The sequence below is a fragment of the Chryseobacterium sp. GW821-FHT04C04 genome (assembly GCF_059420365.1).
Genome location: NZ_JBWKTO010000001.1, coordinates 1 through 57,671, shown reverse-complemented (window position 1 = coordinate 57,671; position 57,671 = coordinate 1). Strand labels below are relative to the sequence as shown.

Below are 57,671 nucleotides of genomic sequence, written 5' to 3'. Positions count from 1 at the left end.
TTTCATAATCTTCCAAAGTGATCATCAGTACTTCGGTTTCTTCTATAGCATCAATATTCAGGACTGATTTTTCCTGATTGATAAAGCTGTTGAAGTCCGAGATCCACCAGCCTTCAAAGGCAAACATATTGATATTCTCATTTCCTTTTTCATCCAGAAAATAAGATTTCAGAAGGCCTTTGCTTACAAAAGACAAAGATTTGCAGATATCTCCTTCCTGAAGCAGATATTGTTTTTTACGAAGCTTTTTAGAAGTAAAAAAAGATTGAAGCTGACTTTTTTGCTCTTCTGTAATATCAACCTTATTCTCAATATGGGAAAGAAGGACCTCAAACATTAAATACATATTTCATCAAAAATACTACTTTCAACAGCAAACTGAATCTTATTTTTCAAAATCATAAAGATTGATTCCTATTTCTTCGTTTTTAATTTTTACGATTCTGGTATCTAATGGATAAAAAATAAATTCTGCAGCCCCCTGAATTTTTGCTTCCAAAAGATGACCTGCCAAAGCGGTGTAATCTTCTCTTCCCAACGTAATGTGCAAATGAGGCATAAGTTTGCCCTCTATTTCAGAGATATTTCCGGAAATATTGGTGACTTCCATCTGTTCTTTAAAAGTTTTATCAACATATTTTTGGGTTGCCGGATTAAAAAAACGGAGTGTTGCTTCACTCACAGCACCAATTCCTGTCACTTCTCCAGCCAGAATACTTTGGTTCTGGATAAAATCCGTTAAAGTTTCCACTATATTGGAATGATTGTCGAGACTTACTACATAGATTTGACCTGCTTTTTTTGCAGACCAACGGTTTCCTTTACAGTTGATGATCTCCATATTTAGCTTTGTTTTAAATAATTAATAATTCCTATGACATCATCCTGCCCGAAGCCTTTATCATGGGCATTTTGATAGGTTCGAATCAGGGTTTCAGACAGAGGAAAATCAGCTCCTGCGTTTTTAGCAAGAAGAATATCTTTCAGCATAAGATCAAGCGCAAATGCCGGGGCATACTGATCTGCGGTCAACATGGGTGTTTTTACCCTAGTAGCACCGCTTCCGCTGGCACTTTCATTGATTATTTCGAGCATATCTGATCGTTCAATTCCTAATTTCCCGGCCAGTAAAACGGTCTCTGCCAATCCCTGATAAATGGTTGCTAAGAAATAATTGATAGACAGTTTTCCGGCAATTCCTTTTCCATTGTCACCCAAATGTTTTACAGATTTTCCCATCTTCAGCAGATACGGCATAGCACGTTTTATACTTTCTTCTAGGCCGCCGGCCATAATAATTAATGTTCCTTCTTGTGCGGGTACTGTACTTCCTGCTACAGGAGCATCAATGAAAGAGGCTTCTTTTATCTTCAAAGATGTGGCTGTTTCTTTGGACGTTTCAGGAGAAATGGTACTCATATCTATAAAGAGCTTTCCTTGAATATCCAAAACCAGAATCTCCTCATAAACTGCTTTCACGGCAGTGTCATTGGTGAGCATCGTGAATATAATATCGCTGCTTTCTACCAGGTCTTTAATTTGGGTGCAGACTGTAGATTTTTCTTCAAAATCTTTAGCTTTTTCAGATGATCTGTTGTAAACGGAAAGTGGAAAGCCCGCTTTTTCAAGATTTTTGGCCATAGGATGTCCCATATTCCCTAATCCGATGAATCCGATTTTTTCTATTGCCATATTTTTCTATTTTATAATTAATTAAGTCTTTTATAGTGTAAATATCCTCAATAAGAAGAAGCTTAGTATCAGGTATAATGAATGAGATTTCAAAACACCTCTATTTTTATGCAAAATATCTACCAAATAGGGACTTTGTAACGTTAAGTTTTAATTATATTTTCTGTGAGAAACTTTTAAAACTGGAGAAACTTTCAGAAATTTGCCCCCAAATAAAAATCAATGAAGATCGTAGACCTTGAAAAATGGAACAGAAAGGAGCATTTTGAATTTTTTTCCGGTATGGCAAGCCCATATTTTGGATTTACTACAGAAGTAGACTGTACAAAAGCGTATGATACAGCTAAAGAAAAAGGGTATTCATTTTTTGCCTATTATTTTCACAAATCGATGGCAGCAATCAATACTGTTGACGAATTAAAACTCAGAATTGTAGATGGACAGGTTGTACAGTTTGATACTTTACATGCCGGCAGTACAATTGGAAGACCGGATGGAACTTTCGGATTTTCGTTTACCCGTTTTTCAGAAGATTTTGAAACGTTTAATGCTGCTTTGCAGGAAGAAATAAAAGGGGTACATGAGACTTCAGGATTGAGGATAAAGAATGAAAGATTGGGGAAAGATCATGTAAGACACACGACGATTCCATGGAATTCTTTCAGTGCAATCCTGCATCCTACAGACTTTAATACAACAGAATCGATCCCAAAAATTGCTTTTGGAAGATTTAATATCCGTGAGGGGAGAAAATATCTTCCGGTTTCTATTGAAGCGCATCATGGACTGGCCGACGGACTTCACCTTGCACAATATCTGGAAGAGTTTCAGAAACAACTTGATCAATAGCAGATCATTGCACCTTCTGAGGATGGGAGGGGGTAAGAGTGAATAAAAGTAAGTAAGCGTATTAACAAATTGACTCTTACAACTTCTCGTTCTTTCATTACGGGAAACCGTAAAGAATATTTTCAAATCTTCAATACATTTGAATCAATATTACTATATTAGAAAATTGATTTTACGATCAAAAGAACTAATTAACCAATAACTCAATTGTATTAAGATGAGCAATTTTGAAAATCCGGATTTACAAATTCTTACTTCCAAAGCAAGAGCCGATAAAGCGATCAATTCCCTGAAAGGACTTTTACTGGGAATTATTTCTGATGATATTATTGATGCCAGAGAGATGGATGAGCTGAGACTATGGGCCAAGGAACATTATGATCTGATCAACAGAAATCCGTTCCGTGAGTTTATGCTTTTAATTGAAAATACGGCGTCCAATGAAATCCCGGCTAAAGAAGCCGTTGAAGATCTCTATTGGCTGTGCCAGAAATATGAACATGACAGTATCTATTACAATGGAATTACTTCAGACTTACAGCTTTTACAGGGGATTTTCCATGGTATATTGGCTGATGGCATCCTGAATGACGAAGAAATCTTTAAACTTCATGAATGGCTGTCAGAGAATGAACATCTGAGTTCACATTATCCATACGATGAGATCAGAAGTCTTGTGTTATCAATCGTTGCGGACAAAAAAATAGATGATGAAGAAAGAGCGGTGCTGACAGCTTTTATCAAACAGTTTGTAGAATTAAAAAATACAGACATTGCTGAAAAAGTAGAAAGAGATACCGAAGGAGTTTCTATTTCCGGTATCTGCGCTGTAGATCCTGAAATTATTTTTGAAAATAAAACGTTCTGCATTACCGGAATTTTAAGCAGAGGAAGCCGAAACGAGCTACAGGAAGCCATTACAAACAAAGGTGGAATTGCTGTCAATACTATTTCCAGAAAGACCGACTATCTGATTATTGGAGACACCAACAATGCCTGCTGGAGCTATTCGTGCTACGGAAGAAAAGTGGAAAAAGCTTTAGACCTCAGAAAATCAGGGCACACCGTTGTTCTGGTTCATGAGTTTGATGTTTTTGATGCTGTTTGAAGAGAAAACTCTTCAGAATATTTCACAATGATAACTCCTGATGATACTATGCCGAACGATCAATTTTCATCCAATACAGATTCTTTTATTATTGATGTTTCCGGACAATCGGACAGCCCAATTGATTTTGGGACTGAACCTGCTTCCGGGAACTCTCCTGAGGACCAGAGTAGATCTTATAATCCGGATTCCTGGAAAATAGGAAAAAAATACAGCAGAAAACTCAGTCTTACTGAAGATCAGGCAGCCATGCTGGATAGAATGTCTTTTGCCGGAAATGTTTTCAATGAGATTGACTATTGCAAAATACAGATCATAAAGCAATTCTTGAGGTCTGTTGAATACCTCTACCAGAAATGTATTCCCGTTAACAAATCCTATCCGACCGTCATTGATGAGCTTTCGGAGATCATTGTCTGCCTCCGGTATCACTATAAAAAAGACAGCCTGAATTACAATTACACCTATCAGTCTGTACAAACAGAAATTTTCAATCATATTTTGAAATTATGTGAAAATACGGTCCGCGAAGTGTATGGTATTAAAAGGAAAATCAATACTGATTTTAATTATAATGATCCGGATATTCTTCACCAGTACCATAAAAAGATTGTTTCAAAGCTTGATGTTTTCCTTGCAGAAAACCACCATCAGATACTTGATGCCGATTACAAAACCAATATTATCCTCAATGAGAATAATACCAGCCGCTGGAAGACAAAATTTGATTTGATCAGGGATGATTATTCCAATCCATTGGCATTTGAAAGAGAAATTTTCAGACTTTCTGAGGTCAATGTTAAAAACCCATCTGTGGATGCTTTGTTTTTTGAAGCTTCAAAATTTGTAGCGGAACATGATAAAAACTCTGCATTAAGACTTTATATTCATTATCTGGAAAAGGATCTGAACTCTCCCAAATTTGACAAAAGAGATTTTCCCAAAAATATCCAGAAGAATCTGTTTCCAACGGAAGAGCTGCTTTCTGATTTTGAAAATATCCTGAATGAATTTATTGCCGGCAGAAACCTTAATCTAGCTCTTGAAAAAGCCAATCAGCTTTATCTTCCCAAAAGAAAGAGAATCACGATTGATCATGAAGCCATCAAAAATATCCAGGCACAGCATTCCGAAACGGCAACTATTTTAGGACAGATTCTGAATGACGAAAGTGAAGATGAAGTTACTTCCTTAAAAACGGCAGAAACAGCAGATCCGAAAGTGTTAACAATAACGATGGCACAACAGGTTACGGAAATTCAGAGTTCCAAATATAGTGATGAGCTTCATTTAACAGATATTCAAAAGGATATCCTTGACTTATTTGAAAAACACAGCTTCAATATACTTCAGGAAGATCTTCAGGATTTTATCAAAACAAAAGGCCTTTTTATGGGCTCTACCATAGATTCTATTAATGAATGCTGTTTTGAGACCCTTGATGATATTCTCATCGAGGAAGAAGATGAATATTTTATTATTAACCCCAATTATTACCAAAAACTTTTAAACAATGATTGACAATATTAAACCTAAAGAAGCGACTTCCATTATCAACTCACTGGTAAGCGGAGTCGTTCCGAAAATAGGAGTACAACATATTACGGTAGGAAGATCTGAAGAAATACATGCTTTTATCAACTCTCTGGAAGACGTCAAAAATGGTCTCAGTCTTGTAAAATTCTGGATCGGAGATTTCGGAAGCGGAAAGTCTTTTATGCTTCATCTTTTGAATACTGTGGCTTTAAAACAGAAGTTTGTGGTCGCCAATGCCGATTTTACACCGGATAACAGGCTCTATTCCAATGACGGGAAAAGCGTGATCCTATATTCTGCCATTATGGATAATATTGCGATCCAGACGAAGCCGGAGGGCGGAGCTTTGCAGACTTTACTTGAAAAATGGATTGAGCAGGTGATTGTAAAAACAGCAGAGGAAAACCATATCTCTCTGATGGACATCCGAAATGATCAGTATCTCGGTCTGATTCAGAATTCTATTATGAAAACGGTAAACGAGATTACAGAAATTGGCGGTTTTGATTTCGGGTCTGCTATTGTGAAATACTATGAAGGCTATATCAAAGGTGATGAACTATTGCGCAGAAATGCTTTAAAGTGGCTGAAAGGCGAATACAGCACGAAAACGGAAGCGAGACAAGACCTCGGAATCAGGGAGATTATCAATGACTCTAATTATTATGACATGCTTAAAAACTTCTGTAAGCTTTTTGTAAGCATGGGCTACAGCGGTTTTATGATCAATCTGGATGAAGCCATCAATCTGTATAAGATCTCTGTTACGGCTACCCGTGATAAAAACTATGAAAAAATCTTATCTATTTATAATGACTGTTTCCAAGGGAAAGTGGCCAATCTTTTCATCAATTTTGCCGGGACAAAAGAATTCCTGGAAAATGAAAGGAGAGGACTTTTCAGCTATCAGGCTTTGAAAACAAGGCTGGAATCCAATAAATTTGAAACTTCTGAGCTTCGTGATTTTGCACAGCCTGTGATCAAACTGATGCCCTTGAATCATAATGAGATCTTTGTGCTGCTCAAAAAACTGAAACTCATCTTCGATTTTAATTATAAAACAGAACTGAATATTACAGATGAAGAAATTTCTGCTTTTATGGAAGAAATTTTCAACAAACCAGGTGCCGCAGAATTCCTGACCCCAAGAGAAGTGATCAGAGATTTTTTGAATATCCTTAATATCATCAGACAAAATCCGGAAGTGGATAAAAGAAGGCTTTTCGGGGAAATTGAAATTGCAGACGAAAGACCAAATGATCTTATTCTCTTAGACAGTATTGAAGAACTATGACAGCCTTCAATTTGCTTTCCGAACCTATCAGAAAATATATAAGGGATAAGAAGTGGGAGAGTCTGAGACCTATTCAGGAGGCTTCTATCCAAAGGATTATTTCTACTGATAACAATTATATTTTAATATCCAGAACAGCTTCAGGGAAAACTGAGGCTGCTTTTCTGCCTATTTTATCCAAGGTTAATTTTAGGGAACCTGGTGTAAAAGTTCTGTATATTTCACCTTTGATTGCTTTGATCAATGACCAGTTTCTTCGGGTGGAAAGCCTTTGTGAATATCTGGACGTTCCTGTTACGAAATGGCATGGCGAAGCTTCTAAAGGTGCCAAAGACCGCCTTCTGAAAAGTCCGGAAGGCATTGTTCTCATCACTCCGGAGTCTCTGGAAGCCATGTTTGTGAATAAGCCTTATAATCTACACCATCTGTTTTCTGCTTTGGAATATATAGTTATTGATGAAATTCATTCTTTTTTAGGCTCCGACAGGGGAACTCATCTGCAATCCTTGCTGAACCGCCTTCAAAAGATCAACATCAAGAAATTCAGTATTGTAGGACTTTCGGCTACCGTAAGTGATGCTAATCAATACATTGAACTGAAAGAATTTCTTGGAGATCCGGACCGTACAAAAGTCATCAGAGATACCACTCCCAAGCCGATTAATGTCTTATTTAAATATTTTGCAGGCTCTGTTGAAGAACTGCCATTACCCTTATTAAAAGATCTGTACATCAGGACCAGAGATCGTAAAGTTTTAATATTTCCGAATGCCCGCGGAAGAGTGGAAGAAGTAGCAGTGAAGCTGAAGCAGATTTCAGAGAAAGTAGGCGGTCACAAGAATTATTTCTCACATCATTCTTCTGTGGATAAGGAAGTCCGTGAATATGTTGAGTTTTTTGCTAAAAATTCAACGTTACAGAACTTCTGTATTTCCTGTACTTCAACACTGGAACTGGGAATTGATATTGGGAATGTAGATGATGTGGTACAGATTGATGCTACCCACAGTATTGCTTCTTTAATTCAAAGAGTAGGAAGAAGCGGGAGAAGAGAGGGGAAAGCCAGCAATCTGTTTCTTTATGCTACAGAACCTTGGAGTTTATTGCAGTCTTTGGCCTGCTGGATGCTCTATCAGGAACAATACATAGAACCGGTTTCTGTAAACAAAAAACCTTATGATGTGTTGGTTCACCAGCTTTTGTCTATTGTGAAGGGATCTTCAGGGATTTCTACGACTCAGCTTCTGGATGAAATTGCTGGAAATTCAACATTTTCAAATATCAGTACTGAAGAAACAGAATACGTAATCAGGTATCTCACAAGTATTGATTTTTTTGAAAAACTGGGGCATGAACTCATCATTGGAATGGAAGGAGAGGAAGTGGTGAACAATAAAGATTTTTACAGCCTTTTTGATACGCCTGTATTTTTTAAAGTTTCCAGCAGTGGAGTGAAAATCGGAGAATTGCCTCTATCACCACAGATAAGAGAGAATGAAAATATTTATCTCTCTGCTAAAATATGGAGCATCAAGGATATTGATTATCAAACGAAGAAAATAGAAGTACTTCCTACCAAAGACGGGAAAAAGCCTAAGTTTTCCGGAGATGCAGCAGACACTGCTTATCAGATCAGGGAAAAGATGCTTGAGATTCTTATGTCAAAAGAAGAATATGAAATTCTGGACGAGGCTGCCCAACAAATCATTCTTCTTTTGCGAAGTGAATTTTCTTCGTTTAGCATCAATGATTTCAAAAAGGAGAGACCATTATTGGATCATAATGAAAAACTGACTTTCTATTCTTTTACAAGTTCAAAAATCAACCGAACTTTAAAATTACTATTGGATGGCTTGAAGATAGAAAGTACACTGGATGATAAAGACAGCTCCTTTGAAATAGAAGATCATACCGCAGAAGAGTTAAAAACAGCCTTAGCCCGTTCTGATATAGGTCAGAATATAGATGAAATTCTGACCGGGTTATTAGAAAAAAGTCCCCAAATTATCGACTTTTCTAAGTGGGGGAAATATCTCCCTGTAAACTATCAGGTAAAAGTTTTGAAGGAAAAATATTTCGATTTTGAAGGCTGTCATACCTATCTCAAAGACTTGAAAATTATAGAAAACAATCAATAATTATATTGGAAAGCCGGATTTAAAATAAATCCGGCTTTTTTCTTTTAAAAAATCCTTTTTTGTCTGTTTTACCATTCTTACTTATCCATTTCTATTCATTGGTCACAAATATGTTTCTATTAAGCCCAAAACATTGATCGAGATCATAAAAAGTAAACGCAGGAAGACTTTACATTTACAATAATTAAAATAGCAAAGCTAATAATTGGAAACAGGCTGATAAAAGCCGTTATGATATTTTGTTTATGGTGTAACGTGGTATCTATGTGGTATACAGTTTTAACAAAATTTTAATCATTTTTTCTTTCTTTGTCTATATAAAAATAAAACGAAATTCATATATGTAATTTTCTGCATTAACCATTTGTTAAAAACAAATAGGTATTGCAAATCATTAAGTTATATTGCATTTATGAATACATAGAAATCATTTTGTTTTGATAGTAAATTATCAGGAAACAGATTGATCGGAGAAAAAGACTTTATCCAGATGCGCAAAATATATTGCATCTAAAATAAGTAGAGATGAAAAAGTATTATGAAAAATAGAAAACCTGAAACTAACTTGGAGGATTTGGACCAGAAAATTCGTGTACAGGACGAAATAGTGGCACTAGCCAAAGCCAATTCGCCTCGTTTACTGAATAAATTCAGATTGGTATATCCTGATTTTTTTAAAAAATTATCTGCTATACAGCCTGGCCTTAAAAATTCTGAACTGATCTTTTGTATTTACCTGAAGCTGAATATGACAACAAAGGAAATAGCAACCTGCATCTTTGTTACCCCAAAAGCTATACAAAACAGGAAAAACAGGATCAGAAAAAAACTCAACATCGCTTCTGAATTTGATATCTACAAATGGTTTAATGAAATTTAAACCATTTTTTATGATTTAAAAGTCCAGAATCGCTTTATCCAGATCATGATAAAGAAGAATTTTCCAATTGTTTTCTCTGGCTTCTTTTTCCCATTGAAGTCGTAATTCCATTGCTTTTCTGCCATCGAAATCACTTTTATAAGCTAAATGATATTTTAGATAAGAAGCCTGGGGAAGATCATCGGCCCCGTAAAAAACGGTTTCTTCATTTTCTCTGATCCAGAAAACCTGCATAAAAGGAGTATGTCCGCCTACCACTTCATAGGAAATTTCATCTGTGATTTGTCCTTTATCTTCATCCATCCAGGTAATATTGGGAAGCTGAATCAGTTTTTCCAGCATATCAAAATCAAAAGAAGGATTGCCTTTCTTTTCCATCGCAAAATCCAGCTCTCGTTTCTGGATATAGATCTGTGCATTCGGAAAAGTTGCTTCAAAACCACTCTCTTTAAGCTTCACAGCTCCTTCAATATGATCTTTATGAAGGTGAGATAACAATAGTTTTGTGATTTGTTCAGGACGGATATTTTCTCTTTCCAGAATTTCTGAGACCACCGTTTTTCCGGACTCATTTTTCCAGCTAATCCCTGCATCCAGAAGGATATAATCATTTTCTGTAATGATAAGAAACGGCTGAACAGACATTTTGATTCCTCCGATTGTATCAAAATTTTCTTCTGTTAAAAGAGTGAAGTCTTTGGATTTACTGGCCGAAAAATTGCCTTCTTTGAGCGGAATGATTTTCATGATGCAAATTTCCTTAATATTTCTAATATTCAAAAGGTTTTTCATCGATATATATCATCAATAAAAACAATCATACAGCAGTATACTGACAGTATTCTAATGTATCACAGAATTCTGTATCATTCATAAAAATGTAAAGTCAGGGTGGCGAAATTTTCTTTTTTTAATGATTATCTTTGAGGTCTCAAAAATCTGACAGTCTACATGATGATCAAGTGTCAGATTACTTTCTATTGATTCAAATAAAATTGTAACATAATGCAGGAGAATTCTTCCCAAGGTATTTCCAGGACTGTCATCTGGCTGATGGCTATTATTTCCGGGCTTGTAGTGGCCAACAATTATTATAACCAGCCCTTGTTGGCGCTTATTTCGGAAGATTTTAAGGTTTCTGAAAGTGCTGCCAGCAAAATATCGGTGCTTACTCAGGTAGGGTATGCATTGGGACTGTTGCTGATTGTTCCATTAGGAGATAAGTTTTTCCGGAAGAGATTAATTTTAATAGACCTGTTTCTTGTTTTTGGATCGCTCTTATGGATGACTTTTGCCACTCAGTTATGGATGTTGTATGCAGCCAGTTTATTGATTGGAGCTACCTCGGTTATTCCACAGCTTTTTGTTCCTATTGCAGCAGAACTTTCTTCAGATAAAGAAAAATCGTCCAATATCGGATTGGTGATGTCCGGATTGTTACTGGGAATTCTTCTTTCCCGTTTTGTAGGAGGAATTGTAGGAGAAGTATGGGGATGGAGAGCGATGTTTGGTATTGCAGCAGGACTGATGATTCTGGTGTGGCTGGCTGTATATAAAATGCTTCCTGAGCTGTCACCTAATTTTAAAGGGAGCTACAAAGAACTGATGCGTTCTGTTGCCCATCTTGCCAGAACACAGCCTATTCTTCAGCTGGCATCATTTCGTGGAGCAATGGCATTCGGGTCTATGTGTGCTTTGTTTACAACATTGGTTTTCCATATGGAAAAACCGCCTTTCAATGCGGGATCTTCCGTTGTAGGAAGCTTTGGGCTGGCAGGAGCGGTAGGCGCCTTAGCGGCGGCAAAGGTGGGAAAACTTCAAAAGTATCTGGATATTAACCGAATTATATTGTATTCTTTACTGATTGTCATAGGAAGCTGGGGCTTTACCTATTTTGCAGGAGAAACTTATTGGGGACTGATTGTAGGAGTTATTCTTGTTGATCTGGGAGTACAATCGAGTCATATTATGAACCAGACCAATTATTTTCTGATTAAATCGAATGCTGTAAACAGATTGAATACAGTGTATATGGTTTCCTATTTCATTGGCGGATCATTGGGAACCTGGCTGGCTTCTATTGCCTGGCAAAAAGCTCAATGGAGTGGAGTATGCCTTGTAGGAACTGTATTTGGAATATTGGCTCTGATCGCACATATATTATTTTGTAAAAGAGTCAATAAAGCATAAATCAGAATTTGTTTTACACTTCTGATTCTTTTAAGTTTCGGGCTTCTTCCTGCCCCTGCATCAATTCTCTGTGTCTTCCTCCCCATTCATCAAGCTGTTTCCATATGGGGATGAGTTCTCTGGCTATAGCTGTCAATTCGTAATCTACCCTTGGAGGAACTTCTGCATGAACGGTTCTCGTTACTAAGCTTTCTTTTTCAAGCTCTCTCAGCTGAAGGGTAAGCATTCTTTCCGTTATTCCTGAAATAGAGTTTCGAAGCTCGCTGAAGCGCAATTTCCCGTCTTTTAACTTGTTTAAAATAATCAGCTTCCATCGTCCCCCGATTCTGCATACTGCATAACTCAAATCACATCCCTGTATATATTGTCGGTTGATATTATTCGTTGAATTTTCTTTTATTTTCCCCATTACTTACAAATTTGTTAGTACCATACATTTAGCTGTATACAGTGCAAATGTAAGGTTTGAGATTTAATTTTGCTGTTTAAAATAGAAAATATACAGCAGTAATGAACAATAGCGCTCATGTTCCCTGCAGAAATAATAATAAATTAAATCAAAATCAAAATGCAATTAACTCCTAAAATAACACAGATTTTAAATCATTTAGAAAAAATACAGCCGTTCAATCCACAAAATTCTTTAGATGGAGCCCGCAAATTTCTTGAAACCATGTCTCTTCAGCTTAGCGGTAAGAAAGAATCAGTGGCAATGATCGAAGAATTGAATATTCAGAAGGAAAACCATCAGATTCCTATTCGGATTTACCGTCCTAATGGAACAAAAACAGAGAAGTCATCAGCTATTATTTATATTCATGGAGGCTGGTTTATAGCAGGAGGATATGAGACTCATGATGCCGTAGTCCGTAAACTTGCCAATAAGACGGGTTCTGTGATTATATTTATAGATTACCGTCTTGCTCCTGAGCATCCTTTTCCGGCAGGTTTAAATGACTGTATTGACGGAATACAATGGGTAGCCGATAACGCAGAATCTATAGGAATTGATCCTGGTAAAATTGGAATCATAGGAGACAGTGCTGGCGGTGCATTGGCTACAGCCGTTTCCACCCAAATAGGAGGACAGTTCAGGTTTCAGGTATTAATTTATCCTGCAGCTGACAATCAGTTGAACTCAACATCATGGGAAACGTATGAAAATGGGCCGGTTCTTAATAAACAAGGCGGAATAGAAGCATGGGAATGGTATCTTCCAAAAGAAGAAAAAGAAAATCCTTTGGCGATTCCTGTGTTGATTAAAGATTTTAAAGAAACACCGCCTACTTTAGTGATTCTGGCAGAGCATGATCCACTTTTAGATGATGGCAAAACGCTTTCCCTGAATATGGAAAATGCAGGTGTTACGCTTAGAACAAGTTTTTACAAAGATATGGTTCATGGGTTTATGCATATGGGAGAACTTTTGGAGGAAGTACAATCAGCAGTGGATGAAATGGCAGTTTTTGCCACGCACCATTTTGAATCCGACAGAGAACAGTAACAATGAAAAAATACGCATATATTGGATGTCTGGGATTTATAGCAGTTATTACTACAGAATTTGGAGTTATCGGAATTCTCCCGCAAATTGCAGAACATTATAAAATCAGTATTGACAAGGCTGGATACCTGCTGAGTGCTTTTGCATTAATTATTGCTCTTACAGGACCTTTTATGACTTTACTTACATCAGGAATTGACCGTAAAAAGATAATGCTTACAGCCATTTTTATGTTTCTGGTTACAGGAATTGTGTCCTCTTTTTCACCTCCTTTCTGGCTGCTGCTGCTGGTGAGAATTTTACCGGCATTCCTTCAGCCTGTATATATTGCAACCGCCTTGTCAGTGGCAGTATCTCAGGTAGATGACCGTAAAAAGAATGAACTGATGGGGATTGTTTTTAATGGAGTTGCTATTGCTATGGTCACTACGGTTCCTTTTGCAACGTGGATAGCCGGGCTTTGGTCCTGGGAATATTCATTCATGATACAAGCTGCTGTAAGTTTGATTGCTTTAATGAGTATTTATTTTCTTCTTCCATCCATGCCGGTGAAAGAGAAAAAATCGTACGGAAACCAGGTCAGAATATTGAAGCATCCTCCATTTATTCTGAGTACTCTGACGAATTTTTTCATGATTACAGCATGGTTTTCTACCTACAGTTATTTTGCCGATTATCTGAACAAGGCCAAAGGAATGGATACTTCAATGGTAAGCTATATGCTGCTTCTCTTTGGTGGTATCGGAATCATTGCGAATGGTGTTGCCGGTAAAATGCTCAATAAGAACGTTGCAAGAACTACCGCTTTTTTTCTTTCGGGAACCATTATAGTGCCTGTGCTTTTATATTTTTCTGATGGAAATTTATTCGCAACCATTGCAGTGATCGGAATCTGGGGTTTTCTGTATTCACCCAGCTTTTTGAATGCCTCCACCTATATGATCTTTTCCGCACCGGACTCTCTGGAATTTGCCAACAGCCTTGCTACGTCATTTGGAAATCTGGGGGTAACCCTGGGAACGACAATAGGAGGGTGGATCATCATGACAAAAGGAGTAGAGTATATTCCCTGGATAGGTTTTGTTTTCGGGCTTCTTGCATTTTTGATGATGATTTTAAAAAGTGCAGTTGAGAAACGAAAACAGATGCTTTCCACGTGTCAGAATTAAATTGTAACAAATTTTGTTACATTGATAAATTGTAGTAACTTTGCACTATTAATTTGATGTAAAATTGAATACAATGAAAATAGAAATCTGGTCGGACGTAATGTGTCCGTTTTGTTATATCGGAAAAAATAATTTTGAACAGGCTTTGAGTAAACTTCCTTTCAGGGATAAAGTAGAAATAGAGTGGAAGAGTTTCCAGCTGGACCCCACTTTAGATCCACAAAAGACTCAGGATACCATTCAGTATTTTAGAGAAAAGAAAGGAGTTCCAGAAGCTCAGGCTAGTCAAATGCTTGGTCAGGTTACCCAAATGGGAAAAGATGCCGGAATTGACTTTAACTTTGGGAAAACGCTGATCACTAATACTTTTAGTGCTCACAAATTGCTTCATTTGGCTAAAAAGCACAACAAATCCAATGAGATGGAAGAAGCATTATTTATCGCTCATTTTATCGACGGTAAAAATGTAGGAGATTTGGACGTTTTAGTTTCCCTTGCCGAAAGTTTAGGAATTGATACAAAAGAAGCTAGGGAGGCGGTTACAACAGATCAATTGGATGATGAAGTGAACCAGGATATTCAGGAAGCAAGAAACAACGGTGTTTCCGGAGTTCCATTTTTTGTTCTGAATGGTAAATATGCTGTTTCAGGAGCGCAGCCTGTAGACGTATTTGAAAATGCACTTCAGCAGACGTATAAAGAAACAGTAAGTCCGTTTAAAGATCTTTCCGGCGACAGCGGAGCTTCCTGTGACGCTGATGGATGCAGTATTTAAGATATCAGAACCCCAAAATAGATCTATTTTGGGGTTTTTAATTTAATATAGTCTCGTATCTTTGTCATACAGTCTCAACCGCTGTATAAATCTAATTTCTCAATGATAAAAATTAACAACGAAACCCATTATTCAATTGATGATACCCTTTTTGTTTTTGCATTAGATTCTGAAGCAGGAACCGTATTTGATGATAAAAATAAATTGATTACAGGGATTGGAAAAGTAAATGCAGCGATCGAATTAACCAAAGAAATTAACACAAAAAAACCTAAACTGATCGTGAATTTAGGATCTGCCGGAAGTAAAGGTTTTCACAAAGGAGAGGTCATATGCTGTACAAAATTTATCCAGAGAGATATGGATGTAAGAGGGCTGGGATTCAAACTCTATGAAACCCCGCTATCAGGAGTACCGCCTGTACTGGAATATGGTCTTAAAATGGATGCTTTACAAGAAGGAATCTGCGGAAGTGGCGATAGTTTCGAAATGAACCATTCTGAAACGGATTATAATATTGTAGATATGGAAGCCTATCCGCTGGCATTGATTGCTCAAAAAGAGAATATTCCGTTCCTATGTCTGAAATATATTTCTGATGATGCAGGAAGTGACGCTGCAGACGATTGGAGTGTACAGGTTCATCTGGCTTCTGAAGCATTCAGGAAAATACTGTTCTCATCAATAGAAGTTGTTTAAACTTTTTATATAAACCATAAAAGATGAAACAATTATATTATTTAAATTAGAAGAATAAATAAATATTATGTCATCAATTATCATCAACAAAGCTTCTTCTGAAGACCTGGAAATTGTACAAAACCTCGGAATACAAACTTTTTCAGAAACATTTGCAGAAGATAATACTGAAGAGGCTATGAAAAAGTACCTGGAAGAAAGTTTCAATACCGAAAAAATAAAATCGGAGTTGAGTAATCCCAATTCCTTTTTTTATATTGCCTGGGAAGAGGACATTCCCGTGGGCTATCTGAAATTGAATTCCGGGAAGGCACAGACTGAACTTCAGGATGAAACCAGCCTGGAAATTGAAAGGATTTATGTAAAGAAAAGCCATCATGGAAAAAAAGTGGGTCAACTTCTTTACCACCAAGCTTTAGAGACGGCTCAGCATCTTCATAAAGCTTATCTGTGGCTGGGCGTCTGGGAAGAAAACCTAAGAGCAATCAATTTTTACAGGAAAAATGGATTTGTTGAATTTGATAAGCATATTTTCAAACTGGGAGAAGAAGAACAGACTGATCTGATGATGAAAAAGATACTGGATTAGAAAGGTTTATGCTAATTTTATTTACCGCAGATAATGATGTAGTAAAACAAAATATTTCAAAATGAACATTTCAGAGTTTGTAAAACAAATCAAGCAATATTATCCGTTATCCGAAGAAACGGTTAAAGCTTTACTGGCTATCTGTACTGAAGATTACTACGATAAAAATGATATTCTGCTGAAATCAGGTTCCATGGCAAGATATTATTATTTTCTACGATCGGGACTGATTGGATATTACACGGTGGATGAGCAAGGAAATAATATTTATAAAATTTTCTTTGAAGAAAACAGCTTTGTAGCCTCCACCGCTTCTATTATTAAAAATGTACCCAGCGACTTCAACATCGTTGCACTTGAAGACTGTTCCGTTATAAAATATCCTGTAAAAGCATATCGGGAATTGCTCGAAAAGTATCATGACCTGGCGCTTTTTCATATGCACTATTTAGAAAAAAACTGGGTGGTGAAAAAAGAGCCTTTGGAAGTCTCTCTGAAATACGAAACCGCAAAACAGCGTTATGTACAATTGCTTGAAAATGAATCATTGTACAGCAGATTAAAACAGCATCATATTGCTTCTTATCTGGGAATTACGCCTACACAGCTAAGCAGGATAAAAAAGGAAATATACTGATATTCCTAAACCGGAGTGAAAAATAAATTAGCAAAAGCTTCAACATATGTTGAGGCTTTTTTCTTTTTTATATTACAATTTTGCTATGTCATAAGATCATTGGTACGCAATATGTTTTAAAAATATTAGAATACTATTGATTCTATGATTAGTATTAATTAAATATTTTTCAACATGAAGAAGCTTATCAACATTGTATTTGTACTCACTGCGTTTATTCAGGTATCAGCGCAAAAAATTATTCATCAGGAGATTTTCAGTCCAAAAATGAATAAAAAGATCAAAACGGTTATCATTACACCAGATCTTCAACCTAATACAACCTATCCGTCGGTTTATATTCTTCATGGTTTCAGTGGCAATCCGGACCGGATTATTAAACAGGATATTCCGGATTTGGTTCAGAAAGCTCAGGAATACAAAACAATCTATGTCCTTCCGGATGGAAATTACAGTTCATGGTATGCAGACAGTCCGATTGTTAAAGACTCGCAATATCAAACTTTTATTGGAAAAGAACTGGTAGATTTTATGGATAAAAATTATCCTGTGAAATCTGAGAAAAAGTTCCGGGGCATTTTAGGATGGAGTATGGGAGGCTATGGTGCCACTAATATTGGGGTTACCTATAACAAGACTTTCGGTATCGTAGGAAGTTCATGTGGAGCTTTGGACTTCAATTCTTTTGGGGAAGGATATCAGAAATATATGGTAAATAAAGTGCTGGGACCTTTGGAATCTTTGAATCCCAATTTTCTTACAGACAGTAAAATAAAACTGATGGCTGGTGCCGGACAGCAATATATTTTCGATTGTGGTACAGAAGATACCCAAATGATCAATATGAACAGAAATTTTCATAAAAAGTTGACAGAAATGAAGATTCAGCATCTCTACACAGAATCTTTAGGAGGACATACTACAGAATACTGGAGCAGATCCTTATCAGAACAGCTGGCTCTATTTAACAGATTCTTTAAATAATTAGCCGTATAAAAATGATAAAACCTCATGTACACGCATGAGGTTTTATTGTTTATAAGATTTATTATAGATTATTACTCCTTCGAAAAGGTATATTTTGAAGATTCTCCCTGGCTGAAATCCATCTTACGGTTTTCAAGATCAAAAGCCATTCTAATGCCTGCACCATCAAACTTAAAAATATGATTTTCATAGGCTGCCAGTTCAAATGCATTCTGTCCTTCTGCCAATGCCTGCCCGTAAAGAGAACCGTTTTGAACAAATACTTTTATTTTCATAGGGAAGTCAGCAGTTGAATACACTCCGGTATAAGCCTGTAACTGATCAGTAGTTAGGGTCGCTTTTTTGAGATTTTCTACACCTAATTTTTCATGATAAAGAACTTTTCGTACATCATCACCAGGAATCTTTGTCTGCGGAGTGCTATTATTCTGAAGTATAATAAAGGTTTTATCATTGTCAAGATGTCTTTCTATAAAGGTTGTATAACCGGCCCAGCCTCCGGAATGGTTTGCTATTTTCCCATACTTGCTCGTCTTTTTAACAAACCATCCAAACCCATAGTTGCTTGCTTTTCCGTTTGCGGTAGTGACATCATTAAATATCAGCTTCTTATCATTTTCATTCACCAGTTTGTCGGTATATAAAGCTCTGTCCCATTTCAGAAGATCTTCGAGGGTAGAATTTACCATACCATCACCTACAATTCCATCCAGATAATATGTGTAATATTGTTTTCCATGACTGTCCAAAAGAACTTTTTTCCCGGAATTGTCTGCTTCATAGCCCAGGGCATAATTGGAAATGGATTGTGGCTGATATCGGCTTCTATACACTAAAGTATGCTTCATATCCAATGGTTTAAAAATATTCTGGTTCAGAAACTCCCCAAACGATTTTTTAGAAACCCTCTCAATAATACTTGCTAAAAAGGCATATCCTGTATTGCTGTATTCAAACTGTTGATTGGGTTCAAATTCCAAGGCAGGTTTGGATTTTGCAAATTCCTTGATGATATCATCATTCACAGCAATTTTACTTTTATCCCAATTCTTTTCGAATAACTCCATATAATCGGGAAGCCCGCTGGTATGATTCAAAAGATTTCTGACAGTGATTTTATCATAAAAAGCCAGTTCAGGAAGGTATTTGGATATTTTGTCGTCATAATTCAGCTTTCCGGCCTTCTGCAAAAGAACAATGCCCATAGCGGTAAACTGCTTAGATACAGAAGCGAGTTCAAAAGTACTCTGCAGATTGAGAGGGCGCTTTGCTTCTTCATCTGCCATCCCATAGCTCTTTTTGAAGATAGGGTTGCCCTTCTCGGCAACCAGTACATTTCCGTTGAACTTTTTCTGATCATGAAGTGCTGTAAAAATGCTGTCCAGTGTTTTGGCTTCATTTTGGGCATAGGTACCAATAGCAAACAATACGAGCGGAAGGCTGATTATTTTTCTTGAAATTAAGTTTGTCATGATGATTAGTTTTTAAAGAAAATATTGATCTGTTAATTTTCATTTATATCTGTCGTATGGGAACAGCATATGTTTCATGAAAGAATAATTTATTTATTCTTTTTTTAATCTCTTTAAGTGGTAATCCTTGTCAAGGTTTTAAACCTTGACAAGGATCAAGATGACTTTTAAATTTAAACAGGAAAATAAAAACCCTTTTTAAGCATTGCTTAAAAAGGGTTTGAGTTGATTGATTGATATTCAAAAGTGCTAACAAGTCAGCATATTAAAAATGTTGAAAGTTTTTACCCAAATGCTCTTCTATCACAAAGAACGGATCTTCTGTAAGGGTATGTGCTCTCATATCGATAAGACTCACTTTACTCATCATGCGAAGCATAATTCTTCTCTCGCATGGCTGTTCTATACCATCTATATTTCTTACTCCAGCACGGAAAGCTGATCTTCCATGGGCACAAAGATGGTTATTAACCAAAATAACATCTCCTGCCTGTGGGGTAAATCCTGAGTAAATTAAATGTCTGGCTTCTTCCCAGAACTCACTCAGAGAATGGTGAGCTTCGTCCGTCTGTCTGATACTGGAATTGAAAAGCTGTTCAGCGGCATCAAATCTCATAAAAGGAAGACTGGAATTACCATACAATACAGCATCTAATGTCTCTTCTTCATTCTCTCCCGTTTCAAGATTCGCATCTTTCGGGATTTTATAAATACGGTCAAAAAGAGGTTTGTAATTTTCACCAATCGATTCGTGAGAGCGGATTGAATAGAGAGTAGAAGGAACCTGTTCCTCATTACGTACATACATAAAACTTAAAAAGTCTGCCTGATGTTTCAGGAAAGCATCTTCGGTATGTACATACAAATCTGTTGAAGATCCTGATCCTGTCTGCGTTTCTTTCATTCTTTCATCAGGAATGATGGCATGTATCAATCCACCTCCTTTACGCTGTGAATAATATTGTACAGGCTTTGATGGAAGTGCACCATGAATAAGTGCGCATGCAAAACCGTATAAATTGAATTTTGAATAATCTGCAGACTGCCAATTAGAAGGAGTAGAACCAATATCCTCCTGATCTATATCCATTAATCCAGTGAGGATCAATGCTCCGTACTGATTTTTAGAAAAGTCACTCGCAAAATCAGCCGCTATGTTTAAAATCCTTTCCGGTAAGAAATAGGATGCCAGTTGATGAACATGTCTTATAAAGTCGCGGTTTTCATAACTGTCATATTTTTTCTGAAGATGCTGTGCTGCATCTTTTATCATTCTTCTCTCCTGTGGGGTGACTTCTATGACCGTAGGAAGCAGTTTTACCGCTGTTGAACAGTCTTTATCTAAAATTTCTGTAGAATTCATTAAAAAAAATTTGGTGTTAACTAATAATTTTTATCTTTGTTTTTAATTATTCTAAATAACAATAGCCGGTTCAAATTTATGAATAATAAAGTAACCACCAAACAAAAACTTAAAAAAAATGACAAAATTAAAAACCTGATTTTCAAATAGATAAACACGCATGTCTGAAAATTAACAACAATCACTGATTTTAAAAATCACCTTACAAATACTTATATGAACAATAAAATAATATCCCTAGGAGCGCTTTCAAATGCTACCTTGCCTCACAATTCGGGGAATTTTGGGAATATTTTTCATCCAGATAATTACGACCATTATCGTAATGCAGTCAATAGTACATTAGACCTTGTAAAGGAATTTCTTTACAGAAACGACAAACCTTTCAGCGGTATAGAAGCCAAGGAAATGAAAGGAATGGTACAACAGATAGACCTTAATCAAAAACTTTCCAATTATAACGAACTTTTAGATGAAGTAGATGACATTTATGTAAAACATGCGACAGCTTTTCATCTTCCACAATATGTAGCGCACCTTAACTGCCCGGTTGTCATTCCGGCGTTGGCAGGAGAAATTCTTGTGAGTGCTATCAATTCTTCACAGGATACCTATGATCAGAGTGCCGGAGGAACTTTTATGGAAAGAAAACTGATCGACTGGACCGCGGATCAGATTGGATATAATACGAATGAAAGCGATGGTGTTTTCACAGCGGGAGGCTCACAGAGTAACTTAATGGGGCTGGTAATGATGCGTGACTGCTTCTCCCAGAAGAGATACAATCATAATATAAAAATGGATGGTCTGCCAGCAGAGGCCAGCCGTTTCAGAATCTTTGTTTCAGACAAATCTCACTTCAGCAATCTGAAAAATGCTTCCATTATGGGGTTGGGTGAGAAAAGTATTGTGAAAGTTCCTACCGATGAAAGATTCTGTATGGATATTTCTCTTTTGAAAAAATACATCAAAAGGGAAGAGCAGCTAGGCAATATCCCTATTGGTATTGTAGCAACAGCAGGAACTACAGACTTCGGAAATGTTGACCCACTGGAAGATATTGCGAATATTTCAGAGCATTATAATATCTGGATGCATGTAGACGCTGCGTATGGCTGTGCATTACTATTGAGTGAGAAATACCGTAATCTGCTCAGCGGAATTGAAAGAGCAGACTCTGTAACGATTGATTATCACAAATCTTTCTTCCAGCCTATCAGCAGCAGTGCTTTCATTGTTAAAAACAAAAAAGAATTGCTGATTCTTAAACATCATGCAGATTATCTGAATCCTAAAGAAATGGATGAAGAAGAAATCCCTGCACAGATCAATAAATCGATTACCCAGAGTACCCGTAGGTTTGATGCTTTAAAACTTTGGTTTACGCTAAGAATGATGGGTAAAGAACAGCTGGCAGAATATACAGATACCGTCATTGATCTTACGAAAGACGTTGCCTCAATGATTACTGAAGATGCTGATTTTGAATTGCTTTCAGATTCGGATCTAAGTGTTCTTGTTTTCAGATATGTAAGACCGGAAATCAGCGATCTGAATGCCCTGAACCAATATATCAAGATGAAACTTTTCTACAGCGGAGAAATCCTTGTAGCAAGTACAAAGGTGGATGGGAATTTCTATCTGAAGTTCACTTTCCTGAACCCGATCACAACAACTGAAGACGTTCATCAAATTCTTACGACAATCAAAAGCCATGGAAAAGACTTTAATACAGAAAAATAAAACAGGAGAAAAATCCCGGGAAATTACTTTCAGGATTCTTCTCAACGGAATGTTAAGAGAGCTTGGAAATGGAAAATTCTATCAGGGAGTTCCAAAATATGATCTTCTTACAGCAAAAGCTCTTCAGAATAGCGATTACCCGCTGCATATGAGGTTTGAAATGAAGAAAAGCGGATTGTTTTTATTTGCGCCGGTTTCTTATCGTTCTGAGACTCTTTTTCATGAATACGGACCGATTTTGTGGGCTGTTGATCACGAGAATCAGACCGTTTTTGAAGTCCATACTGAAAAACTGATTGAACTCATTTACCATGAGTTTTCTGAGACTATAAATGAGAAGGGTTTCAAACAATTTGCAGAAAGAATTCAGAGCAGTCTGAAAAATCTGGAACTGACTACAGAAGCATGTTTGCAGGATGATCAACTTTTGACCTATTCATTTCTGGAATCTGAACAGATGCTGCCGGCAGGGCACAATCTGCATCCTTTTACCAAATCAAGAATGGGCTTTTCTGAATCTGAGCAGTTCTTATATGGTCCCGAATTTGGAAAAGGATTCCAGCTGGATTACTTCCTGATTCATAAAGACTGCATCACTGAAAAATCTCTTCCCGGAATTTCAGCAAAAGAAATATTCGAAAAGTGGGTGGCGATACCAGAAAGTTACGATTTTGAAAACACAAATGATTTCTATATTGTTCCGTGCCATCCCTGGGAAGCACAATATCTTTTGTCCACAGAAGAATATCCTGAAATGCTCGGATCTGGTAAAATCATCCATATCGGGCCTTTGGGAGAAGATTTCTATGCAACATCTTCTATAAGAACCTTGTATAATCCTGACTTTAGCTGGATGCTGAAATTTTCTTTGCATGTTTTAATGACAGGATCTGTGAGAACCAATAGTTTAAAGGATCTTAACAGAGGATATGCTTCAGCCATTTGGTGGCAGCATGAAAAAGCTTCGTTTGAAGAAAGTTTTCCCAATTTTAAACTGTTGATGGAACCTTCTGCATTAAGTGTTCATTATCAAGAAAAGAATGTAGAAAGCCTGAATATCCTGATCCGTGAAAATCCTTTTTCAACGGATGATAAAGTTCTTTTATTGGCAAGACTTTGTCAGGACGAATCTACAGATGGATTTAATTTTACAGCACATTTCTTTAAAAATGTTGCCAATCATCTGGGAATTGATGCTGAGAAAGCAACCATCATTTGGTTTGAAAAATATGTAAACCTTCTGTTGTCACCTTTAAACAGATTATTCAATCAATTAGGGATGGCTCCCGAAGTGCATCAGCAGAATCTTCTTATTCAGCTGGATAATCAGCTCCTGCCGCAATCGATCTGTGTAAGAGACGGGCAAGGGTATCTGATTAAAGAAAGCTTTAAAGAAAAATATCAAAACCTGATGAAAGACTATCCTGAAGTTGAAGATCTTTTTATCAGAGATGAGCGTCTTCTGGATATTGTTTCCCACCACCTTTTGGTAAGTAATCTGAGTGCTTTGATCTCTTCCATAGGAAAAACCGGATTGGTTAAGGAAAGAAAACTTATCCATATTCTGTACAGAGAATTTGATGAGCTTCATGAATCTGAACCATCATTTTTGACAGATTATGCGCTGAATCAAAGATACTGGGCTGTAAAATCAAACCTTCAGTCGGCCGTTTCTGATGTAGACGGAGGGGTAAGCGCAGCATCTATTTCTTATGCTAAAGTACCGAATATTCTTCACAAACATTTTTTCTCAGATCAGCTGATTCATCCGCAAGGGAAAGAAGTTTTCTTTAAAAGATATTTTCAGAAAGAAGATGTGACCATGAGTATGCGTCCTATCGATCTTGACAATGACCTTGAAATGCTTCATGAATGGTTTAACCGTGAACACGCCGTAAAAATATGGCAGATGAACTGGCCCATTGATGAGCTGGAAACCTATTATAGACTCATGCTTCCAAGTGATGAAGCTCACAGCTACATCGTTGCCGGTAATGATGAACCTTCTTGTAATATCGAGGTTTACTGGGCTTGTAGAGATATCGTAGGAGATTACTATGAAGTACTGCCTACCGATTATGGAACACACCAATTCATAGCACCAACTGATCCTAAAAAGAAAAATGTATCTCCCTCTACACAATCTATGGTAGATTATGTTTTTGCACAACCACAGGTAGGTAAAATGGTAGGAGAAGGTTCTGTAGATTCACTGGCATCTATGATGAATAAAGCTCACGTAGGTTTCAAAGTAGATAAAGTAATTGAGATGCCTCATAAAAAAGCCAATCTGAATTTCTGTTACAGAGAATGGTACTGGGAAAAGTTTCCACAGAATAAAGAGGTACAAATCACCACAAACATCACAAAAAATGACTAACGAAGCTGTATATAATGTAATAGGCATAGGTATAGGCCCTTTTAATCTGGGACTTGCCGCTTTATCTAACCCAATTTCGGAACTGAAGACTCTTTTTCTAGACCAGAGAGATGGTTTCGACTGGCATCCGGGATTGATGATTGACCATGTAACCCTGCAGACTCCATTTTTATGTGACTGCGTATCCATGGCTGATCCTACTAATCCTTTGAGCCTTCTGAACTATCTGAAGGAAACCGGAAGATTATATAAATTTTTTATCCGTGAGAGTTTCTTTATTCCAAGAAAAGAATACAACCGCTACTGTCAATGGGTAATTGAGCAGCTTCCACAGTGTCGTTTTTCAACTCAGGTGGTGGACATTACCTATGAAGAGAGTTTATATCAGGTGACTACGGTTCATACAAAAACTAACGAAACTACTGTTTTTAAAACAGAAAGATTGATTTTAGGAACAGGAACACAGCCTCATATTCCTTCTTTTATTCCTAAAGATGATTCGCGAATCATTCACACAAGCTCTTATCTATACCGAAAAGAAGAACTTTTAAGTGAAGGGAAGAAAATTGCCATCATCGGTTCCGGTCAAAGTGCAGCAGAGGTATTCTATGACCTGCTTCAGAGCAGAAATGAAAAAACTCAGCTGGGCTGGTATTCCCGTCCGGACAGATTTTTCCCTATGGAATATTCTAAGCTGACCCTGGAACTCACTTCCCCGGATTACGTTGAATATTTTTACAACAGAAGTGAATCGGCAAGGAAAAGTATTTTAAGTAAGCAGCAAGCTCAGTTTAAAGGAATCAATTATGATTTGATCAATGATATCTATGATTTTATTTATGATCTTAATATCGATAATGCCAACCCTAATCTTAAAATTATTCCTAACAGCCAGCTGAATACCGTTGATAACAGTAATCTTGATTTTATCAACCTTGAATTTACACAACTGGAGCAGGATGTGCCTTATGATCAGGAAGCTGACTATGTCATCCTTGGAACCGGATATCGTTATCATGAGCCTGCTTTCTTGAAGAATATTCAGTCAAGAATAAAAAGAGATTCAAGCGGACTATTTGATGTTAATAGAAATTATTCAATAGATCATAACGGAGGGGAAATTTATGTGCTTCATGCAGAAGTACATACCCACAGTTATATTTCTACAGATCTGGGAATGGCTGCTTACCGCAATTCTTATATCATCAATGATATTCTTGGAAGAGAATATTATAAAATCGAAAAGAAGATTGCTTTCCAGGATTTTGATGTGGAAAAATATGCTGATCTACCAACTGCCAAAATTTAATCATACAATGAACACCAATTTAAAAAATACAATAAGCCAGGAAAACTGGCAGCAGGCTAACAGAAATCTGATGGCCAAAACCATTGCAGAACTGATGCACGAAGAGCTTCTAAAACCAGCGGTAACGTTTGAAAATAAAGAAGGATTTACTGTTTTTAAACTTGAAACCGGGCTTGAAAATGTTGTGTACAGCTTCCGAGGACAAGAGAGAATGATGGATTATTGGCATATCGACAAAGAGAGTATTACAAAGACAGAAAACGGAGAAGATCTATCTGCGGTAGATGTAGCGGCTTTCTTTCTGGAAATGCAGTCAGTGTTTGATTTAGATCCTTATACCATTGCAAGATATACGGAAGAATTGCTGCATACTTTATATTGTGATGCATTAATTTTATCTAAAGGAGTCATGTCTTCAAAAGATCTTGCCCATTCAGATTATCAAACTGTTGAGCATAATATGACCGGACATCCATGGGTTATTGTGAACAAAAGCAGACTTGGTTTTTCTCCAAGAGATCTTAAAACATTTGCTCCTGAAGCAGATGAAAACCTAAAAGTAATCTGGCTGGCTTCCCATAAGAGCAGATCAGCATTCCAATCTTTGGAACATATAGACAGAGAAGATTTTTATCGTTCTGAAATAGGAGAGGAATTGTATCATGATTTTCAACAAAAGCTAATCAATGCCCGTAAAGATGTTGAAGATTATCATTTTATCCCAGTACATCCTTGGCAGTGGGAGCACAAGCTTCAGATTCATTTTGCCGGAGATATTGCCTCAGGGCTTTTAATCCAGATGGGAGAGGGAAGTGATACCTACAGTGCACAGCAAAGTATTCGTACTTTATTCAATGTAGATCATCCTGAAAAAAGATATCTGAAAACAGCTGTTTCTATTTTGAGCACCGGAAATATCAGAGGATTATCTCCTAAACAGATGAAAATTGCTCCCGCTATTACCGATTGGGTAAAAGGCTTGATCAAAGATGATGCGTATCTGGAAAATAAAGGAACCATTTTCTTAGGTGAAGAGGCTTCCATAGCTTATTTGCATCCACAATATGGTGCGATTGCCAGTGTTCCTTATCAATATAATGAATTCCTTGGCGCTTTATGGAGAGAAAGTGCTGAAAATTATCTGACAGAGGGTGAGCAAATGGTAACTATGGCTTCTCTGCTGTATGTAGATGAAAATGGAATTCCATTGGTTCAGGCATTTGCAGAAAAAGCAGGCATGAGTATCAAAGAATGGGTTGAAAGCTATCTTGATGCTTATCTTACTCCTTTATTGCACATTTATTACACCCATTCATTATGTGTAACTCCGCATGGAGAAAACATTATGGTTGTGCTGAAAAATGGAGTTCCACAGAGAATTGTAATTAAAGATTTTGTGGATGATATCGTTTTAACAACTGAAGCCAGAGAAAAACTTCCTGCGCATCTTGCAGATGGTTTGATCCAGTCTTCCAATAAAGAAAATATTCCATTGTTTATTCTCCTGGGAGTTTTCGATGCATTCTTCAGATATATGTCAAATGCCCTGCATACGTATTCTGATTTTAAAGAAGAAATATTCTGGGAACTGGTTCACAACTGTATCGAAAATTATAAAGCTGAGAATACCCATCTTCAGGAACGATATGAAAAGTATGACCTGTATGTTCCTGCATTCAAAAGATTTTATATCAACAGTCTACGTCTGAAAAACAATGGTTATAGTGAAAATAAAGCATTTGCGATTCCGAGAAAAGATGGAGCATTGCCTAATCCGCTGTACCAGATTGCCAATAAAAATTCAGTAGCAGCAGTATGAGGAAATTCCTGCATATACTAAAAGAAGGAGTGGTTTTTGCCTATGGAGCGATAGCTGGGAAAAAAGTCGAGCTGACATCGGGAAGCATCAACCGTTCCATCTTTAGTCTGGCCATTCCTATGGTGATGGAGCTTGTGATGGAGTCTGTCTTTGTAAGTGTCAACCTGTTGATTATTGCAAAATTAGGAGATAAAGTTCTTGGTCTTGTGGGAATCACGGACAACTACATCAACTTTGCTTATGCCATCGCAGTAGGTCTTGGTATTGCGGCAGCCACTCTTATTGCCAGAAGAGCTGGAGAAAAAGATACAGAAGGAATGGGCAGAACCGCTCAGTATATTATCCTGCTCGCCTTGTTTTTTGCTGTGCTTATTGGTGGTATCTCCTGTTATTTTTCTGCTGAAATTGTTGATTTCCTTGGAGTCAATGCCAATGCCGTAGTTGATGGAGTATCTTTTTCAAGACTGGTCTTTCTGAGCATCGGGCTTGTGATTCTAAGACTTTCGGTAAATGGACTTTTCAGAGGTGCCGGTGATGCAGATATTGCCATGAAATCACTTTGGATCTGTCATATTTCCAATATTATATTCGCTGTGATCCTTGTTTTCGGATTAGGGTTTATCCCTGCTTTCGGATTGATGGGATTGGCTTATGCTACCGTTTTATCAAGATTGCTAGGAGTCTTATACCAGGCTTTTATATTTCTGTCCGGAAAAACCAGAATCAGCATCAGAGTTCCTTTACAGCTTGATGTACCCTTGCTGCAAAAGATTCTGAAAATAGCCTTTGGAGGATTGGTTCAATATATCATTCCGACATCCAGCTGGCTGATTATGGTAAAGATCATCTCTACTTTCGGAACTACTGCTCTTGCAGGATATATCATTGCCCAGCGGATTGCTTCAGTAGCCACAATGCCTGCCTGGGGAATAGGGAATGCGGCTGGAGTTCTTACAGGACAGAACCTGGGAGCAGGAGAACCTGATCGTGCAGAAAAAACAGTCTGGAGAGCCGGAACCATCAACATGACTTATCTGGTACTCGTAGCCTTATTCTGGCAGATTGCCGCTGAATATGTGGTGAAATTTTTCACCACAGAACCGGAAGTCGCAAGATATGCAGTGCAGTATATCCATGTAGTATCTATGGCTTATCTGCTGTTAGGATTCACGATGGTGATCAGCCGTGCTTTGAATGCGGCCGGAAACATTTTGCAGGTTACCCTGCTGTACCTCGTGATGTTTTATGTTATTCAGCTTCCTATGGCTTATCTCCTCGGAGTAAGGCTTCATTGGGAACTGAGAGGAATATTTACGGCTATTGTTTCTTCGGAAATTGTATTAGCAGTGCTATTCCTAATGATTTTTAGAAATGGAAAATGGAAAACTATAAAAATTTAAAATGAACACTACAGAAGAATTTTATGAAATTATCGCCTCTGCCATCGCCATAAAGAAAGAGTTGGTAGATGAAAAATTGACGTATCAGGAAATCCCGGAATGGGATTCTATGTCCCACCTTCTTATCGTAGAAGCACTTGAACAGTTTTATCAGATCAAATTTGATTTTAACGATATTCTGGAGATGGGAACTGTCGGAAAAATTCGAGAAAAAATGAAAAAATACGATGTACTCGTAGAAAACTAAGCATATGAAAATTTTAGAAAATGTAATTGCCAATAAGAACTTGGAGTTTACAGATGCTTCCACCGGTAAAACAATACCGGTGGGAACACTGTACCGGTCTTTAGGCTTAAACCCCGTAGAAAAAGGGCTGCTCTTTTTGTACAATGACAATCAGCTGCCTGGCATTGAGGTACTCCTCAACTTTTACGGAACAGCGCACACGATTGCAGTGCTGGGACAAAAACTGCATGAGGAATTCAAAGCACGTATCGAGGCGGAGTACCGTCCCAAATACATCTTTGATCCACAAAGAGAAGAAATTGCCGGATACAGCCTGAAAGAATTCTCAGACGATATCAGAATCTTTGCAAAGGATGATTATAAGAGTGAAGTTACGATTCATCCTGACATCAAAATCCTTTTGAGTACTTCAGGGACAACAGGTGTTCCGAAACTGGTTAAATTATCCGATGAAAGCCTTTATCAGAATGCTTTGAGCATCCTTCAGTATATGCCCGTTAAGGAATCCGATGTGGTTCCTTTAAACGTTCCTATCAACTTTGTATACGGATTCTCTATTTTCACCACCAACTGTATGCGTGCCAGAAGAATAGTTTGTACAGATAAAGACATTATGCAGAAAGCATTCTGGGACGAAATGGAGAAGTACGGCTACAGTACTTTAGGCGGAGTTCCTTTTCTTTATGAGAACCTGAACAGAATAGGATTCTTCAGAAAAGACTCTCCAAGTCTGAGGTATTTTACCCATACCGGAGGGGTGATCAACGCTGAACTGAGAAAAACCATCTTTTCTTATTGTCATGAGTTTAAAAAAGATTTTTTTGCTCAATACGGTCAAACGGAAGCAGGAGGAAGAATGGCTTACCTTACGACAGAAGGATTATTGGAAGAAGAAACCTCTATCGGAACTCCTGTGCACAACGGAAGTTTCAGAATTGATCCGGAAACTGATGAACTTCTTTTTTCACACATCAGTATTTTCGGAGGATATGCCAATAAACTAGAAGATCTTACTACTTATGAACAGCCTTCTGTACTCCATACCGGAGATACCGCCAGAAAAGGTGAAAACGGAATTTATTATATCACAGGAAGAATAAAACGTATTATGAAGCTTTTCGGAATACGCCTTAATCTGGATGAGGTAGAATTCATTCTTAAAAATGAAATGCAGGGCAATACCTTCGTGTGTCTGAATGCCAATGATAAAAAAATCGTTGTACTGTATGACAATCCGGATATTGATCCTCAAATCATCACCGAAACCATTAAAAATAAACTGCGTATCAATCCACAATATGTACGCACCGAACTTATAGAATCATTCCCATTATCACAAAACGGTAAAATAAACTATCCCCTGTTACAAAACTTACAGCATGAAAACATCTAAAACCCTTATATTACTTCTTGGTCTTGCTTTATCTTCAAACTCGCTTTCTGCACAACAGGGCGACAGAATTCATGGTAAGATCATGCTGACTGAACAGGCACCAGTAAAAAACGCTATTTTAAGACTTGTCAACACGTCTTATCAGGCAAAAACCAATAATTTAGGAGAATATTACTTTGAAAATGTACCACCTGGAGAATATACCCTTCAGGTGGTTTTAAATGACATCGAACTGATGAGGGAGTCTATTCACATTCAGAAAGATGTCCACGAAATTCCTGCTATCTATGCCCCGTTACACAATAATGTGATTGAAGGAATTACAGTATATGCAGTGAGCAGAAATAAATTTTTGGATAGAGACAGCACATCAGTGGCTAAAATGCCTTTGAAAGTTCTTGAAAATCCACAGGCTTATACCAGTATCAACCAGCAGATCATGAAAGAACAGCTTACTTACGATATTTCGGAAGTATTGAAAAATGTTCCGGGTATGGTAAAAATGCAGGGAAGTCCGGGAAGAGGTTCAGGAGACGGAAGTTTCTACTACAGCCTTAGGGGTTTCCCAACCAAAGTATCTATGGTGGATGGTGTTCCTGCAAATACCAATGGTGAGATAGATCCTGCCGACCTTGAACGTCTGGAAGTGATCAAAGGCCCTTCAGGAACTTTATACGGAGGCGCTGTAACTTCTTTCGGAGGTCTTATCAATGCTGTAACCAAAAAACCAAAAGATTATTTTGGCGGAGAGGCTTCTTATCTTATGGGAAGCTACAACCTGAACCGTGTGACAGCTGATGTTTACGGTCCGATTACAGAATCCCGAAATATGCTGTTCCGTTTAAATGCAGCGTATCAGTATCAAAACGGATTCAGAGATTCTGAATTTAGAAAATCATTTTTTGTAGCGCCTACAGTGAGTTATCAGGTTAATGACAGACTTAAATTCAACCTTGGAGCTCAGATCTACAATTATGAAGGAACCAATACTCCGATTATTTTCCTTCCAAGAACAAGAGCTTATTTCGCTCATAATCCGGATGAACTTGGCTTCGACTGGAAAAGATCTTATTCCAATAATGACATGACCTTAAAAGCTCCGTCAATCAACGTAAAAGCTGAAGCGGTCTACAAAATTGCAGATAAATGGACTTCGCAAACCCTGCTTTCAAGAAACTTCAGAAAAACAGAAGGTTTGTATCAATATCAGTTTATCAGAGGAACTGCCAATGATGCTACCCTTGAACGTAATGTACAATGGCAAAACTCGGAAGCTTCTTCTACAAGTGTTCAACAAAACTTTAATGGAGAATTTAACATCGGAAAAATCAAGAATAAGGTATTGATAGGATTAGATTATCTTAATCAGACAATCAATAATAACCATTCCCCGATTGTGGTATTCGACAATGTGGATGGACAAAACCTGACAGGCAGCTATGGGAGCATTTCCAAAGATCTTGCCCTTCAGAAAATCCAGGCCGTTACCCAAGCCGCTATTCTTGCTGGTAAAACACCTTTGGTACGAAATACCACTGCATCTAATCTTTATGGAGCTTATATTTCAAATGTAACTCATATTACTGACCGTTTGACCACATTGATCAGTTTGCGTATGGACCATTATGAAAGTAAAGGTCAGCTTAATCTGAATGATAACAAACGTGCAGGAGAATTCAAACAAACAGCTTGGTCTCCCAAAGTAGGTATTGTTTACCAGATTCTTAAAGATCAATTATCTGCTTATGGTAACTATATGAATGGTTTCAGTTATACAGCACCTGTTACCCAGCAATTGGCTGATTATAGCGGAGACATGAAACCACAGATGGCCAACCAGTGGGAAGTAGGAGTCAAAGGAAACCTTTGGAGAAACAAGGTTAACTTTACCGTTTCATATTATGATATTCTTGTGGACAATATCCAAAGAGGAACAGGAGTGATTCGCGACGGAAAAGAATACAATATTGTGATTCAGGATGGACAACAGAGAAGTAAAGGGATTGAAATCGAAACGATCATGAATCCTGTTCAGGGATTGAATATTATGGCCGGATATGCTTACAACCACAGCAGATTTGAAAAAGCAGATGCATCTGTGGATGGGCGTCGTCCGGAATCTGCAGGTCCTGCGAATGTATTCAATTCATGGATCAGTTATATTCTTCCTATTAAAGGGCTTCAAGGATTGGGAATAGGTTTCGGAGTAAATCGTGTTGGAAAACAGATTACCGGAAATAAGACGGTTACCGGACAGTTTGCATTCCCTGCCTATACTTTAGTGAATGCTTCCATTTCTCTTGAAAAAGAAAGATACAGATTAGGATTTAAAATGAATAATCTGGGCAATGTGCAATATTTTGCAGGGCAGGGAGTGGTAGTCGCTCAGATGCCTCGTAATTTTGTTGCTGAGGTTAGCTTTAAATTTTAAGAATGAAGTTAAAGTTTAGAAAAATTGCATATCAGTTACATCTATGGCTCGGACTAACGTCCGGGCTTATAGTTGTTATTATGGCCGCTACAGGTTGTATCCTGGCTTTTGAAGAAGAATTAAAACATATTGTTCATCCCAACAGATATTTCGTTGAAAATATCGGAAGAAAAAAGCTTTCATTATCCGAACTTACAGGAAAAGCAGAAAAAGCACTTCCTGAAGGGTTGAAAGTCAAAAGAGTGGTAATGTCTTCCGATCCCTCGCGAACCTATGTCTTCCGAACGCTGAAAATAGATGAGGAAGCATGGACATATTGGGGGACTTATCTTTATTATTACCGGATTTATGTAGATCCCTACACTGGAAAAGTGCAGGAAGTAGAAGATGCCAAAAAAGATTTCTTTGAAATTGTGCTGGATCTTCACAGAAGACTTCTGCTGGGAGAAAAAATAGGAAAAACCATTACAGGTTATTCCACATTGATTTTTGCAATTATCCTTTTATCGGGGCTTGTGATATGGTATCCCCGCAAGATGAGTAAAGCCATGCTGAAAGGAATGTTTTTCATTAAAACATCTGCCAATTGGAAAAGGATCAACTATGACGCTCATAATGTGCTGGGATTCTATGCCGTGATTCCTTTACTTCTGATCTCTTATTCCGCATTGATATGGAGCTTCGAAGATGTAGATAAATGGGTAAAGAATACACTGAACGGCAATAGTCCGACAGAAAAGAAAGCCAAAAGTACCATCCCTTCTGAAGAATTTTCAAACCGCGGAAATATCCTCGATTTAATTGGAAATAGAATGGAAAAAGGACTGGCAGATAAGAAATCTGCACTTGTCAATTTCCCAAGATCGGAAGAAGTAACTTATTATGCTGAATTGACGTATGATGGCAGACAATACCGTAATGAACAATATAATTTTGATCAATATTCAGGAGATGTTTTAAAATCTCAATCTTATAAAAACAAAAATATCGGATATGGAACCGCATTAAGAGATAGAAATTATGATCTTCACACCGGAAGTATCCTGGGACTCACCACCAGAATTATTTATTTTCTGGCTGCTATCATTGCAGCATCGCTCCCAATTACCGGTTTTATTATCTATCTCAACAAGAAAAAGAAGAAACCAAAGCACAAGAAAAATAAAATCGTTTTTCCTTCTCATCATTAATAAAGGAAGAGGTTATCTCAAAGGGCAATAATCCGACTTTTGCCATTCTGACGAAGGAAGAATCTCATTAATAACTTAGGTTAAAAGATTCTTCACTACATTCCATTTCGTTCAGAATGACATTTCTGAATAACCTCTTTACTTATATTATATATCCAGTATCAATTTTATCGAAGATAAAATCCTCGCGCCTTAAAAACAAAACGTTATAATCTAACTTGCGCCTTTGCGTTCTAAAACTAAAGTAGACTCTTTGCTTGAATTTTTTTTTGGAAAATCGCAAAGGCGCAATTTTTTTTAATCTCTTCGTATTTTTTTAAGACGCAAGAAATATGATATAGTTTTTCAAAATTTTATAAGTATCTATTAAAAAATCTGCAAGAGATTTAATTACCCAATCAATCCCTTCACATTTTTTGAAAAAACTTCAATTCCTTTATTCATCTCTTCAACATTCAAATCTCCAAACCCCAATCGCATTGCCGTAAGCCCTTTATTTTGATACAACAGTGTTTTAGGAATGAAAAGATTATCCTTCATACAATTTCGGCTCAGCTGCATAAGATTGATCGGAATATTCCATTCCAGCCAGATGGCAAGTCCGCCGGATGGCTTTTGAAAGGTGATGAGGTTACCCAGATTTTCTTCCAGCAACAAAGCAAAATGATCCCGTCTTTCCTGATATACTTTTAAAGATTTCTTCAGATAACGGTTAATTTCCCCTTCAGCAATCATTTCTCCAAGGGCTCTTTCCATCAGAATATCACCTTGGCGGTCAATAATACCTAGATACTTCCGCATTTCTATCATCAGATTTTCAGGGGCAACAATAAATCCGGTCCTGAATCCTGGTGCCAAAGACTTTCCAAAAGAACCGATATAGATCACCATTCCGTTCGTATCGGCACTAGCCAGGGGAAGGATAGGACTTTTATCATAATGAAATTCATAATCATAATCGTCTTCCAGAATAATAAATCCGTATTCATTCGCCAGTTCCAGTAACTCAAATCTCCTCTGGGCACTCAGCGCAACGGTAGTAGGATAGTGGTGATGCGGAGTAAGGTAAAGCATCCGTATTTTCTGCTTTTTACAGGCTTCACGTACACTTTCAACAATGATTCCCTCTTCATCAATAGGAATAGAGACAATATCAACACCCGCCTTCATAAAGATCATATTGACGGAAAAATAGCTCAATGCACCTACCAATACGGTATCACCTGCAGACAGAAGGATTTCGGAAACAATATAGATACTCATTTCCGTACTGCGGGTGATAAGAAGGTTATTCTTAGAAATAGGGAGTCCACGGGAAAGATTCAGATATTGAGATAAATGTTCTTTAAAAAATTCACTTCCGTCATGATTATAATGTCCCAAAGCTTTCTGATTGGATTTACGCTTCAAAATAGAGCTGTAAAACCGGGAATGCTGTCCGATTTGTGTTAATCGGATATCCGGCACACCATCATTAAAAACATACTCACAGTCTGAATGTTCAAAAGGATTGTCAAGAATATTAGATGTTTTGAATGAAAAACCTGTGTTTACAGGATAATTTTGAAGGTTATTTTGCTCAAAATCGTTCACTTTTACAGGTTTTTCCTGATCTTTCCCAATCACAAACGTTCCTTTGTTGGGAAAACTCTCTGTCCAGCCTTGAGCTGACAACTCGTCATACACGGCAACTGCTGTATTTCTATGGATTTCCAGCATTTCACTGAAAGTTCTGGTTCCGGGAAGTTTGGTTCCGAAAGGTAAAACTCCTCTCTGAATTGCATTGATCAGCTGATTTGCAATTTGTAAATAAATAGAAGTCTCTGATTTTCTATCTATTTTTATAAAACTTTCATAAGGAATCTTAACCGGACTATCCATAATATAAAAACTGGCACCATGTAACCATCCGGCAATATACTACTTTTGACATCAAAATAAAAATCTATGGAATTTCATCATCTGTTACAAAGAATTGTACAGGAAGGAAGTACCCATGCCAAATGGCTGAATACCCTTTCTTTTATGGAAAATGCCGGTGCAAGAAAAATATCAAAATGTGAACATCCAATACTGGTTTCTCAGATTCAGCTGAAACATGCTGCTGAAGAACACCGCCATGCTTATTATCTAAAAAAACAGATTGGAAAAATAGATCCTGAATTATGCAAAACTTATGAAAGCTCAGAGCTTCTGGCTTCTATTGCTACGCGGCAGTATCTTCATTCACTGGATATTAAATCCTGTCGTTATCTTCAGGAGGCATTTCAACTCAACAAAGAAGATCTCAGGTATGCAGCTTACCTTTTTGTAACCTATGCTATTGAGGTTCGTGCCGATGAACTTTATCCGGTTTACCAGCAGGTTCTTACGGAAACATCTTCTAAAATCATGGTAAAATCTATTATTCTTGAAGAAGAGGGACATCTGGAAGAAATGATCAACCAGCTCAATGAGTTTTCACCAGACTGGAGACAACATGCAGATCATATTCTGACCATTGAAAAAGAATTGCATGAACAATGGATCAATGCTATAACGCAGGAAGTAGCTCAGTTGAATTATGCTTAGCAATGTCTTTCGTTTTCAGGAATCTCTCGACAAAAGAAAAGAGGACGGAATAATAAGATGTTTAAAACCTTGGCGGGAAGGAATTGATTTTTATTCTAATGATTATCTCGGTCTTGCCAGAAATAGTGAACTTCAAAATATGCTGTTGCAAAAGGTTACAGATAACCCTCAGCTGCTTTCAGGAAGCACCGGCTCCCGTTTGATCAGTGGAAACAGCAGCGTTGTAACTTCGGTAGAAAATGATATTGCTCAAAAACATCAGTTTGAATCGGCATTGCTTTTTCCATCGGGATATAATGCTAATCTAGCCTTGTTTTCTACGCTTCCGAGTCGTCATGATGTGGTGATTGTTGACGAGCAGATTCATCGGTCTGTGCATGATGCGTGTCGGTTATCAAATGCTAAAAAGCTAAAATTTAGGCATAATGACCTCGAGGATCTTGAAAATATTTTAAAAAGACAACAAGGACAATGTTATATCGGAATAGAAAGTTTATACTCAATGGAGGGAGATTTTGCTCCCATTCAGGAAATAGCTGTGCTTGCTGATAAATACAAAGCGTATCTGATTGTTGATGAAGCCCATGCTTTTGGTGTTTTTGGCTATGGATTGGTTGAAAAATATCAATTACAAAACCAGGTATCAGCAGTAGTAGTAACTTATGGAAAAGCTCTTGGAGCCCATGGAGCAGCAATTCTCTGTAATAAAATCATACAATCTTATCTGATCAATTTTGCAAGCCCCTTTATTTATACCACTTCTGCACAGGATTTTCAGTGGATGAGTATAAAAACAGGATATGAATTCTTGGATCAGCATCAGGAACTGTCCAAAAAACTTCAGGACAATATTAGAGTTTTCAGAAGCCGGAATCTACAATCTCCGTCGTCAGAAACAAGTCCGATTCAAGCTATTGTAATTCCGGACAATCAGAAACTGAAGACATTACAAAACACTTTATTTGAGAAAGGGTTTTTAGCATATGCGATATACAGTCCGACTGTAAAGCCAGGAAGTGAAAGACTGCGAATGTGTCTTCACAGCTTTAATACTGAAGAAGAAATTATGAAACTGACAGGAATTATTAAAGAATTTATTTAAAGTAATAACACAACGAAAGAAATAACCTTTCAAACCCCGGAACCCGAACCCCGAACCCATGAAATTATTTATAACAGGAATAGGAACCGAAATAGGAAAAACAGTTTGTTCGGCTGTTTTGGTTCAATATTTTAAAGCAGAATACTGGAAGCCTATACAATCCGGCGACTTACATCATACAGACAGTCATAAAATTGAATCATGGACTGATCATACCATCTGTCATCGGGAAGCTTACCGTTTACAGTTGGCAGCATCGCCACACCAGTCTGCAAGGGAAGAAAACATTACAATAGATCTGAATGATTTTCAATTACCCGAAATAGAAAACCCATTGATTGTAGAAGGTGCCGGAGGTCTTATGGTACCCATATCCGACAATACTTTCATGATTGATCTGATAGAAAAATTGAGTCTGCCTACTGCATTGGTTGTCAGAAATTATTTAGGGTGTATCAACCACAGTTTACTTTCGATCATGGCTTTAGAACAACGGAAAATACAACTGGAATACCTGATCCTTAACGGTGATTTCCCCGAAGATACAGAAAGAGTAATCTGCCATTTTATACAAAAAGAAACAAAAATTATAAGGATTCCGGAGATCAGCAGTCCCGACAAAGAATCTATACAGCATGCTGCAAAGCAATTAACAATAACAAAATTATGATAATGGATACAAAAACAACATTGAGAACCAACTGGACCAAAGAGGAAATTGAAGAAATTTATCACCTTCCCCTGATGGAACTGATCTATAAAGCTGCCACTGTACACCGTGAATGGCATGATCCTTCTGAAGTACAGATTTCTACATTATTGTCCATCAAAACCGGTGGCTGCCCGGAGGATTGTTCCTACTGCGGACAGGCAGCCCGTTATCACACCAATATTAAAGTACAGGCTTTACTGCCTACAGAAACAGTGATTGCGCACGCTCAAAAAGCAAAAGATTCAGGATCTTCAAGATTCTGTATGGCTGCAGCATGGCGTGAAGTTCGTAACAACCGTGATTTTGACAGGGTAATTGATATGGTAAAAGGAGTAAACGAACTTGGACTTGAAGTGTGCTGTACTTTAGGAATGCTTACGGAAGAACAGGCTGTAAGGCTGCAGGAAGCAGGATTATATGCCTATAACCATAATCTTGATACTTCAGAACAGTATTATGAAGAGATCATTTCTACCAGAACATTTGATAACAGAATCAATACCATCAACAATGTAAGAAATGCAGGGATCACCGTCTGTTCTGGGGGAATTATCGGACTGGGTGAAACGCATAGAGACAGAATATCAATGCTTCTGACGTTGGCAACGATGCCAAAACATCCGGAATCTGTTCCTATCAATGCATTAGCCAGAGTAGCAGGAACTCCATTAGAAGATAATGAAAAAGTAGATACCTGGGAAATGGTAAGAATGATCGCTACAGCAAGAATCGTAATGCCTTCTTCTATGGTAAGATTAAGTGCCGGACGTATAGAAATGTCAGAAACAGAGCAGGCTTGGTGCTTTATGGCTGGAGCGAATTCTATTTTCACAGGAGAAAGAGAAACCTTATTGGTAACTCCTAATCCGGGAGTTTCTGAAGATATGCAGATGCTGCAGACTTTAGGATTAAAACCTATGATGAAAAAAGAAACATGCTGCTAGAAAATTATGAACTATAAATAATGAGTGATGAGCTGGATTACAGGTATTATAGCGCTTATTGTAAAATTCCTTTTTGAATTTTTATAAACAGCTCTACAAGTTGGAAAACGCAAAGACGCAAATATTTTTAAGGTAAATAATGTTTTAAGTCGCAAAGATTTTATCTCCGATAAAATTGATTACGCGCAAAATGATACAGACCAATCACTCAATATGCATTTCACTTGCTGAAAACCTTTGATTTTCTTGCGTCCTTAAAATAATAGCAATCGATGAAAAATTTTGCGCCTTTACGATTCATCCAACATTCAACATAATATATTCAACTCAATTATTGTTAGATCCAATTTCATCACTCATTATTACTTTTTACATCAATATATGAATACAATAACAAAAGAAATCAGCCTGCAACAGAGAGACAAAGCAGTCAACTGGCATCCCTATACTCAGATGAAAACAGCTGACGATATTATTCCTATTGTAAAGGGAAAAGGAATTTACCTGTATGATAATGAAGGGAAAAAATATCTGGATGTCGTTTCTTCATGGTGGGTAACATTGCATGGGCATTCACATCCTTATATTGCACAACGTGTTTTTGAACAGTTGAATACACTGGAACAGGTTATTTTTGCAGGATTTACACACGAACCTGCTGTAAAACTTTCAGAAAATTTACTGAAGCTTCTTCCGGCTGGTCAGGAAAAAGTTTTTTATTCTGATAATGGCTCTACAGCAGTAGAAGTTGCTTTAAAAATGTGTATTCAATATGCATACAATCAGGATAAAAAGAAAACGAAGATTTTAGCTTTTAAAAATGCTTATCACGGAGATACCTTCGGGGCGATGTCCGTAAGCGGAAAAAGCTTCTGGACAAGACCCTTTGAAAGCATGCTGTTTGAAGTTGTTTTTATTGATACCCCCAATGCCGAAAATCTGGATAGCCTTCAGTCGCAGATTAAAGAACATGCTGACGAAGTCGCTTGTTTTATCTATGAACCTTTGGTTCAGGGCGCTGCCGGAATGTTGATGTACAAAGCCGAAGATCTTAGCCAGCTGATGAAATTCTGCAGGGAAGAAGGCGTTCTTATGATTCAGGATGAAGTTTTTACAGGATTTGGAAGAACGGGTAAGCTTTTCGCTGCCGATTATCTTACGGAGAAACCGGACATTATGTGTTTTTCAAAAGGACTTACAGGAGGAACCATGCCCATGGGAATCACCACCTGCTCCAATGAAATCTACAATGCTTTTCTTTCAGATGACCGTTATAAAACTTTGTTTCACGGGCATTCGTTTACAGCCAATCCTTTAGCCTGTACAGCGGCTCTTGCGAGTATGGAACTATTACTTACAACCGAAACTCAAATGAATATCAACCGCATTACTCATCAGCATTCAGAGTTTGTGAAAGCACTTGCTTTTCATCCTCATGTAGAAAAGGTTCGTCAGATCGGAACTATTTTAGCTTTCGATTTTAAAACCGGGAATAGCACTTCTTATTTCAATGAAATAGGGAAGAAGCTTTACAATGAATTCCTCCAGAGAGGGATTATTATGAGGCCGTTGGGAAATGTAATCTATCTGGTTCCGCCATATTGTATTACATCTGAAGAATTAGACTTTGTATATCAGAATATTATGGAAGTTTTGGATCAGTTTAAAGTGTAAACGATCCCTTCCGGTAATAATTATTTTTAATTTTTTTTAATGTACCTTATAGGTTTCTAAAACCTATAAGGTTTTTATGTTCAGATGATTAATGCTAAGGTGTCTTAAAGTTCCTGTTCTGCCTTTTTCAAAACACCCATTAATTCTTTCAATTCATCTTTATTGAATTCCAGTAAATTCTGATTCAAATAATGGGAAGGAATTTTTATATAATTAACCCACGATGAAAGTTTTTCACGATAAATACTTCCAAATTCAATATTACTCATTGTAACAAATTTATACTTGGTTTCCTGAGTCGCTTTTTCATTTTCTTTCTGTTCCACAGTCTGAAGAGCCTGAATCAGTTTTCCCAATTCATTTTTATCAACAGTGAGTGTCTTTTTGGATATTTCGTCAAACGTTTCATATTCATACATGATTCCCAGAAGAGATTCTGATGAACTGTCAGATAGATCTTTCGTTACAATTTTTTGAATATTCAGGGTTTTAAACTTGCCTAGATGGGTGATTTTTTTCTCAATTAATGTTCCTTTTCTTGAATTGATGGTAAGTCCGCGTGAGGTCGTATTAGATCTTTGAATAGTTGGAGGTGGTGCTATCTGTGCACTGGCCCATGTACTTAATACACAGGAAATCAAAATAATGATTCTTTTCATTTGTAGGATTGTTATTAGTTTTTAGACGATTAAAATTACACTGTAATTTCCGCAATATATAAAATATTAAATAAAAATTTCACCCAAGTTCATTACCCCATGAATGAAGTTCAGAAAGAATAGGTCCCAGTCTTTGCCCTTTCTCCGTTAATTTATAATACACTTCCGGAGGAAAATTATACACTTCAATCCGTTCAATGATAAGATCTTCTTCCAGCTGTTTCAATTGCTCTGCAAGGACTTTCTTTGAAACTCTGGGCATATTCCGCCACAGTTCTACAAAACGTACCTGATCTTCTTCAAAAAGGTTATGAAGGATCAATGGCTTCCATTTACCCGAAAGGATATTCAGGCTTCGTCTTAATCCACAGTTTTTAAATTCTTCAAAATTCATAAGTCAATTGAATATATATGGTTAACCTTTTGGTAACCTTCGATTGTTTTGCCTTCATCGGGCAATAGATTTGCGGTACAAACTTAGGTAAAATGAAATTACAATTATGGCGCAATGCAACATTGCTATTGAATATTGATGGGGTTTCCATTCTGGTAGATCCTATGCTCGGAGAAAAAGGTTCTATGGGAAAAATCCCTATGACAGACAACGAATTACTGAATCCCCTGGTAGATCTGCCTTTTGACAAAGAAGAATTAAGCCAAAAACTGGAAAAAATAGATGCTGTTGCTGTAACCCACCTTCATCCTGATCATTGGGACGCGAGGGCTCTTGAGCTGCTTGATAAAAATATTCCGATCATCTGCTCAGATATCATTTCAGATCACATTGCAGGGCAGGGATTTACAAATATTATGGCAGTAAATGATCAACTTCAATGGAAAAATATTGAAATATTTACCACCAAAGGACAGCATGGAACCGGAGAAATTGGAGAAAAAATGGGAATAGTGAATGGTTTTGTTTTTAAAACAGAAAATAAATCGGTCTACATCGCAGGAGACACCATTTGGTATGATGAAATTGCCCAGGAAATTACGCAGCATCAGCCACAACACATCATTGTTGCAGGAGGCGCAGCTACTTTTTCTGTGGGAGATCCTATCATTATGACCAGCGAAGACATTATGAAAGTCTGTGAATATGCTCCAAAATCCACTGTATGGGTAACCCATCTGGAAGCAGTAAGCCATTGCAGAGAAGACCGGAAATACATCAAAGAAAAGATCCTTGAAAAGGGATTAGAGAAAAGGTGTTTTGTTCTGGATGACGGAGAAGAAGTTGACCTTCATTTTTAAGTATAAAAAGTGTTCAAAAAGAATTAATACAGAAACAAAATAAAAATAAAAAAAGGATAGAAATGAATTCTATCCTTTTTCATTTATAAAATGGTAGTTTTAGTCTTCTACACACTTGTTTCTTGCCGCTTTCAATCCAAAATAAAGCATCAGCAATACTGCACAGCTTAATAAATAAAACGAGCTGTTCCATGAGATATCCCAATCATGAAGTTTTCCAAATAACGGAGGTCCAAATGCGGCAATCAGATATCCTACAGACTGCGCCATTCCGGAGATTTTGACTGCATTGATACTGCTTTTCGTTCTTGTAGAAAAGAACAGGATAGACAGACTGAAAGACAAACCGTTGGAAATTCCTATAATAACAGCATTCAGATAGATCCATTGGGATTTCAGGAATACAAACATCATGGTACTTCCGAACATCAGCGTACATATAAAAAGAATCATCAGCCTCTGATCTTTCATTTTGCTCGCAATAATAGGGCAGCAGAAGGTCACGGGAATCATCGTAATCTGAATCACAAAGAACACCCAGCCGGAGCTTTCACTCTGCATATGAAAATCTGAAAGAAACGAAGGAAGCCACGCTACCAGACAATAATAAAATAAAGACTGCAGCCCCATAAAAATACTGATATTCCATGCCTGGGCAGATTTAAATATATTAAAATCAGACGTGCTAAGTGCTGTCTCAGGCTGATTTGGATTTCTTTTGTTAAAAATAAATTCTACCATTAAAACAAGGAAACCCAATGCTGCAATCACCAGCCAGATTCCTAAAGACCCTTTCCATCCAAACCCTGTCCATTCTCCGATTTTCACACTGAAACCGGAAGCCAAAGCTGCAGTAAGATTCATCGATACAGCAAAAATCCCCGTCATAAGGCCAATCTGCTTCGGGAAATTATTTTTAACATATCCCGGCGTGACTACATTTCCAATGCATATTCCCAAGCCAATGAATATAGAGCCTAAAAATAGCAGCCAAAGAGATCCGCTAATTCGCAGAAACAATCCAAAACTTAAAATAATCAAGGAATACATCAAAAGTTTACTGATTCCAAGTTTATTTGAAAATTTACTCACCAGCACAGAACAGGTCGCAAACATAAACAGTGGAATAGAGGTAAGCAGGCTCACCTGGAAATTGTCCAGTTTCAATGCATCTCGTATGTCTCCAAGTACAGGAGCAACCGCTACGATCGGTGAACGAAGATTACTGGAAATTAATATAACTATCAGAACATTTATAATTAATAAAACATACGAAGCATTCTTTTTTACTTCATTCTTCATCATAATAAAAACTTTTGTGCAAAATTACTGTAGTAATTTTGTTTAATTTTGCCAAAGTTTTAACCCAAAACGACATGAGTGCTAATGACAGTATAAAAATAGATGATCTAAAGAAGCCTTATTTTGTATGGTTTGAAGAAAACTGGGTTCATGATAATGTTCTCCATCACCATCATAAAGGTCAGCTGGTCTATGTTGAAAGCGGATTCCAGTACATTACCATTGAGGATAAGATTTATCTTCTGCCACAAAATCATGCGGTGTGGATTCCTCCCAATGCTGTTCATAAAACCAATTCCCATTCTGAAAAGATAAAACTGATGATTATGTTTGCTGATATCAGTACAGAAAATCCTTTTTATCATGAGATCAATGTATTTTCTGTGCCTCCGGTTTTAAAAGAAATGATAAAATATGCAGAAAAATGGTCCAAATTGATGACCGCAGACCATAATGAAAATATATTTTTAAAAGCCCTGTTTAATGAACTTCCACAGTTTGTAGAGCATTCATTGACAATTCATGTCAGTCTTCCGAAAGATAAACGCCTTACCAAAGTGATTGAGCATCTTCACAATCATTACCACAAAGAAATTAAAATGGAAGATCTCAGTGACGCAGTCCTTTTATCTTTCCGTACTCTGGAGCGAATCTTCAAAAAAGAAACGGGTCTTACTTTAAGCAAATACCAGCAGATGCTCCGTATCATCAAAAGTCTGGAGTTTTTGAGTGCAGGAAGTTTAACAATTTCTGAAACAGCCTATGAAGTAGGGTACAAGAGTGTGCAGGCTTATACCAGAAGTTTTTTTTCTGTGATGCAGTTCAGGCCTTCAGATTTTATTAAAACTATTCAATAGCCGTTTAAAGCGTTTACAGAGTAAGTTAAAAAATGCTGAAAAAGGGAATTATCAACCTGTTAAAATAGTAATTATTCCTTTGTATAAAAGCAATTGATTGAATAAAAAAAAAGAATATTTCCCATTTTGTAAAATTTTCCACTTCAATAGCTAATATTCAATTATGAGATCATTGAAAACAAAAAGGTCTCCACGAATGGAGACCTTAAAAAAACACAAATGATGAAAAAAAATTATTTCGATTCACAAATATAAGCAAAAATTGTGTTATGCAAAACACTATAAGGTCATTTTTTTTAAATATTATTTATTTTAAGTAAAAATAATTATTCTCTAAATGATTTTGTATTTCTTTAGGATTCTGAAATTAGCCGCACAAAAACGTCTCCTGTTGAAGATAATTCGCGCTCTGATGAATTGTATGCTGTTTTTTCCAATATAATAAGGAATTCCAAATGGTGAATTATAGTGAATATAACCCCTTTTTAAACCTTAACATAAACATGTGTTTAACTTTTTTGTGAGCCTACTCATAAAGTTCAGTACGGTTTTTGTATTAATTTGTTCAAAAACTATATTAAATGAGTCCAAAGACATTCAAGGGAGTTCCTACACAAAAATTTGGAGGCTTTCATGACACTGAAAGCAGAAAACTATTTAAGCAGGATATGATTCCATTGAAGTTTGAGATGTTGAAAGAAAGATTTTTCTCAATCAATAAATGGAAAAGTTATTGCGGAGAGGCATTTGCAGCATTTAAGCTATATGATTTAAATGGCGATCCGGTAGATCGTGAACCTCAAAAGGGAGATTTTATCAGGATCGATATTCCGGGACCTGGAGAATCCGAAGCCAAAGGCTATGATTGGGTAGAAATTACAGATATGTGTTTCTATGAGGATAGTTTTTCTGAAAGCATATCCATGATATGCAGCCCATCCATCAATCCTGAAAATAAAAAAAGCAGCCATATTGCTCATTTTTATAGCTCTGGAGCAAGTTCTACCTTTATGATCTCCCGAAATCCTGCTCATTTGAAAGCGGCAATCTACGGGCGAAATGAAACACCAAATTTCAATGCTCAATTTCTTGATACGGTGAGAAATCTTGCCATTGCAGTCGGAGGAATGACAGGTATTTCAAAAATTCAATGGAAACAGCTTACTGACGGTCTTTTGGATATTGACTAGATATGATCTTCCTTTTTTGATCTAGATCAAAGTTTTATATGTGTTGTACAGGGACATTTGCACCCGAATATTTTAAACAAAATTTATGAGTACAACAGTAACAAAAGGACAGATCATTCATTTTTATCAGGCGATCACTCCGATTATCATTTCGGTATTTGGAGTGTATCTTACCATAGGAATTGCCTTGGGAGTACTTCCCAGGTTTGTTCAGAATAACTTAGGATTTGACAGTATTATTGTAGGACTTGTCATTGGTCTGCAATCACTGTCAACACTTTTGACCCGGGCTTATTCCGGGAAAATCACAGATACAAAAGGAGCTAAGAAAAGTAAGATGTCCGGCGTGGTACTAGCCGTTATTGCCGGAATCATATATGTTTTGGCCGTATTATTTCAGGCTCATCCATTGCTGGCGCTGGTATTGCTGTTCGTGGCAAGAATTATTCATGGTATTGGGGAAAGCTTTCTGGTTACCGGAGCTTTAACATGGGGGATAGGTCTTGTAGGACATTCCAATTCCGGGAAAGTAATGACCTGGAACGGGATTGCAATGTATGCGGGGATTGCCATCGGGGCACCTGTCAGCATCTGGATAAGTAAAGAATACCATATTCTGCCTGCCTTTATCCTTATTGCTTTACTTCCGCTTGTAAGCTGGATTTCTACTGCAAAACTTTCTTCTATTCCTGCAGATAAAGATCACGTAAGAACTCCTTTTTATAAAGTGATCGGAGCGATATCCGGACAAGGGCTGAGTCTTGCCTTTTCATCAATGGCTTTTGGATGTATTGCTTCTTTTATTGCTTTATTCTTCTCTGAAAAAAATTGGGGTGATGCTTCACTTGCCTTTATCATCTTTGGAGCATGCTATGTGCTGACCCGAATTTTCTTTGCTTCTTTTCCTGATAAATACGGAGGTTTTAAGATTGCATTCATCTCTTTACTGATTGAAGCCGCAGGTCAGGTATTAATCTGGACCGCTGCTTCCAAAACACTGGCTATCATTGGATGTGGGCTGACTGGTGTTGGGTTTTCATTGATTTTTCCTGCTTTGGGAGTTCTCGCAATTCAAAAAGTACAACCACAGATGAGAGGAACTGCATTGGGCGCTTACGTCGCTTTTGTTGATCTTTCATTATGTGTGGCCGGCCCGTTAGCAGGATTGATTGCCGGCTGGTTTGATTATCAATCGGTATATCTGTTCGGAGGAATAGGCTGTATTATCTCAATGATTGTTTTACTAGGTAACAAGAAATAAAATGGAAAATTCTATAATAACTTCTGTAAAGGAAACTAAAAAAATACGTTCAGTATTTACTGTTAAAAATAAAAAAGAACTTACACCCCATCTTATCCGGGTCATATTTCATATTGATGAAAACCAATCTGAGTTGTTAGCCCATGTGAAATCCGGGTCTAATAATAAAATTTTTATCCCGACTGAAGAGGGTAGTGATTCGTTAATAAGAACCTATACGAACAGGAAAATTGATCTTGAAAAACGAGAACTGACTATAGATTTTGTAGCTCATGGTGATAATGGTCCTGCTTCCGTCTGGGCATTAAAAGCCAATACTGGGGATGTATTGGAAATAGGAATGAAAGAAAGTACAAAACCCTTAGTTCCTGATGCTGATTTTTATCTGCTGGCAGGCGATGCAACAGCATTACCCGTTATTTGTGCTATTGCAGAACAGTTCCCGCCTTATGTGTCGGCAAAGATAGTATTGGAGGTAGCAGGTAAGGAAGATGAACTTATTTTGTGCTCTGCAGCAGATATTTCGGTTGAATGGCTTCATAATCCTCATCCTGAAATGGGAAGCCAGCTTGCAGAAGCGGTAAAATCTGTTGCATTCCCTCCAGGAATACTAAAAGAATATGTTTATATCGCTGCAGAATATAGAACAGTGCATGAGCTTAGAACTTACTTCAAAACAACTTTAGAGTGGGATCCTCATGGTTTATATATTGGCTCATACTGGAAAGCCGGACAAGCAGAAAAATAGATAAATTAGTATAGAATAAAAGTAGTAAGCAAAGCCATTTATCACTATTTTTGCTTACATGCAGGAACTTTTAGCTTCATATATCAAGAATAGAATATCAGTAACGGATAAGGAGTTGGAAACTATTCTTTCCTATTTCAGAGCTATTCCATTAAAAAAGAATGAAATGCTTCTTGCCAACGGACAAAAAAGCCAACGGACATTTTTTGTAGTGAATGGCTGCCTCCGCATATTTTTCATCAATGAAGAAGGGCAGGACTCCACGCGATATTTTGCATTTGAAAACCAGTTTGCAACAGCACTCACCAGTTTTATTACTTCTGAACCCTCCGAGGAATTTATTCAGGCCGTGGAGGATTCAGAAGTATATTATATTACCCATACCAATTTCTACCATCTTCTGGATATTATTCCGCAATGGGAAAAGTTTTACAGGATCTATCTGGAAACCGCCTATGTTAACAATACGAAAAGACTGATGTCTTTCCTTGTTCAGGATGCCCTTGAAAAATACCGTCAGCTTTTGGATGAAAATCCTGTTGTAGTAAGAAGGCTTTCTAATAAAATGGTAGCTTCCTATCTTAACATCTCGCAGGAGACACTAAGCAGGCTGAAATCCAGGCTTTAAATAATAGACCATACTATAAAATTACAGGAACAAGCTTACAGCGCAGTATAACAACAAGATACCCATTGTTATATTGATTATTTTGTAATGTTTATTGAGAAACAAATGAAGTCTTTCTCCGACAATGGCCCAAATCCATGTCGCAGAATTTCCAATAAAGGAAAGGAAAAGAGCAAAAATAAGAATGATCCAAAGTTTCTGGAATTGTGGGAAAATAAAACTACTGAATGCAGTTATTCCATAAATAATGATCTTAATATTCACGAACTGTAAGAGAAATCCTTTCCAGAAATCTGTCGCTGCTTTAGGAACAGATCCCTCTTTTTCAACATGTAATTCTGAAGGTTTACCGGACATCACAGACCATGCCAGATAGAGCAGATAAATAGCTCCCAGATATTTCAGATAATCGAGAAAAATACTATATGAATTCAATATAAATTCAGTGAAAAACGCAGCGAGAATCATTACTGCTGTAAATCCCGAATAAATTCCCAAAAGTAATGTTTTACTATTCTTATATCCTGACTTCATACTGCTGTTAAGCGCCAGAATATTATTAGGACCGGGAAGAAGAGCTGTCAAAACGCTGTAAATAAAAAATGAAAACCACATATCTTTTTTTGACAAAATTAATGAGTGTAGATACTTCAGACAATCGGAATTATTTATACTTTTACTTCGAAAAATTTAAAGTATGGATATTCATCAGCTCAGAAGCTTCAAAACGATAGTGGAAAAAGGGAATTTTCAGGATGCAGCCAAAGAACTTAATTATTCATTATCAGCTATCAGTTATCAGATCCAACAGCTTGAAAATGAAGTAAAATTTCCTTTATTTGAAAAAATAGGAAGAAGAATGCTCCCTACAGAACAATCTCTGAAGCTGATTCCTCACATCAAAAAAATAGAAGAAGAAATAGAACAGATCAAACAATTGAATTCAAAAGACAGGAAGATAGAAGGAAATCTTACCATTTCAGTTTCCGACAGTTTGTTAACTTATATTCTTCAACCTGTGCTTAAGGAATTTGTGGAAACGGCTCCTGATGTAAAACTTAAATTAAAAGTGAGAAACTGCTACGAAGTCCAGAAAGAGATCATCCGGAATGATATTGATCTGGGAATTCACTATCAGGTACATGGATATGATGACCAAATCCAGGTAACAGAACTTTCTTCCTTCACAGTGGGAGTCATGGCATCGCCTGCATTTTTAGAAAAGGAAAAGAATTTTGACAGAAAAGATCAGGTAAAAGGATGCTCTATTATCAATAATGACCCGAATGGAGTTTATCAGCAATACTTCGAAGGCTATCTTGAGAAAAAGAACATCCGAACCGGACAAAGTATTGAACTCTGGAGTATAGAAGCCATCAAAAAAAGCATAATGAATAATCTTGGGATCGCCTGTCTTCCGCATTTTGTGGTGGAAGAAGAACTGAAAAGAGGAGAAATTACAGAAATTAAGATTAAAGCATTTCAACGTACCATTACGATGATTACGGCTCACCACTCCAATAAATGGATCAGTCCTGCTATGGAATTATTTTTAAAAATTCTTAATCAGCAAATAGCTTGTAAGCCTGATGTAAGCTAGAGAAATTAAAAGAAAATTAATACTGAATCCTTTTCAGGAAAGATTTAAACCTTATATTTGCATTCATGTTAAAATGGTTCTCCATATTATGCTCGATGATGTATGTGCTGGCTACCACCAATGCGGGGGAAGTACTGAAGGTGCCTATGTTTGTGGAACATTATATGGAATATCATGGAAGTCTTTCAGAATTCGTAATGGAGCACTATGATAACCATAAACAAGACTCTGATTGGGATACTGATCAAAAACTACCCTTTATCAATCCTCCGATTGTGTTAACAGTACATGCCCAGCTTCCGGAACTCACATTTGAAATAAAAAAACCTAAAGAAATTACTGTTTCAAAGAAAAACAGTATTTATAAGGAAAAAGATTTTTCCAACCATTATCTTTCCCAAATTTTCCAGCCACCACGGCTTTCTTAATTGACTTTATATTGCAAATTAATACTTTATGTTTTTTACTTAAAGTAGTCAATTCTTGTTACATATCCATTAATTCGTAATGCATTATAACTGTGCTTAAAGTCTAAAGAAGTTACAAAGTTTGTCTTGGACATTTAAAATTTACATACGTTCCACCTCTCCAAATATCAGAATTTAAAGAATGAGAATGAGGGATAGTAAATTAATGATCTGACAAAGTGGTTGTACGATACTTCTTTAAGCATCCAACTTTTATAAAGCATTCCGGGTTATCAATTAATAGTTTTTTCCATGTTAAATAAAATTATTGAGTTTTCTGTAAAGAACAAACTCATCATTGCTCTGTTTACAGCGGGGCTTATCCTTTTGGGAGTCTATGAAACCACCCAGCTTCCTATTGATGCACAACCGGACATCACAAATAATCAGGTTCAGATTATTACAACCGCTCCTTCCTATGGTGCAGCAGATATAGAACGCCTTGTGACATTTCCTATTGAGCAGGCTACCAGTAACATCAGCGGAATTACTGAGCTTCGGAGTTTCTCACGTTTCGGGCTTTCATTAGTAACTGTCGTTTTTGATGACAACACCGATGTATATTGGGCCCGACAGCAAGTTCAGGAACGTTTACAGCTTGTTCAGGATAATATTCCCGCCGGAATTGGCAAACCGGAATTGGGACCTATTTCAACCGGCTTGGGAGAGATTTTCCAGTATGTGGTGAGGGCCAAAAAAGGATACGAAAATGTATATGATGAAACCGAGCTCAGAACCATTCAGGACTGGGTGGTTAGAAGACAGCTTCTCGGGACTAAAGGAGTGGCTGATGTCAGCAGTTTTGGAGGAAAGCTGAAGCAATATGAAATAGCCATTAATCCTAACAAACTTCAGGCATTTAATATCAATATCAACGATGTTTTTGCGGCTCTGGAGAAAAATAACCAAAATACCGGCGGGGCTTATATTGAAAAGAAAGAAACCGTTCTATTTATCCGAAGTGAAGGACTTCTGGGAAGTACAGAAGACATCGGAAGCATTCAGGTAGCAGAAACAAAAGAAGGCATTCCTGTACATATTAAAGACGTTGCCTCTGTTAAGGTTGGCTTTGCAACACGATACGGAGCGATGACTTATAATGATACAGGAGAAGTTTCCGGAGCTATTGTACTGATGCTGAAAGGAGAGAATGCCAATGTGGTGATTGGAAATATCAAACAGAAGCTGGAAAAAATTCAGGAATCATTACCTGAAGGTGTTGTCATTGAACCTTTCCTCGACCGTGCTAAAATGGTCAACAATACGATCAGTACAGTAAAAACAAACCTGATGGAAGGCGCTTTGATTGTTGTTTTTATTCTGGTTTTATTTTTAGGAAATTTAAGAGCGGGATTACTGGTTGCTTCTGTCATTCCATTGGCCATGCTTTTTGCCATTATTATGATGAATATCTTTGGGGTGGGAGGAAATTTGATGAGTCTTGGAGCTCTTGATTTTGGTCTTATTGTAGATGGAGCGGTTATCATTGTTGAAGCCGTATTGCATCAGCTTGCCCACAAAAAGCATTTCGGGAAAGATAATATGCTGAGCAAAAAGGAAATGGATGAGCAGGTGTCTGGTTCTGCAACCAAAATGGTTAACAGTGCAGTCTTTGGGCAGATCATTATCTTAATTGTATATCTTCCGATTTTTACGCTTCAGGGAATTGAAGGAAAAATGTTCAAGCCAATGGCCCAGACGGTTGCTTTTGCCCTGATTGGAGCATTTATTCTTTCCCTAACTTACATTCCTATGATGAGCTCTTTGGTATTAAGCAGAAAGAAAAAAGAAAAAGAAAATATCTCGGACAAGGTCATGGGAAAAGTGGAGACAGGGCACCAAAAGCTCCTGATGAAAGCCCTTAAATACAGAAAAACAATTATTGTAAGTGTGTTAATTCTGTTTGCCGGTGCTGTTTTTACCCTTTCCAGAATGGGAGGAGAATTTATTCCGTCTTTGGAGGAAGGCGACTTTGCCGTTGAAATGAGAATCCTTCAGGGAAGTAATATCAGTGAAACCAAGAAAGCAACCACTCAGGCAGCCAATATCCTTTTGACCCAGTTTCCAGAAGTAGAGAAGGTGGTGATGAAGATTGGAAGTGCCGAAATTCCTACGGAGCCTATGCCAATGGATGCCGGAGATATGATCATTGTTTTGAAACCTAAAAAAGAATGGACTTCTGCAAAATCATTTCCGGAGCTTTCTGACAAAATGAGTAAAGCATTAAGCGTTATTCCCGGATTAACAACCAGTTTTCAGTTTCCTGTACAGATGCGTTTCAATGAACTGATGACCGGGGCAAGACAGGATGTGGTATGCAAAATTTATGGTGAAGACCTGGACAGCCTTGCTGCCTATGCAAAAAAAATCGGAAGTGTCATCAATACCGTAAAAGGTGCTCAGGATCTTTATATTGAGCCTGTCGTCGGAGCACCGCAGGTGGTCATTGACTATAACCGTTCAGAATTGTCCCGCTACAATATTTCGGTAGCAGATATCAACAGAGTGATCAATATGGCTTTTGCAGGACAGACTGCGGGTGCTTTATATGAAGGAGAGAAGAAATTTGATATCGTGGTCCGAATGGATAATGAGCACAAAAAAGACATTACAAGCATCCGGAATCTTTTGGTCCCTACGGCTTCAGGAGAACAAATCCCATTATCACAACTGGCAAAAGTGGAGCTGAAAAACAGTCCCAACCAGATTCAAAGAGAAGATACCAAAAGAAGGATTATTGTAGGGTTTAATGCTAGAGGAAGAGATGTGCAGAGTATTGTGGAAGAGCTTCAGCAAAAAGCTGGTAAAAAGCTGAAACTATCCCCAGGATATACAATTTCTTATGGAGGTGCTTTTGAAAATTTAAATGAAGCCAAAGCAAGACTGGGACTCGCTGTTCCTATTTCATTAGTCATGATTTTTCTGTTGTTATTTTTTGCTTTCGGTTCTGTAAAACACAGTTTGCTCATCTACACTGCCATTCCATTGTCTGCGATAGGAGGCGTCTATTTTCTGGCATTGAGAGGATTGCCTTTCAGTATCAGTGCCGGGGTAGGATTCATCGCTTTATTTGGAGTTGCTGTACTTAATGGAATTGTTTTGATATCAGAGTTTAACCGATTGAAAAATAATGGATTAAAGAACACCAGCAGAATTGTACTCATAGGTACAAAAATAAGGCTTCGTCCGGTTTTAATGACGGCTTTTGTGGCTTCTCTGGGATTCCTTCCCATGGCGATCAGCAACGGTGCGGGAGCTGAAGTACAGAGGCCTTTGGCAACGGTAGTGATTGGTGGCCTGATGCTCGCTACACTTTTAACCCTGTTTGTACTTCCTATTCTATACGTCCTGTTTGAACATATTAATAAAGATAAAATGAAATTCTCAAAAAAACTTAACTATAAAAAACTTTCTGTTTTCTTATTGCTGATCTCTTTCGGAAGCTTTCAAGCACAGGAAAACATTACCTATGACCAGGCTTTGGAAAAGGTATTTCAACAGAATGGTATCCTTAAAAACTCAAAATTGGTATCCGATTACCAGGAAAAACTGAAAGCCAGCTATCTGGATATTCCACAGCTGGAAGTAACCGGAGGATTTGGACAGATTCAGGGAGAGGAAACTGACAATTCATTCGGGATCTCTCAGAGGTTCAGCTTTCCGACAGTGTATTCAAAAAGAAAACAAATGCTGAATGCTGAATGGTCTGCCAGTGTCATCAATCAAAATCTGACCAAAACACAGCTTACCAAAGAAGTGACAGACGTTTTCTATAGAATATTGGTACTTCAGGAGAAGAAAAAAGTATTGGAATATATCAGCCAGCTGTACAATAATTTTGCAGAAAAGGCAGGCTTAAGATTAAAAAAGGGAGAAGCGAACATTCTGGAAGAATCAACGGCTGAAATTCAAAAAGAACAGATAAAAGTACAGTTGAATACCCTTGAAAATGATCTGAACATCACAAAACTTCAGCTTCAGTTATTACTTCAGTCCGAGATTCCTTACCAGCCAATTGCTGATCAACCAACGATGAATATTGGGATTCAGGTTTCTGAGGAAATGGTAAAACAACATCCTGAGCTTCAATACCTGCAGCAACAGATCAAAATAGGAGAGGCCGAAGTACAACTCGAAAAAAGCAGACTGCTTCCTGATCTTCTTGTAGGATACACCAATCAGAGTATGAAAAACATCAACAATAACCGTTTCAATTCGGTTCAGGTGGGGGTAGGAATTCCTTTGTTTACGAAAGGGCAAAGAGCTTTGGCAAAGGCTGCACAGGCAAAAATAGCGATCAGCGAAAATCAATATCAGAGAAAAGAAATTGAACTTAAAAATAGATTGAATCAACAGCTGAGCAATTATAAAAACCAACAACAAATCATTGAAAATTACGAACAAAAACAGCTTCCAAAATCTGATATTATCTTAAAAACTGCCCAGAAACAGATGGAAGTAGGAGAGATTGATTACCTGAACTGGGTAATACTAGTGAATCAGGCCGTAAAAACCAAAGCAGATTATATTGATCAGTTGGAAAAATTGAATCAAATAGGAGCCGAACTTCAATTCTTAATTTCAAAATAACAACGTCATGCACTTCAGAAACGTATCAATATACAGCCTTTCTCTATTTCTTGTTTTATCTTCATGTTCAGGAAAAAAAGAGGAAGAAAAAACGGTTTACGAAAACACAAAACTCACTAAAAACAACCAAAATTCGGTTCATCTTACGGAAAAACAGATTCAGACTGTAGGAATTACCACAACCTCCATCCAAAACAGGAATATGGAAAAACTGGTACGCCTGAACGGGAAAGCCGAAATTGCCCCTTCACACATCAGTTTAGTTTCCAGCATTATGGGTGGGCACATCAAGTCTATCCATGTGATGAATGGAAGTCATTTCAGCAAAGGGCAGGTTCTTGCTGTGGTAGAAGATCCTCAGTTTATACAGCTTCAACAGGATTATCTGGTAACCAAAGCACAGCTTGAAGCTGCAAGACTGAATTTTAACCGTCAGAAAGATCTTAATACAAGCAAAGCCAGCAGTGATAAAACGATGCAGACCGCTCAGGCAGACTATGCTACCTTGAATGCTACTTTAAAAGGGCTTGAAGAAAAACTGAGGATCATTGGAATTAACGCTAAAGGTTTACATACCGGAAATATCAGAAGTAAGATCAATATTTATGCTCCGTTTACCGGTTTTGTAAGCAAAATTCTTGTGAATAATGGGCAATATATCAATCCGGCAGATACTTTATTTGAGCTGATCAATCCGGCCGGACTGCTTTTGGAATTAAAAATCTTTGAAAATGATGTGAACGATGTGAAAGTGGGACAGGACATCTTAGTGTACAACAATCAGAAACCGGATCTAAAATCAAACGCTAAAATTGTCAGTGTCGTTCCAAGCATCGAAAACGGAGGTTCTGCAACAGCAGTAGCCAAACTATCTTCTTCTCATTCAGAATTTGTAAAAGGAATGTATATCAACGCTGAAGTCAATATCAGCAGCCATTATACACAGGGACTTCCCAATGAAGCGGTAGTTTCTTTTGAAAATAAAAATTATGTTTTTGAAGACCTGGGAAAATCCAATTATAAAATGATTCCTGTAGTTATTGGAATTTCAGATGACCAGTTTACAGAGGTATTAAAAGCTGATTTTTTTAAAGATAAGAAAATTGTACAGAAAGGTGCTTATAGTCTTCTGATGATGCTTAAAAACAAAGCAGAATAGCTTTAGTCACATACTGTTAATTTAAAAAAGACCAATCTTTCGAATGGTCTTTTTTGTTGTATACAATAAAGTTGTTTAAATTATACCCGTTGTGCATTTTAAATAATACTTACTTTTAAGTTATTAATATTTCTATTGAAGTAAGCTTTGTTTATAAAT

General features: G+C 37.3%; 50 protein-coding genes (1 of these 50 running past the window's edge). 38 read left to right on the top strand and 12 right to left on the bottom strand.

Features of this window, described 5'->3' with window-relative positions:
- The 3 genes in view from AC07UM_RS00250 to AC07UM_RS00240 are tightly spaced (at most 48 nt apart) and all read right to left on the bottom strand, a layout consistent with a single transcriptional unit that may run on beyond the window.
- On the bottom strand, nucleotides 1-337 hold the 5' portion of the coding sequence (locus tag AC07UM_RS00250; protein ID WP_494683008.1) for a Crp/Fnr family transcriptional regulator. 248 nt of this gene lie to the left of the window's left edge; the window shows 337 of its 585 coding nt (coding positions 1-337); its start codon is at nucleotides 335-337; the stop codon falls past the left edge of the window.
- 48 nt (nucleotides 338-385) lie between these two features.
- On the bottom strand, nucleotides 386-841 hold the full coding sequence (locus AC07UM_RS00245) for a PPC domain-containing DNA-binding protein (RefSeq protein WP_494683009.1): 456 nt from the start codon (nucleotides 839-841) through the stop codon (nucleotides 386-388).
- 2 nt (nucleotides 842-843) lie between these two features.
- Nucleotides 844-1,692, bottom strand: a complete 849-nt coding sequence (locus AC07UM_RS00240) for an NAD(P)-dependent oxidoreductase (RefSeq protein ID WP_494683010.1) — start codon at nucleotides 1,690-1,692, stop codon at nucleotides 844-846.
- Nucleotides 1,693-1,914: 222 nt separating this feature from the next.
- Here AC07UM_RS00240 and AC07UM_RS00235 point away from each other — a divergent pair, with 222 nt between their 5' ends.
- The 6 genes from AC07UM_RS00235 to AC07UM_RS00210 all read left to right on the top strand — a co-directional run bounded on the left by AC07UM_RS00235 (nucleotide 1,915) and on the right by AC07UM_RS00210 (nucleotide 9,497).
- Nucleotides 1,915-2,541 (top strand): CatA-like O-acetyltransferase, encoded by a 627-nt coding sequence (locus AC07UM_RS00235; RefSeq protein WP_494683011.1) that lies wholly within the window; start codon nucleotides 1,915-1,917, stop codon nucleotides 2,539-2,541.
- A gap of 217 nt (nucleotides 2,542-2,758) precedes the next feature.
- Complete coding sequence (locus tag AC07UM_RS00230) at nucleotides 2,759-3,649, top strand: BRCT domain-containing protein (protein ID WP_494683012.1); 891 nt, start codon at nucleotides 2,759-2,761, stop codon at nucleotides 3,647-3,649.
- A gap of 27 nt (nucleotides 3,650-3,676) precedes the next feature.
- On the top strand, nucleotides 3,677-5,170 hold the full coding sequence (locus AC07UM_RS00225; protein WP_494683013.1) for a tellurite resistance TerB C-terminal domain-containing protein: 1,494 nt from the start codon (nucleotides 3,677-3,679) through the stop codon (nucleotides 5,168-5,170).
- Complete coding sequence (locus AC07UM_RS00220) at nucleotides 5,163-6,479, top strand: ATP-binding protein (RefSeq protein ID WP_494683014.1); 1,317 nt, start codon at nucleotides 5,163-5,165, stop codon at nucleotides 6,477-6,479. Before AC07UM_RS00225 ends, AC07UM_RS00220 begins: the two co-directional genes overlap by 8 nt.
- Complete coding sequence (locus AC07UM_RS00215; protein ID WP_494683015.1) at nucleotides 6,476-8,617, top strand: DEAD/DEAH box helicase; 2,142 nt, start codon at nucleotides 6,476-6,478, stop codon at nucleotides 8,615-8,617. The genes AC07UM_RS00220 and AC07UM_RS00215 overlap by 4 nt, the downstream gene beginning before the upstream one ends.
- 538 nt (nucleotides 8,618-9,155) lie before the next feature.
- Nucleotides 9,156-9,497: a helix-turn-helix transcriptional regulator gene (locus AC07UM_RS00210; protein ID WP_494683016.1), complete on the top strand. Its 342-nt coding sequence runs from the start codon at nucleotides 9,156-9,158 to the stop codon at nucleotides 9,495-9,497.
- Between the two features lie 15 nt (nucleotides 9,498-9,512).
- Here the strand turns inward: AC07UM_RS00210 and AC07UM_RS00205 are convergent, their stop codons facing one another.
- Nucleotides 9,513-10,244 (bottom strand): MBL fold metallo-hydrolase, encoded by a 732-nt coding sequence (locus AC07UM_RS00205; RefSeq protein ID WP_494683017.1) that lies wholly within the window; start codon nucleotides 10,242-10,244, stop codon nucleotides 9,513-9,515.
- A 258-nt stretch (nucleotides 10,245-10,502) separates the two neighbouring features.
- Between AC07UM_RS00205 and AC07UM_RS00200 the strand changes: the two genes are divergently transcribed.
- Nucleotides 10,503-11,687: an MFS transporter gene (locus tag AC07UM_RS00200; protein WP_494683018.1), complete on the top strand. Its 1,185-nt coding sequence runs from the start codon at nucleotides 10,503-10,505 to the stop codon at nucleotides 11,685-11,687.
- A gap of 13 nt (nucleotides 11,688-11,700) precedes the next feature.
- Here the strand turns inward: AC07UM_RS00200 and AC07UM_RS00195 are convergent, their stop codons facing one another.
- Nucleotides 11,701-12,096 carry a winged helix-turn-helix transcriptional regulator gene (locus tag AC07UM_RS00195; RefSeq protein WP_494683019.1) on the bottom strand — a complete coding sequence of 132 codons (396 nt, stop codon included), beginning with the start codon at nucleotides 12,094-12,096 and terminating at the stop codon, nucleotides 11,701-11,703.
- Between the two features lie 159 nt (nucleotides 12,097-12,255).
- On the opposite strand from AC07UM_RS00195, the gene AC07UM_RS00190 reads away from it, so the two are divergent.
- The 7 genes from AC07UM_RS00190 (at nucleotide 12,256) to AC07UM_RS00160 (ending at nucleotide 18,044) form a co-directional block, all read left to right on the top strand.
- Entirely contained in the window at nucleotides 12,256-13,191 is a 936-nt protein-coding gene (locus AC07UM_RS00190) for an alpha/beta hydrolase (protein ID WP_494683020.1), read from the top strand.
- Nucleotides 13,192-13,193: 2 nt separating this feature from the next.
- A complete protein-coding gene (locus tag AC07UM_RS00185; protein ID WP_494683021.1) occupies nucleotides 13,194-14,360 on the top strand; it encodes an MFS transporter in 1,167 nt (388 codons plus the stop codon).
- A gap of 73 nt (nucleotides 14,361-14,433) precedes the next feature.
- Nucleotides 14,434-15,135 (top strand): DsbA family oxidoreductase, encoded by a 702-nt coding sequence (locus tag AC07UM_RS00180; protein ID WP_494683022.1) that lies wholly within the window; start codon nucleotides 14,434-14,436, stop codon nucleotides 15,133-15,135.
- Between the two features lie 102 nt (nucleotides 15,136-15,237).
- Complete coding sequence (locus AC07UM_RS00175; protein WP_494683023.1) at nucleotides 15,238-15,834, top strand: 5'-methylthioadenosine/S-adenosylhomocysteine nucleosidase family protein; 597 nt, start codon at nucleotides 15,238-15,240, stop codon at nucleotides 15,832-15,834.
- 67 nt (nucleotides 15,835-15,901) lie between these two features.
- On the top strand, nucleotides 15,902-16,423 hold the full coding sequence (locus AC07UM_RS00170; RefSeq protein ID WP_494683024.1) for a GNAT family N-acetyltransferase: 522 nt from the start codon (nucleotides 15,902-15,904) through the stop codon (nucleotides 16,421-16,423).
- 61 nt (nucleotides 16,424-16,484) lie between these two features.
- The gene (locus tag AC07UM_RS00165) at nucleotides 16,485-17,060 is read left to right on the top strand and encodes a Crp/Fnr family transcriptional regulator (protein WP_494683025.1); all 576 of its coding nucleotides are present in this window, start codon (nucleotides 16,485-16,487) and stop codon (nucleotides 17,058-17,060) included.
- Nucleotides 17,061-17,234: 174 nt separating this feature from the next.
- Nucleotides 17,235-18,044 carry an alpha/beta hydrolase gene (locus AC07UM_RS00160; RefSeq protein WP_494683026.1) on the top strand — a complete coding sequence of 270 codons (810 nt, stop codon included), beginning with the start codon at nucleotides 17,235-17,237 and terminating at the stop codon, nucleotides 18,042-18,044.
- Nucleotides 18,045-18,118: 74 nt separating this feature from the next.
- Here AC07UM_RS00160 and AC07UM_RS00155 read toward each other — a convergent pair whose 3' ends face one another.
- Both AC07UM_RS00155 and AC07UM_RS00150 read right to left on the bottom strand, forming a co-directional pair.
- Complete coding sequence (locus AC07UM_RS00155) at nucleotides 18,119-19,519, bottom strand: serine hydrolase domain-containing protein (protein ID WP_494683027.1); 1,401 nt, start codon at nucleotides 19,517-19,519, stop codon at nucleotides 18,119-18,121.
- 265 nt (nucleotides 19,520-19,784) lie between these two features.
- The gene (locus AC07UM_RS00150) at nucleotides 19,785-20,882 is read right to left on the bottom strand and encodes a Fe(II)-2OG oxygenase family protein (protein ID WP_494683028.1); all 1,098 of its coding nucleotides are present in this window, start codon (nucleotides 20,880-20,882) and stop codon (nucleotides 19,785-19,787) included.
- A 216-nt stretch (nucleotides 20,883-21,098) separates the two neighbouring features.
- Between AC07UM_RS00150 and AC07UM_RS00145 the strand changes: the two genes are divergently transcribed.
- Genes AC07UM_RS00145 through AC07UM_RS00105 form a run of 9 tightly spaced genes read left to right on the top strand, consistent with a single transcriptional unit; the run spans nucleotide 21,099 to nucleotide 34,794 of the window.
- A complete protein-coding gene (locus tag AC07UM_RS00145) occupies nucleotides 21,099-22,625 on the top strand; it encodes a pyridoxal phosphate-dependent decarboxylase family protein (protein WP_494683029.1) in 1,527 nt (508 codons plus the stop codon).
- Entirely contained in the window at nucleotides 22,597-25,005 is a 2,409-nt protein-coding gene (locus tag AC07UM_RS00140) for a GNAT family N-acetyltransferase (RefSeq protein ID WP_494683030.1), read from the top strand. Before AC07UM_RS00145 ends, AC07UM_RS00140 begins: the two co-directional genes overlap by 29 nt.
- Nucleotides 24,998-26,314 (top strand): lysine N(6)-hydroxylase/L-ornithine N(5)-oxygenase family protein, encoded by a 1,317-nt coding sequence (locus tag AC07UM_RS00135; protein ID WP_494683031.1) that lies wholly within the window; start codon nucleotides 24,998-25,000, stop codon nucleotides 26,312-26,314. The genes AC07UM_RS00140 and AC07UM_RS00135 overlap by 8 nt, the downstream gene beginning before the upstream one ends.
- 7 nt (nucleotides 26,315-26,321) lie before the next feature.
- Nucleotides 26,322-28,133: an IucA/IucC family protein gene (locus AC07UM_RS00130; RefSeq protein WP_494683032.1), complete on the top strand. Its 1,812-nt coding sequence runs from the start codon at nucleotides 26,322-26,324 to the stop codon at nucleotides 28,131-28,133.
- Entirely contained in the window at nucleotides 28,130-29,533 is a 1,404-nt protein-coding gene (locus AC07UM_RS00125; protein WP_494683033.1) for an MATE family efflux transporter, read from the top strand. Before AC07UM_RS00130 ends, AC07UM_RS00125 begins: the two co-directional genes overlap by 4 nt.
- A gap of 1 nt (nucleotide 29,534) precedes the next feature.
- Nucleotides 29,535-29,780: an acyl carrier protein gene (locus AC07UM_RS00120; RefSeq protein WP_103232497.1), complete on the top strand. Its 246-nt coding sequence runs from the start codon at nucleotides 29,535-29,537 to the stop codon at nucleotides 29,778-29,780.
- 4 nt (nucleotides 29,781-29,784) lie between these two features.
- Nucleotides 29,785-31,173 carry an AMP-binding protein gene (locus AC07UM_RS00115; protein WP_494683034.1) on the top strand — a complete coding sequence of 463 codons (1,389 nt, stop codon included), beginning with the start codon at nucleotides 29,785-29,787 and terminating at the stop codon, nucleotides 31,171-31,173.
- A complete protein-coding gene (locus tag AC07UM_RS00110) occupies nucleotides 31,160-33,604 on the top strand; it encodes a TonB-dependent siderophore receptor (RefSeq protein WP_494683035.1) in 2,445 nt (814 codons plus the stop codon). Before AC07UM_RS00115 ends, AC07UM_RS00110 begins: the two co-directional genes overlap by 14 nt.
- Nucleotides 33,605-33,606: 2 nt before the next feature.
- Entirely contained in the window at nucleotides 33,607-34,794 is a 1,188-nt protein-coding gene (locus AC07UM_RS00105; protein WP_494683036.1) for a PepSY-associated TM helix domain-containing protein, read from the top strand.
- Between the two features lie 390 nt (nucleotides 34,795-35,184).
- Here the strand turns inward: AC07UM_RS00105 and AC07UM_RS00100 are convergent, their stop codons facing one another.
- Nucleotides 35,185-36,675, bottom strand: coding sequence for an aminotransferase-like domain-containing protein (locus AC07UM_RS00100; RefSeq protein ID WP_494683037.1), 1,491 nt, complete (start codon nucleotides 36,673-36,675; stop codon nucleotides 35,185-35,187).
- A gap of 66 nt (nucleotides 36,676-36,741) precedes the next feature.
- On the opposite strand from AC07UM_RS00100, the gene AC07UM_RS00095 reads away from it, so the two are divergent.
- The 5 genes from AC07UM_RS00095 (at nucleotide 36,742) to bioA (ending at nucleotide 41,797) form a co-directional block, all read left to right on the top strand.
- Entirely contained in the window at nucleotides 36,742-37,365 is a 624-nt protein-coding gene (locus AC07UM_RS00095; protein WP_494683038.1) for a hypothetical protein, read from the top strand.
- Nucleotides 37,358-38,467 carry an aminotransferase class I/II-fold pyridoxal phosphate-dependent enzyme gene (locus tag AC07UM_RS00090; RefSeq protein WP_494683039.1) on the top strand — a complete coding sequence of 370 codons (1,110 nt, stop codon included), beginning with the start codon at nucleotides 37,358-37,360 and terminating at the stop codon, nucleotides 38,465-38,467. Before AC07UM_RS00095 ends, AC07UM_RS00090 begins: the two co-directional genes overlap by 8 nt.
- 58 nt (nucleotides 38,468-38,525) lie before the next feature.
- Nucleotides 38,526-39,137, top strand: a complete 612-nt coding sequence (gene bioD, locus AC07UM_RS00085) for a dethiobiotin synthase (RefSeq protein WP_494683040.1) — start codon at nucleotides 38,526-38,528, stop codon at nucleotides 39,135-39,137.
- A gap of 2 nt (nucleotides 39,138-39,139) precedes the next feature.
- Nucleotides 39,140-40,123 carry a biotin synthase BioB gene (gene bioB, locus AC07UM_RS00080; RefSeq protein ID WP_494683041.1) on the top strand — a complete coding sequence of 328 codons (984 nt, stop codon included), beginning with the start codon at nucleotides 39,140-39,142 and terminating at the stop codon, nucleotides 40,121-40,123.
- 381 nt (nucleotides 40,124-40,504) lie between these two features.
- Nucleotides 40,505-41,797: an adenosylmethionine--8-amino-7-oxononanoate transaminase gene (gene bioA, locus AC07UM_RS00075; RefSeq protein ID WP_494683042.1), complete on the top strand. Its 1,293-nt coding sequence runs from the start codon at nucleotides 40,505-40,507 to the stop codon at nucleotides 41,795-41,797.
- A gap of 104 nt (nucleotides 41,798-41,901) precedes the next feature.
- Here the strand turns inward: bioA and AC07UM_RS00070 are convergent, their stop codons facing one another.
- Nucleotides 41,902-42,456, bottom strand: a complete 555-nt coding sequence (locus tag AC07UM_RS00070) for a hypothetical protein (RefSeq protein WP_494683043.1) — start codon at nucleotides 42,454-42,456, stop codon at nucleotides 41,902-41,904.
- Nucleotides 42,457-42,535: 79 nt separating this feature from the next.
- Entirely contained in the window at nucleotides 42,536-42,850 is a 315-nt protein-coding gene (locus AC07UM_RS00065) for a winged helix-turn-helix transcriptional regulator (RefSeq protein WP_124531466.1), read from the bottom strand.
- A gap of 92 nt (nucleotides 42,851-42,942) precedes the next feature.
- Between AC07UM_RS00065 and AC07UM_RS00060 the strand changes: the two genes are divergently transcribed.
- Nucleotides 42,943-43,710 carry an MBL fold metallo-hydrolase gene (locus AC07UM_RS00060; RefSeq protein WP_494683044.1) on the top strand — a complete coding sequence of 256 codons (768 nt, stop codon included), beginning with the start codon at nucleotides 42,943-42,945 and terminating at the stop codon, nucleotides 43,708-43,710.
- Nucleotides 43,711-43,809: 99 nt separating this feature from the next.
- Here the strand turns inward: AC07UM_RS00060 and AC07UM_RS00055 are convergent, their stop codons facing one another.
- Complete coding sequence (locus tag AC07UM_RS00055; protein ID WP_494683045.1) at nucleotides 43,810-45,015, bottom strand: CynX/NimT family MFS transporter; 1,206 nt, start codon at nucleotides 45,013-45,015, stop codon at nucleotides 43,810-43,812.
- A gap of 71 nt (nucleotides 45,016-45,086) precedes the next feature.
- On the opposite strand from AC07UM_RS00055, the gene AC07UM_RS00050 reads away from it, so the two are divergent.
- From AC07UM_RS00050 to AC07UM_RS00030, 5 genes are all read left to right on the top strand, one after another.
- On the top strand, nucleotides 45,087-45,869 hold the full coding sequence (locus tag AC07UM_RS00050; protein ID WP_494683046.1) for a helix-turn-helix domain-containing protein: 783 nt from the start codon (nucleotides 45,087-45,089) through the stop codon (nucleotides 45,867-45,869).
- A 581-nt stretch (nucleotides 45,870-46,450) separates the two neighbouring features.
- A complete protein-coding gene (locus tag AC07UM_RS00045; RefSeq protein ID WP_494683047.1) occupies nucleotides 46,451-47,059 on the top strand; it encodes a hypothetical protein in 609 nt (202 codons plus the stop codon).
- Nucleotides 47,060-47,144: 85 nt separating this feature from the next.
- The gene (locus tag AC07UM_RS00040) at nucleotides 47,145-48,320 is read left to right on the top strand and encodes an MFS transporter (protein WP_494683048.1); all 1,176 of its coding nucleotides are present in this window, start codon (nucleotides 47,145-47,147) and stop codon (nucleotides 48,318-48,320) included.
- Nucleotide 48,321: 1 nt separating this feature from the next.
- Nucleotides 48,322-49,068, top strand: coding sequence for a siderophore-interacting protein (locus tag AC07UM_RS00035; protein WP_494683049.1), 747 nt, complete (start codon nucleotides 48,322-48,324; stop codon nucleotides 49,066-49,068).
- 58 nt (nucleotides 49,069-49,126) lie between these two features.
- Entirely contained in the window at nucleotides 49,127-49,696 is a 570-nt protein-coding gene (locus AC07UM_RS00030) for a Crp/Fnr family transcriptional regulator (protein WP_494683050.1), read from the top strand.
- Nucleotides 49,697-49,717: 21 nt separating this feature from the next.
- Here AC07UM_RS00030 and AC07UM_RS00025 read toward each other — a convergent pair whose 3' ends face one another.
- Entirely contained in the window at nucleotides 49,718-50,311 is a 594-nt protein-coding gene (locus AC07UM_RS00025) for a LysE family transporter (protein WP_494683051.1), read from the bottom strand.
- An 82-nt stretch (nucleotides 50,312-50,393) separates the two neighbouring features.
- On the opposite strand from AC07UM_RS00025, the gene AC07UM_RS00020 reads away from it, so the two are divergent.
- The 4 genes from AC07UM_RS00020 to AC07UM_RS00005 all read left to right on the top strand — a co-directional run bounded on the left by AC07UM_RS00020 (nucleotide 50,394) and on the right by AC07UM_RS00005 (nucleotide 57,512).
- Nucleotides 50,394-51,296: a LysR family transcriptional regulator gene (locus AC07UM_RS00020; RefSeq protein ID WP_494683052.1), complete on the top strand. Its 903-nt coding sequence runs from the start codon at nucleotides 50,394-50,396 to the stop codon at nucleotides 51,294-51,296.
- A 65-nt stretch (nucleotides 51,297-51,361) separates the two neighbouring features.
- Nucleotides 51,362-51,724 (top strand): hypothetical protein, encoded by a 363-nt coding sequence (locus AC07UM_RS00015; protein ID WP_123921510.1) that lies wholly within the window; start codon nucleotides 51,362-51,364, stop codon nucleotides 51,722-51,724.
- Nucleotides 51,725-52,015: 291 nt separating this feature from the next.
- Entirely contained in the window at nucleotides 52,016-56,353 is a 4,338-nt protein-coding gene (locus AC07UM_RS00010; protein WP_494683053.1) for a CusA/CzcA family heavy metal efflux RND transporter, read from the top strand.
- Between the two features lie 7 nt (nucleotides 56,354-56,360).
- Nucleotides 56,361-57,512, top strand: coding sequence for an efflux RND transporter periplasmic adaptor subunit (locus AC07UM_RS00005; RefSeq protein WP_494683054.1), 1,152 nt, complete (start codon nucleotides 56,361-56,363; stop codon nucleotides 57,510-57,512).
- Nucleotides 57,513-57,671 lie beyond the last annotated feature (159 nt).

What these genes read in the sequence shown, in the direction of transcription:
- AC07UM_RS00005 (WP_494683054.1), top strand. Translation starts at nt 56,361, where the DNA reads ATGCACTTCAGAAACGTATCAATATACAGCCTTTCTCTATTTCTTGTT.
- AC07UM_RS00110 (WP_494683035.1), top strand. Translation starts at nt 31,160, where the DNA reads ATGAAAACATCTAAAACCCTTATATTACTTCTTGGTCTTGCTTTATCT.
- AC07UM_RS00045 (WP_494683047.1), top strand. Translation starts at nt 46,451, where the DNA reads ATGAGTCCAAAGACATTCAAGGGAGTTCCTACACAAAAATTTGGAGGC.
- AC07UM_RS00170 (WP_494683024.1), top strand. Translation starts at nt 15,902, where the DNA reads ATGTCATCAATTATCATCAACAAAGCTTCTTCTGAAGACCTGGAAATT.
- AC07UM_RS00205 (WP_494683017.1), bottom strand. Translation starts at nt 10,244, where the DNA reads ATGAAAATCATTCCGCTCAAAGAAGGCAATTTTTCGGCCAGTAAATCC.
- AC07UM_RS00130 (WP_494683032.1), top strand. Translation starts at nt 26,322, where the DNA reads ATGAACACCAATTTAAAAAATACAATAAGCCAGGAAAACTGGCAGCAG.
- AC07UM_RS00235 (WP_494683011.1), top strand. Translation starts at nt 1,915, where the DNA reads ATGAAGATCGTAGACCTTGAAAAATGGAACAGAAAGGAGCATTTTGAA.
- bioB (WP_494683041.1), top strand. Translation starts at nt 39,140, where the DNA reads ATGGATACAAAAACAACATTGAGAACCAACTGGACCAAAGAGGAAATT.
- AC07UM_RS00030 (WP_494683050.1), top strand. Translation starts at nt 49,127, where the DNA reads ATGCAGGAACTTTTAGCTTCATATATCAAGAATAGAATATCAGTAACG.
- AC07UM_RS00060 (WP_494683044.1), top strand. Translation starts at nt 42,943, where the DNA reads ATGAAATTACAATTATGGCGCAATGCAACATTGCTATTGAATATTGAT.
- AC07UM_RS00185 (WP_494683021.1), top strand. Translation starts at nt 13,194, where the DNA reads ATGAAAAAATACGCATATATTGGATGTCTGGGATTTATAGCAGTTATT.
- bioA (WP_494683042.1), top strand. Translation starts at nt 40,505, where the DNA reads ATGAATACAATAACAAAAGAAATCAGCCTGCAACAGAGAGACAAAGCA.
- AC07UM_RS00245 (WP_494683009.1), bottom strand. Translation starts at nt 841, where the DNA reads ATGGAGATCATCAACTGTAAAGGAAACCGTTGGTCTGCAAAAAAAGCA.
- AC07UM_RS00120 (WP_103232497.1), top strand. Translation starts at nt 29,535, where the DNA reads ATGAACACTACAGAAGAATTTTATGAAATTATCGCCTCTGCCATCGCC.
- bioD (WP_494683040.1), top strand. Translation starts at nt 38,526, where the DNA reads ATGAAATTATTTATAACAGGAATAGGAACCGAAATAGGAAAAACAGTT.
- AC07UM_RS00175 (WP_494683023.1), top strand. Translation starts at nt 15,238, where the DNA reads ATGATAAAAATTAACAACGAAACCCATTATTCAATTGATGATACCCTT.
- AC07UM_RS00240 (WP_494683010.1), bottom strand. Translation starts at nt 1,692, where the DNA reads ATGGCAATAGAAAAAATCGGATTCATCGGATTAGGGAATATGGGACAT.
- AC07UM_RS00140 (WP_494683030.1), top strand. Translation starts at nt 22,597, where the DNA reads ATGGAAAAGACTTTAATACAGAAAAATAAAACAGGAGAAAAATCCCGG.
- AC07UM_RS00105 (WP_494683036.1), top strand. Translation starts at nt 33,607, where the DNA reads ATGAAGTTAAAGTTTAGAAAAATTGCATATCAGTTACATCTATGGCTC.
- AC07UM_RS00100 (WP_494683037.1), bottom strand. Translation starts at nt 36,675, where the DNA reads ATGGATAGTCCGGTTAAGATTCCTTATGAAAGTTTTATAAAAATAGAT.
- AC07UM_RS00215 (WP_494683015.1), top strand. Translation starts at nt 6,476, where the DNA reads ATGACAGCCTTCAATTTGCTTTCCGAACCTATCAGAAAATATATAAGG.
- AC07UM_RS00065 (WP_124531466.1), bottom strand. Translation starts at nt 42,850, where the DNA reads ATGAATTTTGAAGAATTTAAAAACTGTGGATTAAGACGAAGCCTGAAT.
- AC07UM_RS00050 (WP_494683046.1), top strand. Translation starts at nt 45,087, where the DNA reads ATGAGTGCTAATGACAGTATAAAAATAGATGATCTAAAGAAGCCTTAT.
- AC07UM_RS00160 (WP_494683026.1), top strand. Translation starts at nt 17,235, where the DNA reads ATGAAGAAGCTTATCAACATTGTATTTGTACTCACTGCGTTTATTCAG.
- AC07UM_RS00125 (WP_494683033.1), top strand. Translation starts at nt 28,130, where the DNA reads ATGAGGAAATTCCTGCATATACTAAAAGAAGGAGTGGTTTTTGCCTAT.
- AC07UM_RS00040 (WP_494683048.1), top strand. Translation starts at nt 47,145, where the DNA reads ATGAGTACAACAGTAACAAAAGGACAGATCATTCATTTTTATCAGGCG.
- AC07UM_RS00035 (WP_494683049.1), top strand. Translation starts at nt 48,322, where the DNA reads ATGGAAAATTCTATAATAACTTCTGTAAAGGAAACTAAAAAAATACGT.
- AC07UM_RS00180 (WP_494683022.1), top strand. Translation starts at nt 14,434, where the DNA reads ATGAAAATAGAAATCTGGTCGGACGTAATGTGTCCGTTTTGTTATATC.
- AC07UM_RS00145 (WP_494683029.1), top strand. Translation starts at nt 21,099, where the DNA reads ATGAACAATAAAATAATATCCCTAGGAGCGCTTTCAAATGCTACCTTG.
- AC07UM_RS00225 (WP_494683013.1), top strand. Translation starts at nt 3,677, where the DNA reads ATGATAACTCCTGATGATACTATGCCGAACGATCAATTTTCATCCAAT.
- AC07UM_RS00195 (WP_494683019.1), bottom strand. Translation starts at nt 12,096, where the DNA reads ATGGGGAAAATAAAAGAAAATTCAACGAATAATATCAACCGACAATAT.
- AC07UM_RS00115 (WP_494683034.1), top strand. Translation starts at nt 29,785, where the DNA reads ATGAAAATTTTAGAAAATGTAATTGCCAATAAGAACTTGGAGTTTACA.
- AC07UM_RS00210 (WP_494683016.1), top strand. Translation starts at nt 9,156, where the DNA reads ATGAAAAATAGAAAACCTGAAACTAACTTGGAGGATTTGGACCAGAAA.
- AC07UM_RS00070 (WP_494683043.1), bottom strand. Translation starts at nt 42,456, where the DNA reads ATGAAAAGAATCATTATTTTGATTTCCTGTGTATTAAGTACATGGGCC.
- AC07UM_RS00010 (WP_494683053.1), top strand. Translation starts at nt 52,016, where the DNA reads ATGTTAAATAAAATTATTGAGTTTTCTGTAAAGAACAAACTCATCATT.
- AC07UM_RS00150 (WP_494683028.1), bottom strand. Translation starts at nt 20,882, where the DNA reads ATGAATTCTACAGAAATTTTAGATAAAGACTGTTCAACAGCGGTAAAA.
- AC07UM_RS00020 (WP_494683052.1), top strand. Translation starts at nt 50,394, where the DNA reads ATGGATATTCATCAGCTCAGAAGCTTCAAAACGATAGTGGAAAAAGGG.
- AC07UM_RS00095 (WP_494683038.1), top strand. Translation starts at nt 36,742, where the DNA reads ATGGAATTTCATCATCTGTTACAAAGAATTGTACAGGAAGGAAGTACC.
- AC07UM_RS00135 (WP_494683031.1), top strand. Translation starts at nt 24,998, where the DNA reads ATGACTAACGAAGCTGTATATAATGTAATAGGCATAGGTATAGGCCCT.
- AC07UM_RS00155 (WP_494683027.1), bottom strand. Translation starts at nt 19,519, where the DNA reads ATGACAAACTTAATTTCAAGAAAAATAATCAGCCTTCCGCTCGTATTG.
- AC07UM_RS00190 (WP_494683020.1), top strand. Translation starts at nt 12,256, where the DNA reads ATGCAATTAACTCCTAAAATAACACAGATTTTAAATCATTTAGAAAAA.
- AC07UM_RS00025 (WP_494683051.1), bottom strand. Translation starts at nt 50,311, where the DNA reads ATGTGGTTTTCATTTTTTATTTACAGCGTTTTGACAGCTCTTCTTCCC.
- AC07UM_RS00015 (WP_123921510.1), top strand. Translation starts at nt 51,362, where the DNA reads ATGTTAAAATGGTTCTCCATATTATGCTCGATGATGTATGTGCTGGCT.
- AC07UM_RS00090 (WP_494683039.1), top strand. Translation starts at nt 37,358, where the DNA reads ATGCTTAGCAATGTCTTTCGTTTTCAGGAATCTCTCGACAAAAGAAAA.
- AC07UM_RS00220 (WP_494683014.1), top strand. Translation starts at nt 5,163, where the DNA reads ATGATTGACAATATTAAACCTAAAGAAGCGACTTCCATTATCAACTCA.
- AC07UM_RS00200 (WP_494683018.1), top strand. Translation starts at nt 10,503, where the DNA reads ATGCAGGAGAATTCTTCCCAAGGTATTTCCAGGACTGTCATCTGGCTG.
- AC07UM_RS00165 (WP_494683025.1), top strand. Translation starts at nt 16,485, where the DNA reads ATGAACATTTCAGAGTTTGTAAAACAAATCAAGCAATATTATCCGTTA.
- AC07UM_RS00230 (WP_494683012.1), top strand. Translation starts at nt 2,759, where the DNA reads ATGAGCAATTTTGAAAATCCGGATTTACAAATTCTTACTTCCAAAGCA.
- AC07UM_RS00055 (WP_494683045.1), bottom strand. Translation starts at nt 45,015, where the DNA reads ATGATGAAGAATGAAGTAAAAAAGAATGCTTCGTATGTTTTATTAATT.